Source organism: Acinetobacter sp. Tr-809 (assembly GCF_011753255.1).
In the GTDB taxonomy this organism is placed as follows: Bacteria; Pseudomonadota; Gammaproteobacteria; order Pseudomonadales; family Moraxellaceae; genus Acinetobacter.
Genome location: NZ_VWVZ01000008.1, coordinates 57,672 through 115,342, shown reverse-complemented (window position 1 = coordinate 115,342; position 57,671 = coordinate 57,672). Strand labels below are relative to the sequence as shown.

Below are 57,671 nucleotides of genomic sequence, written 5' to 3'. Positions count from 1 at the left end.
CTCTTATTAGATTTAAGCCAAATACTTATACTATTAATCAAATTAAATTTACACATTATAGATTAATATTTAGAGCATTTTTGACCTTTTATAATAATGAATACTTAATTAGAAAATATAAGCCCAAGTATTTGGTTACGAGTCATAATGTGTATGCTGAATTTGGAATGCTGCCTAGACAGTTAAAGAAATTAGATAATACAAGTGTGATTTTTTTAAAAGATATCTATGCTTATAAATGCTACAAATCATCTGTAAATATAAAAGAACACTTCCTTAAGCCTTCAATAGAGCTTTTTAATCAAAAATTAGCATCACCTGAATATTTGGAAGAAGCTAGAGCTTATGTTGAAAATAGATTTAATGGAAATATTGACCAAATAGATGTCAAAAATGCATTTTTAAATAAAAAAACTTACAGCTTAGATGAGTTAAAAGAGATATTTCCAAAAGTAGATAAGAATAAAAAAAATATTGTGGTAATGTCTCATGCTTTTTCCGATGCCCCCCATGTCGGAGAGGGTTTGTTATTTAACGATTATTATGATTTTTTGGTTAAAACTCTTATTCATTTAAATGAGAATAAGGAAGTTAATACTTTTGTCAAGGCTCACCCTAGTTCATATATGTGGAATGAAAAGGGAGCAGTAGAAGAGCTTTTAGAAAAGTATCAGTTAGATAATATTTATATTTTGCCAAATAACTTAAATACAAATTCAATTGTCAATTTTGCAGATTATATTGTTACTGCAAAAGGCACAGCTGGTTTAGAGTTTAGTTGTCTGGGTATACCAGCAGTAACTGCTGGTAAAGGCTATTATTATGGATTTGGTATAACTAAAGAACCAGATACCGTAGAAGAGTACTATAGTATATTAGATAGTATTACCAAAATTGATAAGCTAGATAGCGAAACGATAAATAGAGCATTAGTTTTACTTTATATGGTTGCACAAAGTAGACGTCATTCTAAAATTTTACCTAAAAGCCATATTATGCCAGGTGAAATTTATTCAGAGGTTTATTTAGATAAATATAAAGAAATTATTGAAAATTTTAAAAAAGGTGAAGCAATGAAGGATAGCTTCTACGATGAAATTAAAAAAGATGTAGTAAGTAGCAATGTTTAAAAAGGGACTAATATATATAGTATTGAATTATACGATTCAGTTTTTAAATATTATATTTAACTTGTTGCTGATGAAGTATTTGAGTTCTTATCAGCTTGGAAGTTTAGCACTTGCTAAAACTTGGCAGCAATTTGTAGATTACTCGCATCTTGGTGCAAGATTTTCACTTGATCGCTATATCCCTGTTGCTGAGGAAGAAGAAAAAAAGTATTTAGTGGCAACAGTTTTATTTACTACATTTGTTGGATCTTTATTTATTCTTTTAATAGCAGTTATTTTAAATGATGCTGATGTTGTAGTCTCAATATTAACAGCTAGTGGTATTTTTATTGCGGTAGGGAATATTGTAAAAGCCTATTATCGTGCTACAAATAGCTTAACGAAAATGTTAAAGCTGGTTTTTTATAATCAGTTAGTACCTCTCCTCATATCTATTGGATTATATTTTTATACATTAGATTTTAATGTTTATCTCATATCCTTGATTTTTTCTTATCTGTTTTTTAGCCTTATTTTGTTTTATCGGGAAAGAGAGCTTTTTGATTTTATTAGATACGAAAGGATTAAGAAGGTTGTTAAAGAAATAGCTTTACCATCTTTCTTGCTGTTTATTAATTCACTAATGATTTTTCTATATTTAGTTATGGATCGATTCTTTATTGATTATTCAAATGGTAGAGTGGAACTAGGGCACTACAGTATTATTTTATTTGCTTTTACTGCATTAATGATTATTCCAGCAACAGTTGCTGAATTGTTATTTGTCAAGATTATCAAACAAAGCTGTGAAGTTGGCAAGCGTTTTTTTTGGAAAGAAACATTTACTACGCTTGGTATTACAGTAGTAGGTGTCTTTGCCGCGAATTTTTGTATGGATTATTTTGTTACGAGATTTACTAATTATGGTTTTTTAACTGAGCAAATGCATATAGCAACCTTAGCAGTTATACCTTTTGCACTTACAGCGATCTATTATCACGTAATGAATGGGTTGGATTTAAGAAGAGAAATTGTTTTGGTAAATCTAAGTGTTTGTATTATTTTGGCTTTATATTACATATATCCGTTATTTTCTAAACAAAGCTATGGTTTAGATTACTATTTATATGCAAAAGTAGCAACTGGGTGGTTAGTTTTTTTGGGATATCTTTTCTTTATTTTATTTAGTAAAAATACAGTTTTGAAAGAAACTGCTTAATAGGAGTAGTAGTAATTGAAATTGTATATTTTTAGAAAATATTTTCGGCAAGAAGGTAATAGCTAATGAAGATAAGATTTAATGTAGTTGCAATATCTTTATATATGCTTCCTGCTTTAATTTATCTATACCTTACAAATTTATCTAAGATAACTTTTTATGGGCCATCATTGTTTGCTATACAGGTTTCTTTATTTTTTACTGTGATGGGTTTTTTCTTTGGTACAATTTTATCAAGAAGATTGAGTTTTAAATTTTTTGATTTCCCTCCTAAATTATATTTTTTTATTATAAAATTATTGTTATCTTTTGCCATTGTTAGTATTTCTATTCAGCTACTAAAGCACGGTATACCGCTTCTAAATAATAATTTAAGGACTGATATTCAGCAAGGATATTTGTGGAATGTTTTTACTTTGTGTTCAATGTTATCTTTATTTTTTAGCAGCTATGTCTATTTTGTTTTGAATGTAAAATTTGACTTTTATATCAAAGGACTAATTTTTTTATTGTTGGTGTTAACAGTTTTAACTGGTTGGAAAAGTACACTTCTAAATTTTATTTTTATTTTTTCTAGTTTTTTTGTGTTATATAGGAAAATTAAATTATCAATTTTATTGAAAGCTTTTTTTGCTTTTTTAATAATATTTTTTGGTATTAATGCTATTAGGTCAGGTGTTTATAGTATTAATTTTGAAGAATTCTTTAATTATTTTTTCTATGGTTTTGAAAATTTTGTTCGTATTGCACCAATTTATACCTCGGAATGTTTGCATTCTGTTCCTTTGCTAAATTCGGAATGTCAGTTTACTTATGATAATGATTCATTAGTAAATCCTACGTTTAATGTTTATACAGCACTTATGCCAATTTATGCAGATGGTGGTTCTGTCTTAGTTGGTTTAATATTTTTTGTTTTCTCCTTTCTGTTAGCTCTAATTAAAGATTATAGAAATAGTTTTTTTATAACATTTCTATTCTATTTGACGCATTACTTTTTCATGATGGCACATAATGGATATGTTTTTAACTCTGGCAGTTTTGTTTTTTTGCTTGTCTTGTTATTTATTTTTGATTTTATTCGAATTAGATAGTCCTATTGTTAAGTGGTATTTATTAGAGATTAAGGTGTTTGATTATGAAAGTATTAATTAATGCTGCTAATTTGCATAGTGGTGGTGGAGTGCAAGTGGCTAGCTCATTTATTAATGAGCTACCATCTGTCTCAAATAGTATTATTAAACACTTTGATATTATTGTTTCCTCTGAGGTAGATAAGAATATTAACCCATCTACTAAAATTTTTTTTAAAAATTATAAAGTTCACAATATCTTTGGGTTGAAAAGTTATAAAAATAATATAAATTTATTTGATATTTATGATCTTGTTTTTACAATATTTGGTCCTTGCTATCATCCAATCAAAGGAATAAATTTAGTTGGATTTGCTCAGCCATGGATTATTTATCCTAATAATGAATGCTATAGCATGCTATCAAGTATAGAAAAATTAAAGTTTAAACTAAAATTTTATTTACAAAAGAAATTTTTTAAGAAATCAGATTTTTGTGTTGTTGAGCTGGAACATGTCAAGCATCGTTTAGTTGAGTTAGATATTTTTAAATCTGAACATATTCATGTTATCTATAATACAGTCTCAAATGTATATTTTTCTCCTGAAAAGTGGGAACAGATCGAGTTTGAGACTTCGGAAAAATTTAAAATTGGTTTAATTAGTCGAGATTATTTTCATAAAAATACGGCCATTTTACCTAAAGTAAAAGAAATTTTGAAAAATAAATATAAGAAAGACGTTGATTTTTATGTCACTTTTAATGAGCAAGAATGGCAGAATAAATCTTCTGAGTTTCAAAACAACATCATAAATATCGGTCCACTTAAAGTAAACGAATGTCCAAACTTCTATGAAAAGATGGATGCTATAATTTTCCCTAGTTTATTAGAATGCTTCTCAGCAACACCCTTAGAAACAATGATAATGGAAAAGCCTCTTTTTGCATCGGATAGGGGCTTTATAAAGGATGTTTGTTTAGATTTTGCATTTTATTTTGAACCAACTGATCCATATTCTGCTGCCGCTGTTATTCATAATTTTATCGAGAGTCAACGCGATGATGAATTAGAGGCTAAGCTATTGGCTGCAAAAAAGCATGCAGAAAATTTTTCCAATGCAAGACAGCGTGCGATCACATATACAGAGATTATTGAAAATTGTTTGAATAAGGAAGAGATGTCACATGTTTAAAAGCAAAACATTATTGATCACGGGTGGTACAGGATCTTTTGGTAATGCTGTTCTAAAACGGTTTTTAGAAACAGATATTAAAGAAATCCGTATTTTTAGCCGTGATGAAAAGAAGCAAGATGATATGCGGAAAAAGTATCAATCATCAAAGTTGAAATTCTACATTGGTGACGTGCGAGATTATAATAGTATTTTGAACGCAACACGTGGCGTTGACTACATTTACCATGCAGCTGCCTTAAAGCAAGTTCCATCTTGCGAGTTCCACCCAATGGAAGCTGTAAAAACAAATGTTATCGGAACAGAAAATGTACTCGAAGCAGCGATTCAAAATCGTGTAAAACGTATTGTTTGTTTGAGTACTGATAAAGCAGTTTATCCAATTAATGCAATGGGTATTTCTAAGGCAATGATGGAAAAAGTTATTGTTGCCAAATCAAGAAACTTAGAAAATCTAGATACTGTTATTAGTTGTACACGATATGGCAATGTCATGGCATCAAGAGGTTCAGTTATTCCTTTATTTGTTGACCAAATGCGCCAAGGAAAGTCATTGACGATTACTGATCCGAATATGACCCGCTTTATGATGACTCTTGAAGATGCTGTAGATCTTGTTCTTTATGCTTTTGAGCATGGTGAAAATGGCGATATTTTTGTACAAAAGGCACCTGCGGCAACGATTGAAGTTCTAGCTCAAGCGCTCAAAGAATTATTAAACCAGAAAGATTACCCTATTACGATTATGGGGACTCGTCACGGTGAAAAAGCTTATGAAGCTCTATTGAGTCGAGAAGAGATGGTTGTTGCGATAGATCAAGGTAACTATTTCCGTGTACCCGCTGATCAACGTGATCTGAATTATGAAAAATATGTCGAAAATGGTGACTTAAAAATTACAGAATTTGAAGATTATAATTCGCATAATACTGAGCGTTTAGATGTAGACGGTATGAAAAAACTGCTACTCAAGCTTGAATTTATTCGTGCGCTTACACAGGGACAATATGTAGATCCAGAGGCTTAGTATGAAAGTTTTAGTCACAGGGTCTAATGGTTTTATTGCAAAAAATTTGATCCAATTTTTATCAGAAAAACCCGAAGTTGAGATTTTAAAAGCTCATCGTGAAACAACAGATCAAGAATTTGAGCAATCAGTTTTGGCTGTAGATTGGATTGTACATTTAGCTGGTGTGAATCGACCATTAGAAGACAGTGAGTTTACTGAAGGGAATACCACCTTAACTGAAAAAATTGGTCAAATTTTGCTGCAAGCGAATAAAAAGACTCCTATTATTCTGTCATCGTCTATACAAGCAGAGCGTGACAACGCTTATGGCAAGAGCAAGTTAGGAGGCGAACAGGCACTGATTTCGTTAAATCAGGTTCACGGGAATCCCGTTTATATTTGCCGTTTAGCCAATGTTTTTGGTAAATGGTCTCGCCCGAACTATAACTCTGCGGTTGCGACTTTTTGCCATAATGTAGCTCAAGATCTGCCATTACAAATTCATGATGAAAATGCTCTAATTCGTCTTGTTTATGTCGATGATGTAATAGAAACATTCTGGGATATCATCAATGGTGAGCAAGTTGAACAAATTTTTCATGTTGAGCCTGAATATCAAATTACCGTCGGTGATTTGGCTAAAACCTTAAATAGCTTTAAAGCCTCAAGAGATAGCCTGATTACAGATCGTGTTGGTACGGGCTTAACGCGTGCACTTTATTCAACTTATCTGAGCTTCTTAAAACCTGAGCAATTTGACTATAGTGTCCCAAAATACGGTGATGCGCGTGGCGTGTTTGTAGAAATGCTTAAAACACCTGATGCGGGGCAATTCTCTTATTTTACTGCCCATCCTGGCATTACACGAGGTGGACATTACCATCATACAAAAACTGAAAAGTTTTTGGTGATTAAAGGGAAAGCTTTATTTAAGTTTAAACATGTGGTTACTGGTGAGTTTTATGAACTAGAAACACATGGTGAAGAACCTCGAATTGTAGAAACTGTACCAGGGTGGACACATGATATTACGAACATTGGTGATGAAGAAATGGTCGTAATGCTATGGGCAAATGAAATTTTTGATCGTAATAAGCCTGATACTTATGCGATGCCAATAACAAATTAAGAGTGTAAATTTGTGAAAAAGTTAAAATTAATGACAGTGGTGGGTACTCGCCCAGAAATTATTCGATTATCTCGTGTAATGACTGCTTGTGATCAATATTTTGATCATACTCTTGTTCATACAGGACAAAACTATGATTATGAATTGAATGAAATTTTCTTTACTGATTTGGGTATTCGTAAACCTGACCATTTCTTAAATGCAGCGGGTGCGACAGGTGCAGAAACGATTGGTAATGTCATTATTACGGTTGATAAAATTCTAGAAGAGGTACAACCAGAAGCTTTATTAGTATTAGGCGATACCAATAGCTGTATGGCGGTATTACCAGCAAAACGTCGTAAAATCCCAACTTTCCATATGGAAGCGGGTAACCGTTGTTTTGATATGCGTGTTCCTGAGGAAATTAACCGTCGTATTGTCGATCACACAGCTGATATTAATTTAACTTATAGCACGATAGCCCGTGATTACTTATTGGCTGAAGGTTTACCTGCTGACTTAGTCATTAAAACAGGTAGTCCGATGTTTGAAGTTCTTCACCATTACAAGGCTAAAATTGAAGCTTCGGATGTGCTTGAACGTTTGAGTTTAAAAGAGCATGAATATTTTATTGTCAGTGCTCATCGTGAAGAGAACATTAATTCTGATCAGAACTTTTTAGATTTAGTTGAAATGCTAAACTCAGTTGCAGAAAAATATCAATATCCTGTGATTGTCTCGACACATCCTCGTACGCGTAAGCGTATTGAAGAGTTAAATGTTGAATTTCATCCTTTAATTCAACTACTAAAACCATTAGGTTTTAGCGACTACAATAAGTTACAGCTTTCAGCAAAAGCTGCATTGTCTGATAGCGGAACAATTAACGAAGAATCATCAATTTTAAACTTCCCAGCACTTAACTTACGTCAAGCACATGAGCGTCCAGAAGGAATGGAAGAAGCTGCTGTAATGATGGTAGGTTTAAAAGCGGAACGTATTTTACAAGGTTTGGCAATTTTAGAAGGTCAGACTAGAGGTGAAGATCGTCTTTTACGTCTAGTTGAAGACTATAGTATGCCAAACGTAAGTGAAAAAGTTGTGCGTATTATTATGAGCTACACGGATTATGTAAATCGAGTGATTTGGAAGCAATTTTAAGGTTATAAACTGTGAAAAAAGTATTGGTTGTTTCAGAGTTTATTGATCCTGATCAAAATTCTACAGGATACTTTTGGTATAAGATTATACAGAAACTTGCTCAATCCGATGGGGTTGAGCAGTTATCTGTTATAGCGCCTTATTCAGGAGATCGTGAGGAAATACAGAAAAAGTTCTGTAGTAATATTGGCTTGCTTTTATTTTTACATGCTTCTTATGATAAAAATAATTTATTTAAGCGATTGCTTGGTCAATTACAACAAACTTTTGGTTTTTTTAAGATTTTGTTAAAAAACTTAGCTAAGGATAAGGTTGTTGTTTCTGGAACAAACCCACTTTTTCTCCTAGTTTTATTAGCTTTTTTAAGGGTATTCATTCCATTTAAATGGTATTTACTAGTTCATGATGTTTTTCCTGAGAATTTAGTTCCCGCAGGAATTTTAAAGAAAAATTCTGTTTTATTTAAAATAATGAATTTTATTTTTAATCGTATCTATTCTAGAGCTGATCATCTCATCGTGATTGGCCGTGATATGAAAAACCTGATGCGACAAAAAACGGGTAGCGATAATATTACAGTGATTCCGAACTGGGTTGATTTCACTGAAATAGAGGTTAAAGAGAAACAACAGTCTTCAATTATTAGCTCACTGGGGTGGAACGAAAATATCGTTTTCCAATTTTTTGGAAATATGGGGCGTGTCCAAGGCATCTCTAATTTATTAGCTGCAATAAACTTAATCAATAATCCATCTGCTAAATTTTTATTTATTGGCGGTGGAAATGATGCTCAATTGGTAAAAGAGTTTGCTGAAAACGAGAATAATAAAAATAAAGTTGCTTATATTGGAGAGTTAGCTGCCCAACAGCGAAGTTTAGGTTTGAGCTCATGTGATATTGCTATTGTGACTTTAGCAGAAGGCATGCTTGGCTTAGGTGTCCCTAGTAAAGCCTATTTTACGATGGCTGCTGATAGACCAATTTTAGCTATTATGGAAGAAGATGCAGAAGTGGCTAATATGGTTAAAGAACATAATATTGGCTGGGTCTGTGAGCCAAATGATCCAGTGAGATTAGCATCATTAATTGATGAAATTTGCAGAACTCAGTTGAACAGGTTGTCTAATTCACCACGTCAAATTTTACAAGATCACTATCATCAAGATAAGTTGCTGCAAAGTTTTGCTGACATTGTGGAATCGTAATATGAAAAATATTTTAGTCACAGGTTCATCGGGTTTTGTTGGTAAGTCTTTGATCCACTCACTCATTCTGAGTAATAAATATCAAAAGATATATGCTTTAAATAGACGGCATTCGCATACTTTACCTGTAATGGTGGAGCAGTTAGTTGCTACATCTGAAAACGTTTTTTCAACTCCTATTCCTGCAAACATTGATGTAATTGTGCATTTGGCAGGAAGGGCACATATATTAAATGATAATGTGCAAAACCCATTAGAGCATTTCAGAAGTGTTAATGTTCAAGGTACATTAGAGCTTGCTCAGCAGGCATTAGAGAACAAAGTTACGCGTTTTATTTTTATCAGTTCAATTGGTGTGAATGGTGCTTTTACAACGAAGAAACCATTTGATGAAACAGACCAACCATATCCTCATGCTGACTATGCAATTTCTAAGCTAGAAGCGGAACAGGCATTAAAAGAATTATTTAAAGATACAAATACTGAGTTAGTTATTATCAGACCCCCATTAGTATATGCTGCTGATGCTCCAGGTAATTTTGCTAGATTACTCAGGCTTGCCGCAACGAATGTACCTCTACCTTTCGCTTATCTAAATAATAAACGTTCTTTTGTTGCTTTGGAGAACTTGGTTTCTTTTATTGAGACGTGTATTGAACATCCTCAGGCCAAGAATGAATTGTTCTTGATTGCGGATAATGAGGTACTTTCTACCCAGCAACTCGTGAGTTTAATTAGAAAGGGCATGCGGAGAAAAACCAATTTAGTTTATATCCCCCCATTTTTGATGAAGCTAGGTGCAATTTGTATTGGTAAAGCTAAGCTATATGAACAATTGTTTTTATCTCTAGAAGTTGATGCATCAAAAGCGCGTAATTTATTGAATTGGATGCCTCCAATCACGGCAGATGATGCTTTAGAAAAAACAGGAATAATATATCTTGAGAGAAGTGAGTAACTTATGTCAATAATTGGGATAATATTAACCAGTTTTGTAATCTCTTTCTTGCTTACAGGCTATATGCGACACTACGCATTAAAGAAAAATATTATTGATAATCCAAATGAGAGAAGCTCACATACCATACCAACACCCCGTGGCGGTGGTGTGTCTATCGTTATTACTTTCTTGTTTGTATTAGTTGGGTTGATGCTTAGTCGAGAGTTAGATTGGTCTACAGGTCTGATTTTGACTGCTGCTGGATTTGGGATTGCTGTTTTAGGCTTTTTGGATGATCACGGTCATATAAATTCCATGCTTCGACTCGCGATCCATTTTGTCATTGCGATAGGGGTTGTCTTTTTCTTGGGCGGCTTTTCTGAAGTTACATTATTTAGTGGTAATGTACAATTAGGGTGGTTGGCAAATATTATTGCAGTGTTATTTCTTGTTTGGTTATTGAATTTATATAATTTTATGGATGGGATTAACGGGATTGCCAGTATTGAAGCAATTACGACTACTCTCAGTTTAGCTGCAGTCTATTTATTGTTAAATATACATTTATCTAGTGAACTATTACTGATTCTCGCATCTAGCGTATTGGGTTTTGTTCTGTGGAATTTTCCTAAAGCTCGTATTTTTATGGGAGATGCAGGTAGTGGTTTCCTTGGATTAATTCTGGGTATTTTGGCCTTGATTGCATTGAAAACAGATATTGCTTTCTTTTGTGCTTGGATCATATGCCTAGGTGTATTTATTGTTGATGCCACTTTCACATTAATTCGTCGAGTGAGTAATGGACACAAAATGTATGATGCTCATCGATCACATGCTTACCAATATGCTTCACGTAAATATAATAGTCATACGAAAGTGACCATAGCCGTGCTCTTTATCAATATTTTTTGGCTTTTTCCAATGGCGTATCTTGCTGCGCAAAAGGTTTTAATGCCAGAAGTGATCTTGTTGATGGCTTATATTCCACTCATTTTACTTGCTGTATTCTTGGGTGCAGGGAAAACTGAAAATGCGTGAAGAAAAAGTATTATTGGTTTTGGGTGCTGGTGGGCATGGGAAATCTGTTGCAGAGGCTGCATCGCTATCAGGGCAATGGAGCAAAATTATGTTTGCTGATGATAGTTGGCCTCAAAAAACAGAGGTAGCTGGATTTCCTATCGTAGCCAATATTGAGATGGTATCGGCACTCATTTCTACCGTCACGGCAGCTATCCCTGCGGTTGGTAATAATCAGGTTAGAAAGGATTGGGCTCAAAGGTTAAAAAACTTAGAGATTCCTTTAGCTACCGTAATTCACCCATCTGCAATAATTAGTCCTACTGCTAAATTAGGGGAAGGCATTTGTATTATGGCGGGATGTGTCATTGGTGTTGATGTTAGAATAGAAGATGGTGTGATTGTTAATCTCGCTTCAGCGATTGATCATGATAGTGAGATTGGAATGTTTTCACATCTGAGCGTTGGTGTGAAAATTACTGGCAATAAAATAGTAAAACCTTTTACTTTTTTAGAAGCTGGTTCAATCCTTGCTCATTAAAAATGAACATTAAATCAAAAAAAATAGTGGGATACGTGACTTGTATCGTACTATGCTTAAACCTTGTGTACTTTATGTGTAAAAGTCATTTCTAGTTTTATTAGAAGTGCGTATAAAGATCGAACCGAATATGGGATGAGTAGAAGATCACTGTGAAAAAGATTATTCATCAATTTGCCTCAGCGCCAAGATTATTTAAACAATTTTTCCTTATTTTTTTGGATGCTTTTGCTTTTCCTGTGATTTTATGGCTGTGTTATGTCATCCGTTTATTTGATCTAGGTGCAGAAGTTATTCCTGGTATTGGTCATGGGGTTGTGCTGGTCAGTCTGATTACTGTTTTAAGCTTGGCACTCACAGGTGTTTATCATTTTATTGTTCGAACTTTTAACGAAGTCTTTATTGTTAAACTTGCAATCGCTGTTTCATTGACGATGATTGCAATGTACATTTTGAATGTACTCACGCCAGCTTATATCCCAATGTCGATTCCATTTATGTATGGATTTATGGTGTTTGCTTGGGTATGGATTAGTCGTGCAGCCATCCGTTTCATTATCAAAGTTTCATTTTATTCAGAGATTGGTCGTAAACGGATTGCTATTTATGGAGCGGGTGATGCTGGACAGCAAATCGCAGCTGCATTACATCGTTCCGATGACCATTTACCTGTCTTCTTTATTGATGATTTTGCATCTTTACAGGGACAGACTGTCGGTGGTTTAAAAGTTTATTCTGTTGAAAAGGCACTGCAACGTTTTAAAAAAGATCGTATAGAAGAAATTTTACTCGCACTTCCTTCAGTTGGACGCGTTCGTAAAACAGAAATTATTCAACAGTTTGAAATTGCACGCTTAAAAATTACAGAATTACCTGGCTTAACCCGTCTGGTTGATGGTGAAGTACAAGTTTCAGATATACAAGAAGTTGATATTATTGATTTATTAGGCCGTGATCCTATTCCTCCTATTTCTCATCTGATCGCTAAAAACATCCAGAATAAAGTAGTGATGGTGACAGGTGCAGGGGGGTCAATTGGTTCAGAACTGTGTCGACAAATTATCAAAAATCAACCAAAAATGTTGGTGCTGTATGACCTCACAGAATTTGCTTTATATGATATTGATAAAGAATTGAGACAAACAGCAACATGTACGATTGTTCCGATCTTGGGAACTGTACAGGATCAGCAAAAACTTGAACGTATTATTGAACAATATCACATTCAAACAGTTTATCACGCTGCAGCGTATAAGCATGTTCCTTTGGTTGAATGTAACCCAATTGCAGGATTAAAAAACAATGCCATTGGTACTGCAAATAGTTTAAATGCTGCAGTTAAAAAAGGTGTTGAAACTTTTGTACTGATTTCAACAGATAAAGCTGTTAGGCCGACCAATGTGATGGGCGCTTCAAAACGTATGGCTGAACTCTATTGCCAAGCGGTTGCTGAAACTAAACCTCATACACAAATTAGTATTGTGCGTTTTGGTAATGTGCTAGGTTCTTCTGGCTCCGTTGTTCCATTATTTAAGCAACAAATCGCAAAAGGTGGACCAATTACAGTGACACATCCTGAGGTAACTCGTTATTTTATGACCATTCCTGAGGCCTCTCAGTTGGTGATTCAAGCGGGTGCATTAGGTTCTGGTGGCGATGTATTCTTGCTTGATATGGGGGAACCTGTAAGAATTCAGGACTTAGCCCGTCAAATGATCAAGCTGAGCGGTTTGAAAGTGAGAGAAACTGGTTCACTGGATGGTGATATTGAAATTGCCTATAGTGGTTTGCGCCCAGGTGAAAAACTTTATGAAGAATTGCTCATTGATCAAGATAATACTGAATATACTGAACATACCCGTATCTTACGTTCGTTTGAAAAACATTTCCCTTTAGGGGAAATTCAGGAAATATTTTCTAGAATTAGTCAAATGACAGCAATTGATCATGATATCGACTGGGCCTTAATCCAGCTCGAACATTATGTGGATGGTTATAAGCGTAGTAGCGACGTTAGAGTAAATTAATAGAGAGTGCAAAAAATGATCAAAAAAGCAATTTTACCAGTCGCAGGTTTGGGTACACGATTCTTACCAGCAAGTAAATCTATTCCGAAAGAGATGGTGACTGTTGTAGATCGCCCAGCGATTGAATATGTTGTGCGAGAAGCTGTTGAAGCGGGCATAGAGCAAATTATTCTGGTGACACATTCATCTAAGGCGTCGATTGAAAACTACTTTGATCGTAACTTCGAGTTGGAAACCACTTTAGAGCAAAAAAAGAAATTTGACCTACTGAAAGAAATTACTGATATTTTACCCAAGCATGTCAGTGTTGTGAGTGTCCGTCAGCCGCAACCACTTGGATTAGGTCATGCGGTACTATGTGCGAAAGATATTGTGGGGGATGAGGCTTTTGCTGTGTTATTACCCGATGTCTTGGTCAAGAACCAAACCAGTGACAATGATTTGTCACTCATGATTCAGCGTTTTGAACAGTCACAAGCTGCGCAAATTATGGTTGAAGCGGTGCCTGACAATCTCGTTGATCAATATGGTATTGTTGATGTTGCAGTTGCGCCGAATGAGGGCGAAAGTATCAAGATGCAGGGTATCGTTGAAAAACCTGCTGTGGGTACAGCACCCTCAAATCTTTCTGTTGTTGGGCGTTATATTCTACCGGCTCAAATTATGGCGCTTTTAGAAAATACGCCACGCGGTGCAGGAAATGAAATTCAGCTTACTGATGCCATCGCAGCATTACAACAATCGGAAGCTGTTGAAGCCTATCGAATGAAAGGACAAACTTTTGACTGTGGCAGTAAATTGGGCTATTTAAAAGCTGTATTGCACTATGGTATTGAGCATCCAAAATTGGGCGCAGATTTTAAGGGCTTAATCCAAGAATTGGCCCTCTAGTTCAGGGCATGTAGTTATGAAAGTTGCAATCTTTGGTAATACTTTATATGCAGGCGTGATGTCTGCATTATTGTCTGAAGCTGGACATTTTGTTTATTGGTGTTCACATCTTGATGATAACGCTGATGTTCAGCAATATGTATTTCATGATGAAAATGTCAGTCGTTTATTGGAGAAACAGTGTAATAGTGGTTTTCTAAATTATCGAGATTTAGAGGGAATCCCTTTAGATATTGATGCTTACTTATTTAGCTTTAACCAAACACAAGAACAGCAAGTTTTTCAATTATTACAGTTGTTGAAACTACGTCCAATCATTCATCCTAAGCTAATGATCAATGCATCAACTTTTGGTTTGCAAGGCACTGAGCACTTTAAGCAAATCCTGTCTGAGGATGACTGGGTCTATTTACCAGATACGATCCAGGAGGGGAATGCTTTACATAGTCTGACTCAAGCTAAGCAACTGATTGTGGGATGCACTCAAGTTACAGTTCAAAGCAAAGTGAAAGAATTGCTGCGACCATTTTTTCCTTTGGAACACCAATATTTGTTTATGCCGATTTTAGATGCTGAGTTTACCAAACTCAGCATCTCTGGCATGTTAGCGACACGGATTAGTTACATTAATGATTTAGCTGTTGTGGCAGAAAAACTTGGGATTGATATTGCTTCAGTTCGACAGGGTATGGCTGCAGATAGCCGTATTGGCTCGGCTTATTTGGCACCAGGTGCAGGTTTTGGCGGTGAAAATTTTTCTCATGATATCTTGACCTTATCGAACACGGTTGCAAATACTGGAGTGAAAAGCCAGTTACTTGCTCAAGTTTGGGACATCAATGAGCAACAAAAAGAAATTCTATTCCGCAAGTTCTGGAATTACTATCATGGGGATTTACAGGGTAAATCAATAGCGATCTGGGGGGCCTCTTTTAAAGAAAATACCTCGAGCATTCAGCAATCACCTATTCACCAAATGCTTGCAGCACTTTGGGCACAAGGTGTAACGGTTCATCTACATGATCCGCAAGCTCTGGATGAAATTAAACAGATGTATGGGCAACGTGATGATCTGATCCTTTATCAAGATCAGTATGATGCAGTGAAAAATGTGCATGGTCTATGTGTATTAACTGCATGGAAACAATACTGGAGCCCAGAGTTCAAACAGCTTGAACAGCTTATGGCGCATCCTTTAATTTTGGATGGTCGCAATATTTATGATCCAGACTATGTAAAATTACAAGGCTTTGCATATATGGGAGTGGGGCGTTAATGATGATAAAACAGATTCAGCCCTTTACTGTTAAGGAGCCAGCGTCAGTGCTTGAGCAGTTATCATCTTTGCAAAAGCAAATTAAAGATATCCACCTCAAAGAATTATTTGCGGCTGATCCTGCACGCTTTAAACATTTTTCAGTTGAATGTGACCAAATTGTTTTAGATTTTAGTAAGCATCGCCTTGATCAGAATATTTTAAATAGTTTGGTCGACTTGGCTCAGGCACAAGATTTAAAACAATGGATCAAAACATTATTTTCTTCTGAGCAGATTAATTATACCGAACATCGGGCCGCGATGCATTGGGCATTACGTCTGCCTCAATCTCATTCAAATTTTACTGAGATTAATCAAGCTGTGCATCAACAGCTTGAACGCATGTATACCTTGGTTGATAAAATTCATGCTGGTCAATACCGTGGTGCAACGGGTGAAGTCATTCAAGATGTGGTCAACATCGGGGTTGGTGGATCTGATTTGGGACCAGTTATGGTTACCCATGCTTTGTCTGATTTTAAGGTTGCCACGGCAAAACCTTTAGATGTGCATTTCGTTTCGACTATGGATGGCAGTCAACTGTCTGAATTGCTGCATCAGCTTCGACCTGAAACGACTTTATTTATTATTTCCTCCAAGTCATTTGGCACAATTGATACGCTTTCAAATGCGCAAACTGTGCGCCAATGGTTGGAAAAGGCCTTGGGTACAAATGCTGAAATTCTAAAAAATCATTTTATTGGGGTCTCGACTAAACCCGAAAAAATGACAGAGTGGGGGATCGCACCGGATAAGCAGCTGTTGCTGTGGGACTGGGTGGGTGGACGTTATTCACTTTGGTCATGTATCGGCTTACCGATCGCACTAACCATTGGCGTAGAGGGTTTCAAGCAGTTATTAGCAGGTGCTTATGCCATTGACCAACATTTCCAAACAGCACCTTTTCAGCAGAATATTCCTGTAATAATGGGTTTATTAGGCGCGTGGAACAATAATTTTCTGGATATCCAGACCCATGCGGTATTGCCTTATGACGGACGACTCAAATATTTCGCGGCTTATTTGCAGCAGCTTGAAATGGAGTCCAATGGTAAATCAATTCAGCGTAATGGTGAGAAAGTAAAGTCAGCAACATGTCCAATTGTCTGGGGCGAAGTGGGGCCCAATGCGCAGCATGCATTTTATCAACTGCTGCACCAAGGGACACATTCGGTGAGCTGTGATTTTATTGCACCAGTAAAGCGCTACAATGCCAATCAATTTACTTATGCTGAAAGTGCAGAGGCTTTGGTTGAACAGCACCATCTGGCCTTATCGAATTGTTTGGCCCAGTCGCGCTTATTGGCTTTTGGTAATCAAGCTTTGGCAGCAGATGAATTAGAGGACTTGCCTGCCTATAAACAATATGAAGGTAATCAGCCAAGTTCCACCATTTTACTGAAAGAACTGAATCCTTATAGTTTAGGGATGCTGATTGCGATGTATGAACATAAAGTATTTGTGCAATCCGTGTTGTGGAATATCAACCCCTTTGATCAATGGGGGGTAGAAAAAGGTAAGGAAATTGCCAATCAGCTATTACCGATTTTAAACCGTGAGCAAGATGATCTATCTAGTTTTGATACATCAACGCAAGGTTTATTGAAAATATTGTTAGGAAAAATAGATGGCTAAGATTTTAGTCACAGGTGGCGCGGGTTATATTGGTTCGCATACCTGTTTGGAGTTGCTCAGCGCAGGCCATGAGGTGATTGTATTTGATAACCTCTCAAACAGCTCGGAAGAATCTTTGCGTCGGGTGCAGAAACTCGCAAATAAAAGCTTGGTTTTTGTAAAAGGTGATATTCGTCATCAGGATGCGTTAGATCAAGTTTTTCAGGACTATTCTATTGATGCGGTAATACATTTTGCAGGTTTAAAAGCAGTTGGGGAAAGTCAGCAAATTCCTTTGGCATATTTTGATCATAACATTGCTGGCAGTGTTCAATTGTTCAAGTCAATGGAGAAAGCTGGTGTATTTACCTTGGCTTTTAGCTCCTCTGCTACTGTGTATGGGGAGTTGAATCCATCTCCTTATCAAGAAGAGATGCCATTAAGTTTACCCAATAATAATTATGGCTATACCAAATTAATTATTGAGCAGATGCTGCAAAAAATAGCATTAGCAGATTCAAAATGGTCGATTGCTTTATTACGTTATTTTAATCCAGTCGGTGCACATAAAAGCGGACAGATTGGGGAAGACCCTCAAGGGATTCCTAATAATTTAATGCCTTATGTCACTCAGGTGGCTGTAGGGCGACGTGAAAAACTTTCGATTTTTGGCAATGACTACCCAACCAAAGATGGTACCTGCGAACGGGACTTTATTCATGTTGTTGATTTGGCTAAAGCCCATGTTCTGGCGGTTACCAATCGTTTAAACAATCAAGGGTGTCGAGCTTGGAATATTGGTACAGGAACTCCAATTTCAGTTCTGCAAATCAAAGAAACTTTTGAAAAAGTGAATGAGGTTCAGATTTTGACTGAATTTGCTGAGCGGAGAGCTGGAGATTTGGCAGCATTTTATGCGGATGCTTCGCGAGCTAAGGATGAACTCGGTTGGCAACCACAATATACCTTAGAAGATATGTTGGCTGACAGTTGGAACTGGCAGAAGCAGAATCCAAACGGCTTTAACTAAATACCAAGTAAATAAAAAGGAGCGATATGCTCCTTTTTATTTGGAATAAATTAACTCTGAATTAAAGCCGTTAATTCATCTACATAATGCTGCATCGGTTGCGGATTTTGGTCTGCACGGCTTTCAATATTTAAACGTAATAATGGCTCAGTATTGGAAGCACGGACGTTTAAGCGCCATGCACCAAAATCAAGACTCACGCCATCGGTACGGTCTACCTGAGGATTCTGATCGGCATAATGATCAAAGATTTTTTGTACTGTGGCTTGTGTATCCGCCACTTTAAAGTTGATCTCGCCACTGCATGGGAATTTGGCAATCATGTTTTCAACCAGTGTTGAAAGCGATTGTCCTGTTTCTGAAAGTAGTGCAATGGTGAGTAACCACGGAATCATACCGCTGTCACAATAAGCAAAATCACGGAAATAGTGATGTGCACTCATTTCCCCGCCATACACAGCATTGTGTTCACGCATCACATCTTTAATGAAGGCATGTCCAGATTTTGACTGTACTGCAATGCCTTGATATTGATCGACGATGTCGAAAGTATTCCAGACTAAACGTGGATCATGCACGATTTTCTCGCCTGATTGTTTGATCAGGAAGGCCTGTGCCAATAAACCAACGATGTAATAGCCTTCGATAAATTGCCCTTTTTCATCGAACAGGAAACAACGGTCAAAGTCGCCATCCCAAGCAATCCCCATATCTGCTTGATATTGCAGTACTGCATCACGGGTACTGTCACGGTTTTCAATTAAAATTGGGTTAGGAATACCATTTGGGAAGTTGCCATCAGCTTCATGATGAATTTTAATAAATTCCACTGGAATGTTGAGTTGCTGGAATTTTTGTTCGATGGCATCAATCACATGGCCTGCTGCGCCGTTCCCTGCATTGACCACCAGTTTAAGTGGTTTAATTTTTTGCGGATCAATATAGGTGAGCAGATGCTCGATGAACTCAGGTAAAATATTATAGTTTTGCGTGGTGCCTTTATTCACAACCTCAGTGAATTGCCCTGATTCTGCTAGTGCTTGAATTTCTTTTAAACCTGTTTCCGCACTGATAGGGCGTGCATTCTCACGCACCAATTTCATGCCGTTGTAATCCATTGGGTTGTGGCTGGCAGTCACTTCAATACCGCCTTGCACATCTAAATGGAAGGCTGCGAAATACACTTCTTCTGTGCCTGTCATACCTAAATCAAGCACATTGATGCCTGCATTATTCAAACCACGAATAGTTGCCTGTTTTAAGCCCTCGCTACTTAAACGGATATCACAACCGATCACCACGGTTTTGGGTTGATAGATCTGTCCATAGGCACGACCAATGTTATAAGCAATCTCTTCATTCAGTTCTGTGCCGAGTTTGCCACGAATATCATAGGCTTTAAAACAAGTCAGTTGAGTCATATTATTCAATTCATAGGGATGTGATTTGAGTTGTGAACACATTATACAGATATCACCAAGAAGTCATATTTATAGTTCTTTATCGAGTGTTCCAGTTGAGTTCAACTTCGCAGGGTTGCCGTAAAGACAAACCTTTTATAAGACTTTAGTCGAATGTGGAATAACTAGAGCAGAGCAAAAGGATTGATTTATTTTAATTATTATTGGTCATACCAATTATCATCATGTGAATAGGGTTGATCCTTTGAATTCATGTAATTAAGATGCATAAACATTGCAAATGAGTGTGTTTTGCTTATTTATTTAATATTGGTAATACCAATATTAAGAAGATTCGTTAAATATCGAAGTAAAAACAAAATGACGCCCAGCATTTCAAGGAGATGAGAATGCTAAATGTGTGGCAACAACTATATGACCCTTTAAATAATATCTGGCTATCTAGTGCAGTCGCGTTGATCCCAATTATTTTCTTCTTTTTGGCGTTGGCGGTCTTTCGTATGAAGGGCAGTGTCGCGGGAACCTGTACCGTGATTATTGCCATGTTGATTGCTTTATTCTTCTATCAAATGCCTATTGAAATGGCATTTGCTTCTGTTGTTTATGGTTTTATTTACGGTTTATGGCCAATCTCATGGATTATTATCGGGGCGGTTTTTCTGTATAAAATTTCGGTAAAAACAGGGCAGTTTGATGTGATTCGCTCCAGTATTCTATCGATTACCGAAGATCAGCGTTTGCAGATGTTATTGGTCGGCTTTGCTTTCGGTACCTTTTTGGAAGGTGCGGCTGGCTTTGGTGCACCTGTTGCGATTACTGCAGCGTTGTTGGTTGGATTGGGCTTTAAACCGCTCTATGCTGCGGGCCTCTGTCTAATTGTAAATACGGCACCTGTGGCTTTTGGTGCGATGGGGATTCCGATTATCGTGGCGGGACAGGTGTCGGGTGTCGATACCATGGAAATCAGTCAGATGGTAGGTCGCCAATTGCCATTTTTAACCATCATAGTGCTGTTCTGGATTATGGCGATCATGGATGGCTGGCGTGGCGTGAAAGAAACTTGGCCAGCGGTACTGGTCGGTGGTAGTGCTTTTGCGATTGCACAATATCTGACCTCGAACTTTTTGGGACCAGAATTGCCTGATATTACGGCTGCGATTGCTTCTCTAGTGAGTCTAACTTTGCTGTTCCGCGTTTGGAAACCTAAGCATATTTTCCGTTTCGAAATGACCGATGAACAAGCAGCAAGCCATGCGGCCTCATCACAACAGCGTTATAGCATTGCACAGATTGCCAAAGCATGGTCGCCGTTTATGATTCTGACTGCTATGGTGACCATTTGGAGTGTTCAACCGTTTAAGGCACTCTTTGCCAAAGACGGTGCGTTGGCAGACTGGATTTTTAAAATAGAAGTGCCTTATCTGCATAAGTTGGTGGAAAAAATGCCACCGATTGTGTCTGAAAGTACCGCTTATGAAGCAATCTATAAATTTGACTGGTTCTCTGCGACAGGAACCGCCATTTTTATTGCCGCGATTATTACCATCATTTTTCTGAAAATGAAAACCCGTGATGCGGTTAGTACCTTTGCTGAAACATTAAATGAGTTAAAAACCCCGATTTATTCGATAGGAATGGTATTGGCCTTTGCCTTTATTGCCAATTATTCAGGTTTATCTGCAACCTTGGCTCTGGCACTCTCGCATACGGGTCATGCCTTTACTTTCTTCTCGCCATTCTTGGGCTGGCTGGGTGTATTCCTAACAGGTTCAGATACATCATCCAATGCACTGTTCTCGGCATTGCAAGCGACTACGGCACAGCAAATTGGGATTCCAGAAGTGTTGTTGGTGGCAGCCAATACCAGTGGTGGTGTGACAGGCAAGATGATTTCCCCGCAATCGATCGCGATTGCCTGTGCAGCAGTGGGCTTGGTTGGAAAAGAATCTGACTTGTTCCGTTTCACGGTAAAACATAGCATCATATTTACAGTCTTTGTTGGCATCATCGTCACGGTTCAGGCTTATCTGGTACCGTGGATGATTCCATAACTCTAATCAAGGAAATGTGATGAGAATCTCCGATCAAGTGGTCATGAAGTTACAGGCACTCATTGAGCAGCGTCAGATGAAAAAAGGTGATCGTTTGCCAGCCGAGCGTCAACTTGCGACTAGTTTGGGGGTGTCTCGTCCTTCTTTACGTGAAGCGATCCAGCAGTTAAATAGTCAAGGCGTGCTCAGTAGCCGTCGCGGTGATGGCACCTATATTCATCAGTTACCTGAGCAATGGTCACAACAGTTGATTGTGAATCCGATCAGTAACCTGATTGAAGAAGATCCGTTGTACCGTTTTGATGTACAGGAAGCGCGTTTGTTACTGGAAGGCGGAACTGCGTGGTATGCCGCATTGCGTTCGACCCCCGAAGATCGTGCCAAAATCCATCATTATTTTGATGAGATTAGCCGTCATCAAAATGCCGGAGATTCGGCTCAGGCAGCAGTTTCGGATGCGGAATTTCATTTAGCGATTGCTGAAGCCTCACACAATATTGTGTTGATCCAAATGATGCGCAGTCTGTTTGACTTGCTGCAATACAACGTCTTGCTCGGGCGTAACAAAGTTTATAACGATCCTGTCAATGGTGACTTGCTGAGTGAGCAGCATTTTCAGGTGATGGATGCGATTGATCGTAAAGATCCCGAGGCTGCACGCCAAGCGGTGTGCGGTCATATTGAATTTGTGATTAATCATGTACGTGCTCTGGGCGAAGATGAAGCTCGCCAGAAACGTGCAACACGTTTAACTAGAGTTGATTCAAAATGATTATTTCTTCTGGCAATGATTATCGTGCTGCGGCACAACGTCGTTTACCGCCCTTTTTATTTCACTATATTGACGGTGGAGCGTATTCGGAACATACCTTAAAACGTAATGTGCAGGATCTTTCTGAAATTGCCTTACGTCAGCGAGTGCTGAATGACATGTCTGCACTCAGTCTGGAAACCAAACTGTTTAACGAAACTTTGTCGATGCCAGTCGCTTTGGCACCAGTCGGTTTAACCGGTATGTATGCACGTAGAGGTGAAGTGCAGGCAGCAGTGGCAGCGGATAAAAAAGGCATTCCATTTACCCTATCGACGGTTTCTGTCTGTCCGATTGAGGAAGTAGCACCTGCAATTCAACGTCCAATGTGGTTTCAGCTGTACGTGTTGCGTGATCGTGGCTTTATGCGCAATGCCTTGGAACGTGCTAAAGCGGCAGGTTGTTCAACATTGGTATTTACTGTGGATATGCCTGTGCCAGGTGCACGTTATCGTGATGCACATTCAGGCATGAGTGGACCAAATGCAGCGATGCGTCGTTATCTGCAATCGATGTTGCATCCACATTGGGCATGGAATGTCGGGATGTGTGGGCGTCCGCATGACTTGGGCAATATCTCGAAATATTTAGGCAAACCAACAGGGCTTGAAGATTATATCGGCTGGTTAGGCTCTAATTTCGATCCATCAATTTCATGGAAAGATCTGGAGTGGATTCGTGAGTTTTGGGATGGCCCGATGGTGATTAAGGGCATTCTAGATCCTGAAGATGCCAAAGATGCAGTGCGTTTTGGTGCCGATGGCATCGTGGTATCCAATCATGGTGGGCGTCAGCTCGATGGGGTGATGTCTTCTGCGCGTGCCTTGCCTGCGATTGCCGATGTGGTGAAGGGTGATCTGGCAATTTTGGCAGACTCAGGCATCCGTAATGGCCTGGATGTGGTTCGTATGTTAGCCCTAGGTGCGGATACAGTGTTATTGGGACGTGCTTTTGTGTATGCCTTGGCAGCAGCAGGTGGGCAAGGGGTATCGAATTTGCTGGATCTGATTGAGAAGGAAATGCGGGTGGCAATGACGTTGACGGGTGCTAAGTCGATTCAAGAGATTAATGCGGATTGTTTGGTTGAGGCAATCAAACGGGGAGTGTAGTGGGCACGAGATAAAGAGGTTATCACTTTGTCGAATTGCCAGTCATTTCGTAGTAGGCACAGCCACCAAGTCTGGTGACATGCTTATGTCTGAGGTATAGGCATTTGTCACTTTTGAAGGATCAAAAGTAACCAAAAATCCGCTATTCCGATGACGGTACTTCCTTGCTACCGCATCGGAACAGGCGGCATCCTTGCCACCGACGTGTAGCTACTTAGGTTAAGAAATTAGTTGCTGGTGCTAAACGTCACTTACAGCCTGCGTGGTATTGGTAAGATATTGTTTTTGCAATGCAACTTGAAAAATGGATACAGTGAACAGGTTCTGTAAGTGACAATGCCTTTGGTTACTTTGGGCAAAACCAAAGTAACGGAATGAGTTACTTCCATCATAACCTATATACCGTAAGACCCTGCCGTGCTGATCTAGTTTTAGCGTGCATAAGATATAGCTCGATTTTATATAGATGATCCAAAGGAGCCATCATGCAAATATTTTCTCCCAAAGTGGTGATTGATCGTTTACAGCAGATTGTTGGACGTCAGCATGTGCTGAGTGATGATCAAAGTACTCGCCAGTATCGGCAAGGTCGTCGTTTTGGTGAGGGCAAAGTCTTTGCAGTGGTCATCCCAGGCACCTTGCTGGAACAATGGCAGGTGCTACAAGCCGCCATCGAAGCAGATTGTATTGTCATCATGCAAGCTGCCAATACAGGACTGACAGGCGGTTCAACACCCTATGGTGATGATTATGACCGTCCTGTATTAGTGATGAGTACGCGCCGTTTAAAAGGCATTCAGGTCATCCATGACGGCAGGCAGGTGATTTGTTTGCCGGGGGCGACTTTGGATAATCTGGAACAGCTACTGAAAGGCTATGATCGAGAGCCGCATTCGGTGATTGGCTCGTCTTGTATTGGCGCTTCGGTATTGGGTGGGGTCTGTAATAATTCAGGCGGTGCCTTGGTACGTCGTGGACCTGCTTATACCGAATTGGCACTATATGCGCAGGTCAATGCCCAAGGTCAGCTGGAATTGGTCAATCATCTGGGTGTGAATTTAGGCTCAAGTCCTGAAGAAATCCTGACCCGTTTAGAGCAGCAGCGCTATCAAGCCACAGATATTTTAGATGATGCTGAAAAGCAGGCATCTGATCAACGTTATGCGCAAGATGTCACTCAAGTCGACGCTGACAGTCCGGCTCGTTTTAATGCTGATCCATCGCGTCTGTTTGAAGCTTCGGGTTCGGCAGGTAAAGTCTGTGTGTTTGCAGTGCGTCTTGATACTTATGAAAAGGTAGAGAGCAGCGTATTTTATATTGGTACAAATGATGCCGATGATCTGACTGCGATTCGTCGCTATTTACTGACTTCATTGCCAAGCTTGCCGATTGCAGGGGAATATATTCACCGCAATGCTTATCATATTGGCGAAAAATACGGTAAAGATACCTTCCTGTTTATTGAAAAATTTGGTACAGCCAATGTGCCGAAAGCCTTTGCTCTTAAAGACAAGATCGATGGTTTTTTAGAAAAATTTAAAATCAAAGGACTGACCGATCATATTCTACAAGCGGTCACTTCATTGTTACCGAGCCATTTACCGAAGCGAATGACCGAATATCGTGATCATTATGAACACCATCTGATGTTGCGAGTTGAAAATAATTGCAAAGCCCAGACCGAGCAATTTTTACAGGACTATTTTGCGGTACATGCATCAGGTAATTTCTTCCTTTGTGATGCTGCGGAAGGACGTAAAGCCTTTTTGCATCGTTTTGCGGTGGCAGGTGCAGCGATTCGTTATCGTGATACCCATCGGGATGAAGTCGAGGATATTGTAGCCTTGGACATCGCCTTACGTCGTAATGATCGTGAATGGGTGGAGCAACTGCCTGTGGAAATGGAACAGCAGATCATTCATAAACTTTATTATGGGCACTTTTTCTGTCATGTCTTTCATCAGGATTACATTCTTAAAAAGGGCAACGATCCTTTAGCGATGGAACATCAGATGTGGCATTTGCTGGATGCCCGCCGTGCTGAATATCCTGCCGAGCATAATGTCGGTCATCTGTATATTGCCAAGCCTGCATTGGCAAATTTCTATCAAAAGCTTGATCCGAATAATTGTTTTAATGTCGGGATTGGACAGACCTCTAAATTGAAGTATTGGGGCAAGTCCAAGACCTAAATTTAAATAAAGTAGGCAATAAAAAAGGCGCTTCAAGCGCCTTTTTTATCTGTTACAACTTAAGCTGTTGCAGCAGATTTTGCTAAAACTTCAGCGACTGCTTTGGCAACTTTGTATACGTTGTTCATGTTCAGGCCTGCAACACAGATACGACCACTGCGTACCAAGTAGATTGCATATTCTTCACGTAGCGTATCCACTTGCTCAGCGGTTAAACCAGTATAGCTGAACATGCCTTTTTGATTCACAAGGTAGCTAAAGTCACGCTCAGGAAGGGCTTTAGTTAGCTCATCTTTCAAGATGCTACGCATTTTGATAATACGTTCACGCATCTCTTTGACTTCGCCTTGCCATTGTTGATTGAGATCAGCATCATTTAACACTTGATCAACCAACCAAGCACCTGTTGTAGGTGGGCTAGAGTAAATACGACGTACCGTTGCTTTTAACTGACCGAATGTGCATTTTGCTGCTTCTGCATCATCACATACGAAAGTCAAACCGCCAACACGCTCACCGTAAAGTGAGAAGATTTTAGAGAACGAGTTGCTGACAATAAAGTTCAGACCCGCTTGGTCTAAGGCACGAATAGCGTAGGCATCCTGTTCCATACCATCGCCAAAACCTTGGTACGCGATGTCGAGGAATGGAATCAGGTTACGTTCTTTTAATACCACAATCACTTGATCCCATTGGGCTGGGTTCAAGTCTGCACCTGTTGGGTTGTGGCAGCATGGGTGCAATAACACAATGCTTTGTTCTGGCAATGTTTTCAGGGTAGACAACATCCCATCAAAATCAACGCCACGTGTTTCAGCATCGAAGTACGGGTAGAAGTTGCTCTTGATGCCTGCACCATTGAAGATCGCAACATGGTTATCCCAAGTTGGCTGGCTGACCCAAACTTCTGAATTCGGGAAGTAGGTTTTTAAGAAGTCTGCGCCGACTTTCAATGCACCAGAACCACCAAGCGTTTGAATCGTAGCAACACGACCTTGCTGAATTGCTGGGCTATTTGCACCAAACAATAAGGCTTGAATTGCATCACGGTAAGGTTTGAAACCTTCCATTGGTAAATAAAGCTTGGTTTGTGTGTTTTTAGGTGCAATACGTTTTTGCGCTTCGATAATGGTATCAAGCTGAGGAACGATACTGTCTTCGTTATAGTACAAACCAATACTGAGGTTTACCTTTTCAGCACGTGGATCAGCATTGAACTGTTCCATCAATGAAAGGATTGGATCGCCTGCATAAGGTGGGATATGTTGAAACATTAACAATGTCCTTTTCTTCAACAAAGTGCATAGATGTCTGGAGAGGTTGGCGCTTCAGAAGCGGAACCTTTGATGCCCAATAATGTATCAATAAAGACTGCATGAAGCACGCTGTTATTTACATTTTGGTGCAGTATTTACTTACAAAATTTGTCGGTACAAGCTGATTATAAAGATTGTCTACAATCAAGCTGTCATACCATGGTCGTAGCATTAACAGTCTAAGGCTGCTCAGCCGATAAAAGCTCAGGGTTGAGTGATGATTGCAAACATTATTAACCTATTGTTTTATCTATTTTTATATAAGATTTTTGGCAGTGTTTTGAGAATCAACAGAGTGATCACAATGCAGTAGAATTGAAAGCACCAGTCTAATTTATTGTCGACAATCCTATTGCATTTTTTCTTTTATCTGGTTATAAAATCATAAAAATTGTAGAGATTGTCGACAATATGCAAGATACCCTTGTTCCTCAAGCCCTCAGCACAAGTCAGGGAATGACCCTGACGGAACACGTATTTAAGCAAATTCAGTCGGCGATTGTATTGGGACATATTCCTGCGGGCAGCAAGATTTCAGAACCTGAGCTGGCACGTATTTATGGCATTAGTCGTGGTCCGTTACGGGAAGCGATTCATCGTCTGGAAGGGCAGAAACTGGTGGAGCGAACTGCGCATGTCGGTGCACGCGTGGTGTCATTGTCACTACAACAGTTTCAAGAACTCTATCAAATTCGTGCTTCTTTAGAAGGCTTGGCTTGTAGACTTGCAGCACAGCATATTGATAAAAAACAGATTCTGGCCTTGCGTGATGTATTGCGCATGCATGCCGAAGATGAAAACTTTAAAGCAGGTAAAGGCTACTATCTGCAAGAAGGTCAGGACGACTTCCATTACTGCATTATCAAAAGCAGTGGCAATAAAACCTTAGAAAAAATGTTATGCGATGAGCTGTATCACCTCATCCGTATGTATCGAATCCAGTTTTCAAATACCCCAGACCGACCAAGCAAAGCTTGGGACGAACATATCCGCATATTAGATGCGATTGCTGAAGGTGACGGTGAACTTGCCGAAATGCTGATGCACCGTCACATCAATGCATCTTACAAAATTGTTGAGCAAACATTGCTGCAAAATCAAGGAGAACAACAACATGGCTAAACAGTCTGCTGGTCAGCTATTCCGCGACGCGGTCGCAAATGAAAAACCATTACAAGTAGTGGGTGCGATCAATGCCAACCATGCGTTATTGGCAAAACGCGCAGGCTACAAGGCGATCTATTTGTCAGGTGGTGGTGTTGCGGCTGGTTCTTTGGGCTTACCTGATTTGGGTATCAGTAACCTTGATGATGTATTGACAGATGTACGCCGTATTACTGATGTCTGTGACCTGCCATTATTGGTCGATGTCGACACGGGTTTCGGTGCTTCTGCCTTTAATATCGCGCGTACCACCAAGTCGATGATCAAGTTCGGTGCTGCTGCGATGCATATCGAAGACCAAGTCGGCGCTAAGCGTTGCGGTCATCGTCCGAATAAAGCCATCGTGACTCAACAAGAAATGGTCGATCGTATTAAAGCTGCGGTCGATGCACGTACCGATGACAGCTTTGTGATTATGGCACGTACTGATGCACTGGCGGTTGAAGGCTTACAAGCGGCAATTGACCGTGCGGGTGCTTACATCGAAGCGGGTGCGGACATGCTATTCCCAGAAGCGATCACTGAATTGGCTATGTATAAGCAATTTGCAGATCTGACCAAAGTACCTGTTTTAGCCAATATCACCGAATTTGGTTCTACGCCATTATTTACCACTGAAGAATTGGCTTCTGCCGATGTCAGCATTGCGCTGTATCCACTTTCTGCATTCCGTGCCATGAATAAAGCCGCAGAAAATGTCTATGAGACCCTGCGTAAAGAAGGCACACAAAAGAATGTGGTCGATACCATGCAAACCCGTCAGGAGTTGTATGAACGCATTAACTACCATGCGTTTGAACAATATCTTGATGGAACTTTTGCGAGGAATAAATAAGTCAAACAATCTCCCCTAACCCCTCTTTGAAAAAGAGGGGAATCACCTAAATCTTGGATGATCTAGGGTTGGTGGGAAGTCCCTCTTTGGAAAGAGGGATTGAGGGAGATTAAGAACTTTATAAGTTTTAACCTAAGGATATATAAAAAGGACAATCTTATGAGCAGTAATGAAACTCCAACAGGCTTCAAACCAAAAAAATCAGTTGCACTCAGCGGACAAGTGGCAGGCAACACTGCGCTGTGTACCGTAGGCCGCAGCGGCAACGACTTACACTACCGTGGCTATGACATTCTCGATCTTGCGGTCGGTAGCCAATTTGAAGAAGTGGCACACCTTCTTGTACACGGCAAACTTCCAAACAAAGCCGAACTCAAAGCCTATAAAGCAAAATTAAAAGCACTACGTGGCTTACCTGCAGCATTGAAAACCGCCCTTGAGCAACTACCACCATCTGCACACCCAATGGATGTGATGCGTACTGGCGTATCTGTACTGGGTTGTTTAACCCCAGAACATGAAGACCATAACGAAGCAGGCGCAAAAGACATCGCTGATAAATTGATGGCAAGCCTAGGCTCAATGTTGTTGTACTGGTATCACTTCAGCAACAACGGTCGTCGTATCGAAGTTGAAACCAATGATGACTCGATTGCTGCGCATTTCTTGCATCTCCTACATGGCGAAGCGCCATCGGAAGAGTGGATTCAAGCTATGCACACCTCTTTGATTCTGTATGCAGAGCATGAGTTCAATGCATCAACCTTTACTTCACGTGTGGTGGCAGGGACAGGTTCAGACATGTACTCGGCAATCACAGGCGGTATTGGTGCGTTACGTGGCCCTAAACACGGTGGCGCGAACGAAGTAGCGTTTGTGATTCAGCAACGTTATGACAATGCCGATGAAGCAGAAGCCGACATCCGTAGCCGTGTTGAGAAAAAAGAAGTGGTGATCGGTTTTGGTCACCCAGTCTATACCGTTTCTGATCCACGTAATGAAGTGATCAAGCAAGTGGCGCGTGAACTTGCTGAAGCGCAAGAAAATACCAAGATGTATGTGATCGCTGAACGTTTAGAAGCCGTGATGAAAGAAGTGAAGAACATGTTCCCGAACCTCGACTGGTTCAGTGCGGTGAGCTATCACTTGATGGGTGTCCCAACGGCAATGTTCACGCCATTATTCGTGATTGCACGTACTGCGGGTTGGTCTGCACACGTGATCGAACAACGTCAGGATGGCAAAATCATTCGTCCAAGCGCGAACTATACTGGCCCTGAAAATCTTGAATTCAAACCATTGGCGGAGCGTGGTTAATGAACACAAAATATCGTAAACCGCTGGCAGGTACCCAGCTCGAATACTATGACGTGCGTCAAGCCGTTGAAGATATTCAGCCAGGCGCATACGAAAAGCTGCCATACACCTCGAAAGTACTGGCTGAACAGCTTGTGCGTAAAGCGGATGCCGAGAATTTAACGGCCTATTTAACTCAGTTGATCGAACGCCGTCAGGATCTCGATTTTCCATGGTATCCCGCACGTGTAGTCTGTCACGACATTTTGGGTCAAACCGCATTGGTGGATCTTGCTGGTCTGCGTGATGCGATTGCCGATAAAGGCGGTGATCCTTCCAAGGTCAATCCTGTGGTACCAACGCAGTTGATCGTAGATCACTCTTTGGCAGTAGAATTCGGTGGTTTTGACCCTGATGCATTTGAGAAAAACCGCGCAATCGAAGATCGCCGTAACGAAGACCGTTTCCACTTTATTGAGTGGACCAAAACAGCCTTTAAAAACGTCGATGTGATCCCTGCGGGCAACGGCATCATGCATCAGATCAACTTGGAGAAAATGTCTCCAGTGATTCAAAATCGTGATGGCTTGGCTTTCCCTGATACTTGTGTCGGTACCGATTCACATACCCCACATACCGATGCGCTTGGCGTGATTTCAGTCGGTGTCGGTGGTTTGGAAGCTGAAAACGTCATGCTCGGCCGCGCCTCTTGGATGCGTCTGCCAGACATCATCGGGGTTGAGTTTGTTGGTCAGCGTCAAGCGGGTATTACTGCAACGGATATCGTGTTGGCATTAACCGAGTTCTTGCGTAAAGAGCGTGTAGTCGGTGCATATTTAGAGTTCTTCGGTGAAGGTGCTGACAGCATGTCTGTGGGCGACCGTGCCACTATCTCAAATATGACGCCTGAATATGGCGCAACTGCGGCAATGTTCTATATCGACCAGAACACGATTGATTATTTACGTCTAACAGGCCGTGAAGATACGCAAGTGGCGTTGGTTGAGCAATATGCCAAAGAAATTGGTCTTTGGGCATCGGATATGACTCAAGCTGAGTACCCACGTGTACTTCGTTTTGATCTTTCAACAGTGACGCGTAACATTGCAGGCCCATCAAACCCGCATGCACGTGTCTCAACTGCTGATTTGAAAGCAAAAGGCATTGCAGGGAATTTGGATCTTGCCAAGGCACAAGAAGCTGAAGGTTTAATCCCTGATGGTGCGGTGATTATTGCTGCAATTACCTCTTGTACCAATACCTCTAACCCACGTAATACCGTTGCTGCAGGTTTATTGGCACGTAAAGCGAATGAGTTGGGCTTGGTGCGTAAACCTTGGGTGAAATCTTCATTTGCACCGGGTTCTAAGGCAGCTGCGCTGTATCTTGAAGAAGCAGGTGTGTTGGGTGATCTTGAGAAACTTGGTTTTGGTATCGTCGCCTATGCATGTACTACGTGTAATGGGATGTCAGGCGCACTTGATCCTGTGATTCAACAAGAAATCATTGAGCGTGACTTGTATGCGACTGCCGTGCTTTCGGGCAACCGTAACTTCGATGGTCGTATCCATCCATATGCAAAACAAGCGTTCTTGGCATCTCCGCCACTGGTAGTGGCGTATGCGATTGCAGGAACCATTCGTTTTGACATCGAAACAGATTCGCTCGGAAATGACAAAGACGGTAATCCAATTTACCTGAAAGATATCTGGCCTTCGGATGCTGAAATTGATGCACTTGTGAAAGAAGCAGTGAAGCCTGAACAGTTCCGTAAAATCTACATTCCGATGTTTGATTTGGGGGTCAATGAAGAAGCAGCAAGCCCGCTGTATGATTGGCGTCCAATGAGTACCTATATCCGCCGTCCTCCGTATTGGGAAGGGGCGTTGGCTGCACCACGTACTTTAGCCAACATGCGTCCGCTTGCGATCTTGGGTGACAACATCACTACCGATCACTTGTCTCCATCGAATGCGATTGTGCTAGACAGTGCTTCTGGTGAATATTTGGCGAAAATGGGTGTGCCTGAGGAAGACTTTAACTCTTATGCAACCCATCGTGGTGATCACTTAACCACGCAACGTGCAACATTTGCTAACCCGAAATTGTTTAATGAAATGGTGGTTCGCTCAGACGGCACCATTAAGCAGGGTTCAAAAGCGCGTGTCGAGCCTGAAGGCGAAGTGATGCGTATGTGGGAAGCGATTGAAACCTACATGAACCGTAAGCAACCGTTGATCATTGTGGCGGGTGCGGATTATGGTCAGGGTTCAAGTCGTGACTGGGCAGCGAAAGGTGTACGTCTTGCAGGTGTTGAAGCGATTGTTGCCGAAGGTTTTGAGCGTATTCACCGTACTAACTTAGTCGGTATGGGTGTGTTACCGCTTGAGTTTAAAGCTGGTGTAAACCGTAAGACCTTAAAGCTAGATGGTACTGAGCTGTATAGCGTGATTGGTAATATTGCGCCACGTTCGACTTTAACTTTAGTGATTGAACGTGCCACAGCGGATGGTAAGGAAGAGATTGTTGAAGTGCCTGTGACCTGTCGCTTAGATACAGAAGAAGAAGTGTCTGTATATGAAGCGGGTGGGGTATTACAGCGTTTTGCACAAGACTTTTTAGAAGGTCAGGTGGCGTAAATAGAGATTGTTACTTTATTTAGGAAAAGCTCTATCATTTTGATAGAGCTTTTTTAATGCATTTAATCATTTTTTAATACTTTAAGTTATAAGTCATTTTGGGTTTTATTTAACACTTTTTTTAGTTTCTTTGAATGGCTTCCTGTTCTAGATTATACTGCCGCGAATAAATAAACTACTAAGGTTATATAGATAATGTCATTTGAAAAAAATAAGTTAGGAAAAATAATATTCCCATTATTTTCTGCCATTTTTCTTACTGCATGTGGCGGTGGAGGTGGTGACAATTCGAATAAGAGCGCAAACAATTCAACTGAACAACCTGAGACAAAACCTGAGACAAAACCTGAGACAAAACCTGAGACAAAACCTGAGACAAAACCTGAGACAAAACCTGAGACAAAACCTGAGACAAAACCTGAATATATTCTGCTGAAAGGTAATGCTCGTGCTTATGGGAATGTTTTGGATAACGTCAAGTTGAATGTCACAGCAAAATGTGTAAATGATACTGGCTTTAAGAGTACAGTAATCAGTGATCTTCATGGGGCATGGTCAGGTGAAGTAGAGCAAAAACAACTTCCATGTAAATTAAAAGTTGTTTCAGCAAAAGATACTTATTATTCTTATGTTTTTGATAAAGATACCTTTGTAAATATTAATCCTATAACTACCTTGGTGGTTGCTTTGGCATCTCAACAAAAATCTGAAGATTGGTTTAATTCCAAACTTATATTTACTAAAATGGATCTAAATAAAGCAAGTGAAGCGATAAAACAAGAATTAATTAAAAAAGACTATGCTATTGATCAAGATCTAAATTTAATCACAGATGATGTGATGAGCAATAGTTCTTATTATTCGGGATTAAGTAAATTGGAAGAAGCAATTCATGGCGAAACTAGATTTGCAAAATACTCTGACTTAGTCGATTTAGTAGCGAAAGGGCAACTCAGTGCAATTCCAGCAATACCTGAGGATTATGCACGTTTAAAAATTAATTATCAGGCTTGTGCCGGAGAGCAGTATCAAGGGAGTACCAAAATATTGACACATTGTTCTTCAGGCTTATTACCTGATTTTAAGTCTAAAAAATTAAGACAAAAAGATAAGCAGGTTTGTGAAATTCAAAAGACAGGAGATCTGCTTTCAATTAAAAGTGGTCAAGCCAATTATCAAGTTAAAATAAATCAGCAAGAAAATGACAAAATTACAGATGGTTATCCAGTGATGAATACCTTATTACTTGCCGAAGGAAATCAGCGAGTAGAAATTCTTTTCCAATATGATTTACTTGTTATGGCGGCTGCATATCACGTAGATAGTAAAGGAAGTCAGAGTGATCTTATTTCTTGTGATGGCATATATACAAGATAATGAGATCTTGTCGAAGGGGGGAGATAAAGCTTCTCATAGAGTATAAATGATAGTTTTCACCTTTCCGCCATCACCACTTGTCGGAAAGGTCAATAAATAATCAAAACTATCACGCTATAGTATATATACCATTTCTAAAATCTATGGAGAACAAAGATGGTAACTGCTGGCGAAAAACCTGGAACAGGCTTCTATTTTTGTGTTCAATGCGGACACCGCACCTATTTAGAAATTGGTACTGATCGTTTACCTCCGTGTACCAAATGCCTTGGCAATCAATTCAACAGTAAGAATGCCTAAGCCGCAAAATACCAAACAGTTACCCACTGTTTGAATAAAAGCCCTATCCCTTGATAGGGCTTTTTGTTACCTTAAAAATAAGATTTAAATAACAAGACCTGTCATAGGCATAGAAAGGTAATCCGTGATGGAAACGATTTTAGGACTCTGTATTGGCGTTGGACTCAGCGCAGCCTGTGGTTTTCGTGTCTTTGTACCGCTATTGGCGATGAGCATTGCTACCCTTATGGGATGGTATCAACCTGCCCAAGGCTTTGAATGGTTGGCACTTCCATCGGTGTGTATGGCACTGGGTTTTGCCACGATTTGTGAAATAGCAGCTTACTATGTGCCATGGGTAGATAACCTATTAGATACCATCGCTACACCTGCGGCTGTGGTGGCAGGTACGCTGACCACAATGGCGGTCAGCAGCGGCGAAATGTCCCAGTTTGCGACTTGGGCCGCTGCATTGATTGTTGGTGGTGGAACCGCAGGTGTGGTGCAAATGAGTACCGTAGCGGCACGTGGGGTTTCGACAGCAACCACAGGTGGACTGGGTAATTTTGTGATCTCGACAGGTGAGTTGATTGGCTCGGTCGTATTATCGATTTTGGCCTTTATCATGCCTGTGGTGATTACGGTCTTGGTGATTATTCTTATTATTGTTGCAGCACGTTGGATTCATGCAAAACGCCAAGAGCAAGTAAGCCATTCTATATAAATGCAATAACTCCGATAACAGCCTGAATGATGAAATAAAAAGATGATAAAGACTCGACTCATTGCACTAATCTTGGCTTGCTCAAGCCTATCTATACTTCCGCAAACAGCCTTTGCCCAAGAACAACCATCGGCAGAAGAACTGAAACTCCGCAAAGATAAAGTCACTTATAGAGCCTATATCCCTGCAAAATATCAACTGTTTGAAGCGATTGAAGGCGATCTCAATAAAGATGGTCTGAAGGATGTGGTACTGATCGTCAAAGCCACGGATCCCAAAGCCTTTGTGGATGATGAATATCGTGGGCATTTAGACCGCAACCGCCGAGGTGCAATTGTATTACTCAATGAAAAAGGCAAATACAAAGCTATTGTCAGCAACCTCAACTGTTTTAGCTCAGAAAATGAAGATGGTGGTGTCTATTTCCCGCCTGATCTATGGATGGAAATTAAAAATAACGTATTAAGTGTTTATTATTCGCATGGACGTTATGGCTATTGGCGTTATCTATTCCGCTTGGAAGGCAATGATCTACGCCTGATTGGCTATGATGATTCAAGCAATCATGGTCCCTTGATTCAAAGCCAAACCAGCATTAACTTTTTAACAGGTAAAAAAGTTGTTCGTGACAATTTACGCCAAGACCCAGAACAAGATCCAAGGTTTAAAGAAACATGGAGCAAAATCAATCAGGCGCCGATCTATCTGTCCAAAGTGAAAGACTTTAATGATTTAAGTTTTTAAGCCATGGCGACTATCGAAAAAACAGCCAGAACCGCGTAAATTAGCGGCACTGATAATATTGCGTTCAAGCTTATGATGATCACTTGGATTCTGTTCACCCTCATGGCTGCATTTATGCAGGCTTGGCGCAATGCATTTCAAAAACAACTCAGTACGAGCGTGGATGTCTATGGCACCACACTGGCGCGCTTTATCTTTTCACCGATCTTTGCCTTTAGCTATTTAGCCTTTCTCTATTGGCATCAACCTGTCACAGCCCCTGTGCATTTTTCCGATAAATTCTGGCTGTATATCGTGATTGCGGGTATTAGCCAAATCTATGCGACTGCCTTGATGGTGAAACTATTTCAACAAAAGAATTATGCCATTGGTGTCGGACTCGCCAAAAGTGAAGCGATCTTGGCGGCCTTGGTCGGTGTACTGTTCTTACAGGAACATCTCAGTACATGGGGTTGGATCGGGGTAGTGATTGGAGGGCTTGCAGTATTCTTACTGAGTAAAGGCAAGCAACAGTCCGATCTGTCCTTTAAAACCTTGATGATTGGGTTGGGTAGTGGGCTTTGTTTTGCCATTACTTCTTTATTGGTACGTGAAGCCAGTTTAGAGCTGAGCATGTTGCCATTCTTACACCGTGCTGCATGGGTGCTGTGTAGTTTGATCAGCTTTCAATGCATCGTATTACTGGTCTATCTCGGATTTTTTAGCCGACCGACTCTTTATAAAATGTGGCAACGGGTTGGCTTAACCTTAAGAGTGAGTATCTGTAGCTTTTTGGCTTCAGTCGGTTGGTTTAGTGCCATGAGTATGCAGACCGTGGCGATAGTGAAAACACTGGGGCAGGTGGAAATTCTATTTAGTCTATTAATCTCGGCTTTCTTTTTTAAAGAAAAACTCGCTAAAACCGATCATTTAGGTCTGTGGCTGGTGATTGTGGCAGCGATTATGGTGATTTGGGCTTAGATGAGAAGGTATTTTGGAAAAAATACACATGTAAATTTGAATTTGTCGGAATAAAAATCTTGGTTTTTTATTGGATGTGGTAAATATTTTAACTTTTAAAATAAATTATGCAAAATTATTTCATTGATCTTTGAAAATAGCTATTTTTAGGAAAACAATCCCACCGTGATCTGCCTAAACTATGTCTCAAGGGTGTGAAAGGGATCGAAAAGAGTAGCATGCACCGACGCTTATAAAGCAAGTGTGTACGAACCCAAAAGGTCTCGATTCGGCTTAGGACGCTATAGATCAAAAGTTTATAGGCAAAGGTTATGGCTTACAAAGTCATAGGTGTTGAAGTAAACAACCTCTGTTTTCCCTTGATACCCTAAAAAATTTAATTGAATAGAACATCAATAATTCGGTCAAAATAATAAAAACTAGATCAAGAAAATTAAAAATGAGTGTGAAACCAATCCTGTAATCTTCATATTATGAATATAAATCGATATTTTTATATTAAAAAACAAAGTGATATAATTAGTTTTATATTAATAAATCAAAAAAATCACAGTAATAGGTCAGTACCATCATGAATGAGTTCGAGCTTAAAGTCCGCTATCCACATCAAATGAATCATAATGACATCGATCATGTCGGTCGCTTTGATTTGGCAACGATTTTAACCAAGTTTGATGAGATGGCTTGGCGTCAGCAGTTGGTTCGTCAATTACAACTCAATGGTGCGGATACCAGTTTTATTGTCAGCGATCATCAGACAGAACAGACCATTTCCATTACCCTTGATGCCTATGCCAAGTCACAGCAACTAGAATTTAAGCTGGACAGTGATATTCCAGTCATCATTCCTAAAAAAGATCTATTTGGCTTGGTTACGCGCAAAAGCAAATACAGCATCTCATTTAAACAGCTCAGCCTTGCTCGGGCAAAAGACTACCTGATTGCCTTCCTCAATCGAGATATTGAAAGCTTAGAACAGCGCTACAAAGAAAATCTAGGCAAATCACTCAAAACACCATCTTAATTTGCCTTAAGACATCATCTGAATCAGTGTTTGCGAAACTATTTGGAATATCTATAATCACTGCTGCTTCTGTCTTTGCTTGATTTGTTTATTATTCCATGCCTTTAAATGACAACTTTATTTATGCTCCGCCACAAGATCCTTTAGACATCGTTTATGAGGATGAGGACTTGCTGGTGATCAATAAACCTGCGGGGCTATTGTCTGTGATGGGGCGGTTACCTGAACATCAGGATAGTGCCTATTTGCGAGTTTTGGACAAATATCCTGCTGCCAAAGTCACTCATCGTCTGGATATGGCAACTTCGGGCTTACTTATGTTTGCCAAACATCGTGATGCAGAAGTCGCAGTCAGTAAAATGTTTCAGGCACGAACCGTCAAAAAATACTATGTGGCATTGGTACAGGGGAAAATTCAGTCAGAAGGCAGTGTGGAAGTGCCGTTAATTACCGATTGGGAAAATCGTCCACGTCAGATGGTACATTTTGAATTGGGTAAGCAAGCCAAAACCTTATTTCAATGCATGGCATATGATGCAGCAACCGATCAAAGCCGTGTACGTCTAGAGCCTGTCACAGGTCGTTCGCATCAATTGCGGGTACATATGATGCATATTGGTCATCCAATTATGGGGGATAAACTCTATCATCCTGAACCAACCAAATTTCATTTAAAACGGATGGCATTGCATGCCGCCTATTTAGCATTTCAACATCCACTCAAGCTGCATGAAGTTGAAATCCATTCTGAGGTAAAGTTCTAAGCACAACTATAAATAGGCAAGATCATGTATTCAATTCAATCTGTTTTCTGGAAGCTATTGGCACAGGCACAACAAGATCAATTAAAAACATTGTTGTTAGAGGCTGATCCGAGTTGGGCGGAGATCGAAACATATCTATTTGATTCAAAAATTTTTGTGATCTTGAATGATCAAGCACAGATCATCGCCCAACTTTGTTTACTCGAAACGGATGATCAAGCTGAAATTAAGAATTTGACCGTGGCGGATGGCTATCAAGGACAAGGCCTAGCCAAAGCATTGATTCAACATGTAATCGAGTCTGCCAAACAGCTGAATACACACATCTTATGGGTTAAAACAGGCAATTCCAGTCTGAATCAATTGGCACTGTATCAAAAGTGTGGGTTTCGTCTGTCGCATATTGAACGAGATGTTTTTAAGGACTACCCAGAACCGATCTATGAAAATGGCATAGCTTGCCTTGATCAGGTGGTACTTGGCATCGTATTAGGCTGAGATACCGTAGTCTCAGGCCGTTTACTTTGATCGTTTTTTGACTACAATATTGCTATTAATCCGTCTAAAAAATGACATAAAAATCGGTTAATCTATAGCCAAATATCAAGTCCAAAACACAACAAAGGATATTTATATGACTCGCGACTATAACCAATTCCCAGACAATGATAATGGCAACGTGCTATGGCAGATGGTTGAAGATGGTAATGAACTCAACGAGCCACATGAAGTCGAATTTTCGATTGTTTTTGAAAAACAAGAACAAGTAGAAAAATGTGCCTTGCATCTTTTACATCAAGAACAAAAAATTTCACTTTTTCAGGAAGAAGTACATTCAGATGGTTCAGATCTTTGGGTGCTGAACATTCATGTCAATATGATTTTGGAATATGAAGATATTGAAGACTTGGAAGAGTGGATGACCAAGATCGCCAAAGAGTTCAATGGTGAATATGATGGTTGGGGTTGTATGAGCTATATTTATGATGAAGATGAGTAAACCATCTCAAGTTCGATCAAATAAAAGCCCTTCCATTAGGGCTTTTTTGTTGCGGGCAAGTTTATATACCCATATCTAAATATAAAGACTCTTTAACTTCTTCCATCACAATATAGCTATGTGAAGAAGCAGAGGCAGGCAGTTTTTTTAATAAATCACCTAATAGGCGTCGATAAGCACTCATTTCTTTTAAACGTGCCTTTACCAAATAATCAAACTCACCTGAAATGAGATGGCATTCCAATACCTCTGGAATATCAACCAAATCACGTGCCACCTGATCAAATACATCACCAGATTTGGCAGATAGTTTGATTTCCAGAAACACTAGTAGGCTGCGATCGACATAGGCTGGGTTGAGTCGAGCATAGTAGCCCACAATGATCCCTTCGCGCTCCAAACGCTTCACTCGTTCCGAGCAAGGTGTTGTGGACAGGTTGACTCGTGAAGCAAGTTCACTGATCGCAATTCGGCCTTCGCGCTGCAAAATATCTAAAATCAGGCGATCAATACGGTCTAATTTACGCATAGAAGATTCCCTTTTATTTTAATTTTTTCGCGACAAAAATATTAAATTACCTAGATTATAGTCATAAAATCAGTGAAAAAAACTATTGATCCAAAAATATACTAGTTAAATAACCTAGTGTGTGCGTGAGGGATCTATTATGCGCGTAATCGTTTTAGGAAGTGGCGTCATTGGTGTGGCAAGTGCCTATTATCTTGCACAACAAGGTGCGCAAGTGACTGTACTTGACCGTCAATCAGGCCCTGCAAAAGAAACCAGTTTTGGTAATGCAGGCCAAATCTCCCCAGGATATTCAACACCGTGGGCAGCGCCTGGCATTCCTTTCAAAGCCGTAAAATGGATGTTCCAGCATCACGCGCCATTAGCCATCAATATTGATGGCAGTATGTGGCAGTTGCAGTGGATGGCACAGATGCTGAAGAACTGTAATCCACAAAGCTATGCGGTGAATAAAGAACGCATGATGCGTGTGGCAGAATACAGCCGTGACTGCTTACGCGATCTCAGAGCACAAACAGGGATCAATTACGAAAACCGCGCGAAAGGAACCTTACAGGTGTTCCGTAACGAGGCACAACTTGAAGCTGTGCAGCGTGATATTCAGGTACTCAAAGAATGTGGTGTGGACTTTGATTTATTGAACGCTCAAGAGTTGGGTACTGTAGAACCTGCCTTAGCGCATACTGATAAATTGGTGGGTGGTTTACATCTGCCGAATGATGAAACGGGTGATTGTTATCTGTTTACCAATGCCTTGGCAAAATTGGCACAAGACTTGGGCGTGGAATTTAAATTCGATCAAAACGTTGAAAAATTGATTGTTGAAGGCGATGAAATCAAAGGTGTCATGGTCGATGGTGCGATTTTAACAGCCGACCGTTTTGTGCTGGCTTTTGGCAGCTATTCACGTGATTTCCTCAGACCACTGGAATTAAATTTGCCTGTATATCCAGTGAAAGGCTATTCACTCACGATCCCGATTGTGGAACCAAAATTCGCTCCGCAATCAACGGTATTGGATGAAACTTATAAAGTTGCTTTGACACGTTTTGATCAGCGTATCCGTGTTGGTGGTATGGCTGAGCTCAGTGGTTTCAATCTTGGTCTAAAAGAAGATCGTCGTGCAACCTTAGAAATGGTGACACAAGATCTATTCCCAGGTGGTGATCTTGCTCAAGCATCGTTCTGGACAGGTTTACGTCCGATGACACCTGACAGCACACCTATTATCGGTGCAACGCAATATAAGAATCTGTTCCTAAATACAGGTCATGGCACTTTAGGTTGGACCATGGCTTGTGGTTCTGGAAAATTGATCAGTGATCTGGTCATGAATCATCGTCCAGACATCAGCACTGATGGCTTGTCGATTCAACGTTATTCACACGCCGCATAATTGAACATACAAGGAAGTATCGTATGCCTCGTCCAATTACTGCGGTCATCCATACCCAAGCCTTAAGCCAAAACCTAGCGGTGGTCAGGCAGTCGGTACCCGACAGCAAAGTGTTTGCTGTGGTCAAAGCCAATGCTTATGGGCATGGGATTGAACGTGTTTATGAATCTTTTAAAAGCGCAGATGGCTTTGCCTTACTCGATATCGATGAGGCAAAATGCTTACGTGCTTTAGGTTGGACAGGCCCGATTTTATTGCTGGAAGGTATTTTCTCCCCACAAGACTTATTTGATTGTGCGCAGTACCAATTAAGCTTTACGGTACATAGTGAACAACAAGTGGAATGGCTACAGCAACATATCTATCCAGCTCAATTTGATATTTTCTTAAAAATGAACAGTGGTATGAACCGACTTGGTTTTAAACCAGAACAGTATCGTAAAAACTGGCAACATTTAAATCGTTTTCCTAACGTGGCCAGTATCACCCATATGATGCATTTCTCCGATGCTGATGGTGACCGTTTTGGGCAAACTGGAATTGAGTATCAACTCAAGCAATTCGAAGCTACGATCCAAGGTCTACCTGGGGAAAGGTCTGTCAGTAATAGTGCTGCAATCTTAAGATATCAAACCCAATTGCAATCAGATTATGTCCGTGGTGGCATCATGCTGTACGGCAGTTCTCCCGATTATCCTAAACACACGATTCAGGATTGGGGTCTTGCACCGAGCATGAGCCTGCGCAGTGAAATTATTGCCGTGCAAGAACTCAATGCCAATGAAAGTGTTGGCTACGGCTCTAGCTATGTGGCCGAGCAACCAATCCGTATTGGTATCGTGGCGTGTGGCTATGCCGATGGTTATCAACGGATTTCAGCCACTGGTACGCCAGTTTTGGTCAATGGAATTAGGACCCAAACCATTGGGCGGGTCAGCATGGACATGCTGGCTGTGGATCTCAGTTCGATCAGCGATGCCGATGTTGGCAGTGAAGTGGTGTTATGGGGTCAGTCTAGTTCAGGAACAGTTTTACCCATTGACGACGTTGCAGCAACTTCAGGCACCATCGGTTATGAACTGATGTGTGGCGTGACTGCGCGCGTTTCATTTATAACTCAGGAATAAGGATTTATCATGTCACATTCAGATATTCAAAAGCTCAATACCAATGAAGTGATGAGTGCAGTCACAGTATTCAATAAGGTGGTGTATTTGTCTGGTCAGGTGCCTAAAAATGCCGACTTAGATATTGAAGGACAAACCCGTGAAGTACTTGCAACCATTGAACAACTTTTGGCTTCAGCAGGGACGGATAAATCTCGTCTACTCTCAGCGCAACTATTTTTAAAAGATCTTTCAGATTTTCCTGTGGTGAATACGATCTGGATTGATTGGTTGAAAGGTCATGTTGCACCTTCACGTGCCACCATTCAGGCCGATTTGGTCAATCCAAAATGGTTGATCGAAATTGCAATTGTTGCAGCACAAAAATAAAGCGATCCGCTTTATCTTTGTTTAAAAATATAAAAAAAGAAGAAAAGTAACGTATTTGCAGTAGATAAAACGTAGTCAGATACGTATTTTCTTGCAATCGAAGATGAGTCAGCAGTCTTAAAAAGACAGCTAAGGTATGGCGCATAAATCAAGGCTGACTCATTTAGGAAAGAGTAAAAGGAACTTAAGATGACGGTTACACAGCATCAGTCAGAAGGCGAGCAATCGCCCCAAGACTTACAAAGAAAACTTTCAAATCGCCATTTGCAATTGATTGCAATCGGCGGTGCCATTGGTACAGGGCTCTTTATGGGCTCAGGCAAAACCATCTCCTTGGCAGGCCCATCGATTCTGTTTATTTACATGATTATTGGTGGGATGTTCTTCTTCTTAATGCGAGCACTCGGTGAATTGCTGCTTGCCAACCTGCACTACAAATCTTTTGTTGATATGGCACATGACCTGATTGGCCCATGGGCTGGCTACTACATGGGCTGGACTTATTGGTTAGGTTGGGTACTGGTCGGTATTGCCGACTTGGCGGCCGTGATCAATTATCTCACCTTCTGGCTGCCTGAAGGCACCATGTTTACTCCAATTGGACAGGCTGCCATTAGTGCAGGCTGTGTGCTATTTGTGTTGTTCTTAAACCTACTCACTGTGCGCCTATTTGGTGAAATTGAGTTCTGGTTTGCCCTGATCAAGATTTTGGCGATTATTGGCTTGATTGGTGTCGGTGGCTATATGATCTTTAGCCATTTCCATGCACCTCATGGCACTGTTGCTTCACTTAGCAATGTCTGGTCGCATGGTGGTATGTTTCCAAAAGGTCTGGATGGTTTCTTGGCTGGTTTTCAGATCGCGGTATTTGCCTTTGTCGGGGTAGAATTGATTGGAACCACCGCTGCTGAAACCAAAGACCCGCATAAGAATTTGCCAAAGGCCATTAATGCGATTCCGATTCGCATTATCTTGTTCTATGTGTTGGCATTATTGGTGGTGATGTCAGTCACACCGTGGAATATTATCCGTGCAGACAAGAGCCCATTTGTCGAATTGTTCTTAAATGCTGGGATTGTGACATCGGCCATCATCATGAATTTAGTGGTACTGTCTTCAGTGATGTCTTCGATGAATAGTGGCGTATTCTCCACCAGCCGGATGCTGTTTGGTTTATCTAAAGATGGCCAGGCACCCAATGCCTTTGGTCGTTTATCCAAAAGTGCCGTGCCTGCCAATGGTTTGATTTTCTCTTGCGTATTCATCATGGGTGGTGCGGTACTACAATACTTTGTACCGAATACCCTTGAAGCTTTCACGCTGGCGAGTTCACTGTGTGTGATTCTATTCATCAGTGTCTGGAGTCTGATTATGGTCTGCTATCTGCGCTACCGTAAGCTACGTCCAGAACTGCATGCACAATCGAAGTTTAAAATGCCGGGTGGCGTATTCATGTCTTATATGGTGATTGCCTTCTTGTTATTTGCTTTGGTGATTTTGGCACTTGAACCAGATACCTTAAAAGCACTTTATGTTAGTCCATTGTGGGTAGTCATTTTGGCCGTGACTTATCAGCTGATGTATAAACCACGCATGAAAAAACTGGGTCGCGAATTGGCATAATAATTCATATCTGTTGAGTAAAAAACCGATCTCCATTGATCGGTTTTTTATGGTCTGGCAATGGTGTTTAATCCACCAATAAGTGCTGGTATTGATCAGCCTGTTTGCGTAGATAATCCCAGACCAGTTTAATACGGGGTTCGTGTTGCAAATCGACAAAAGTCAGCATCCAAAAGGTATGGGTGTAACGCACTTGTTGTTCTAATACTGTTTCAAGTTCAGGTTTATCATCGGCTAAAAACTTGGGCAAGATGGCGAGTCCTGCACCAGAACTGACAGCAATTTGCTGTGCCAAAATACTACTGCTACGGAAATTAGCGTTGAGTTTTAAAGGTAAGCGTTCCAAGCAGTACAACTCAGGGCTATAGACCAGATCATCTATATAATTCACAAAGCGATGCGAAGTTAAATCCTGTAAATCACGGATGGGTGGGTTGAGTGACAGATACTTTTTACTGCCATAAATTTTTAAACAATAATCCGAGAGTCGCGTAATGATATAGGGACCAGAGGTGGGTCGTTCAATCGAGACCACAATATCTGCTTCACGATGCGACAGTTTGATCATTTTCGGCACTGGAATCAGGTCAATGGTGAGCGAGGGATACTGTATGGAAAACTCTGCTAACAAGCGCGCCAAAAATGCGGTACCAAAACCTTCAGGTGTGCCAATTCGCACACGACCCTGCAACGGTTGATGCGGTTTTTCAATTTGCAGGAAAGCGTATTCCATTTGCTCAACCCGCGGCACCAGTGCTAAACCCTCCATAGTCAGCTCATAGCCAGAGGCTTCGCGTTTAAACAAGGTAATGCCTAAAGCTTGTTCTAAAGCCTGAATCCGTCGCGCAACAGTACTATGCTCAACCCCAATAATACGGGCGGCATTGGTTAGAGTTTTGGTACGTGCCAACACTAAAAAAAACTGTAGATGATCCCAATCCACTTTCATTGTTATGGTCTTCCTTGTGCATATTTGCACAATGATCGTGCATTAATTTGCGTTGGTGGTCAAAGCTTTCTTTGCTAGTCTCGAATAAAACCTGAATAAAGAAAATACGACGATCGATATTTTCTAAACACTGAACACAATAAAAATACGGCCTATGGAGAGGTTATGAACACAATCCAAAATATTCAATTGGAAACAGCCAAGTTACTCATTAACGGCAGTTTTATCGAATCTGAAACCCAACAATGGCAAGACATTATTAATCCTGCAACGCAGGAGGTGATTGGTCGTGTGCCATTTGCTACGGTACAGGAAGTCGATGCGGCAATTCAGTCTGCACAAGCAGCGTTTGCGTCTTGGCGTCAAACCCCGATTCAGGCACGTATGCGTATCATGCTGAAACTGCAAGATTTGATTCGTGCAAATATGAAGGAGATTGCACAGGTATTGACTGCGGAACAAGGCAAAACTTTGGCAGATGCCGAAGGTGATATTCAACGTGGTTTAGAAGTGGTTGAGCATGCCTGTTCAGTCGGTACTTTACAGATGGGTGAATACGTTGAAGGCGTGGCGCGTGGTGTAGATACCTATACCTTACAGCAGCCTTTGGGCGTGTGTGCGGGCATTACCCCATTTAATTTCCCAGCCATGATTCCATTGTGGATGTTTCCAATGGCAATTGTATGCGGCAATACCTTCGTTTTAAAACCATCAGAACAAGACCCATTGTCGACCATGATGCTGGTCGAACTCGCGATTCAGGCAGGCATTCCAGCAGGGGTGTTGAATGTGGTGCATGGTGGTAAGGAGGTGGTCGATCGCCTGTGTACGCATCCAGATATTAAAGCCATTTCATTTGTCGGTTCGACTGCGGTGGGCACGCATGTGTATAACCTTGCAGGACAACATGGCAAACGTGTGCAGTCGATGATGGGTGCGAAAAACCATGTCGCGGTAATGCCTGATGCCAATAAAGAACAAACGCTGAATGCTTTAGTTGGTGCAGCATTTGGTGCAGCAGGGCAACGTTGTATGGCTTTGTCTGTTGCGGTGATGGTTGGAGATAGCAAACACTGGATTGCAGAGTTAGTCGAAAAAGCCAAAACGTTAACTGTTAATGCAGGGCATGAACCGAATACCGATATAGGTCCTGTGATTTCAAAACGTGCCAAAGCGCGGGTACTGGATTTGATCAATAGTGGTGTTGAACAAGGTGCAGAACTGTTACTCGATGGGCGTGATGTTCAGGTACAAGGTTATGAGGCAGGCAACTTTGTCGGAGCGACGATTTTCAGTGGTGTAAATACTGACATGCGCATTTATAAAGAAGAAATCTTTGGGCCTGTGCTGTCTATTATTTGTGTTGATACGCTTGAAGAGGCGATTGCGCTGATCAATGCCAATCCATTTGGTAATGGTGTGGGATTATTTACTCAAAGTGGGGCGATTGCGCGTACTTTCCAGAACCTGATTGATATCGGTCAAGTCGGCATTAATATTCCTATTCCTGTCCCGGTACCGTTCTTTAGCTTTACAGGCTCTCGTGGTTCAAAACTTGGTGATTTAGGTCCTTATGGCAAACAGGCTGTACAGTTCTATACCCAAACCAAAACCATCACCAGCCGCTGGTTTGAAGACAGCCACGAAGTGGGCGGTGTCAATACCACCATCAGTTTACGTTAATAAGGGGATCACGGATGAATATCGCCTTTATCGGTCTAGGCAATATGGGCGGCAGAATGGCCCAAAATCTGCTTAAAGCAGGACTTACAGTCTATGGTTATGACCTCAGCGAAGTGGCGATTCAGCACTTTGCCGAGGCAGGTGGTGTGGTGTGTGATAGCCCTCAAGCGGCTGCCAAACAAGCTGATGTACTGATCAGCATGTTACCTGCGGCAAAACATGTCAAAGAAGTCTATCTCGGTGAAAATGGTGTGTTAGAGGTATTGAAAGCAGGTAGCTTATGTATCGATAGCAGTACCATTGACCCGAAAACCATCAAGGACATTGCTGCGATTGCGCAGAGTAAAAATATTCATATTTGTGATGCGCCTGTTTCGGGTGGCACCATCGGTGCACAAGCAGGTACCTTGACCTTTATGGTGGGTGCCAATGATCAGACTTTTGATGAAGTCAAACCCGTACTCAGCCACATGGGCAAAAACGTGGTGCATTGTGGTGAGGTGGGTGCGGGTCAAATTGCCAAAATCTGCAATAACTTGATTCTCGGGATTTCTATGGCTGCCGTGGCAGAAGGTATGGCGCTCGGTGCCAAACTGGGCATTGATCCAAAAGCCTTGGCTGGTGTGATTAACACCTCAAGTGGTCGTTGCTGGAGTTCGGAAGTCTGTAATCCATGGCCACAGATTAATGAAAATGCACCAGCTTCGCGTGGCTATCAAGATGGTTTTGCCACGCAGTTGATGCTGAAAGACCTTGGGCTTGCAGTAGAAGCGGCAGGACAGGTCAAACAACCGATTGTGTTGGGTGGGATGGTGCAGCAGCTGTATCAGCAAATGTGTATGCGTGGCAATGCGCATCTCGATTTTTCCAGCATTATTCAGCAATACCTGCCGCCAGAGGCATAACAGCTCAAGCCAAAGGATGGCTACCAAAAAATTAAACCCTGTCATGAATAACAATCAAAGCAGACTGAGGGAACACAGATGTTGAATTATAAAGAGACGGTACAGGCTTTTGATCTGCAAAGCACAGCAACACAAATGCTGTCAGGTTCAGTCGATGCACTAAATGCCTGTTATGAATGTTGTGATCGCCATGCGCATGACGACAAGATCGCGTTGTATTGGCAAGGTAAAGATGGTCGAAAAGAACAATACACCTTTCGCCAGTTACAGCAATGGTCGAGTCAATTTGCCAATTTCTTAAAATCTCAAGGTGTAAAAGCTGGTGATCGTATTTCAGGATTACTGCCGAGAACACCGGAGCTATTGGTGACGATTTTTGCCGCTTGGCGAATTGGTGCGGTATATCAGCCTTTGTTTACTGCATTTGGGCCGAAGGCAATCGAGCATCGTCTACAACTGGCACAAAGTAAGCTGGTGGTGACGGATACAGGTAACCGCAGCAAACTCGATGAAGTTGAGCGTTGTCCAGCGATTGTCACGGTTGCAGATCAGCAAGCGACACCGTTAAATCCAGAAGACTTTAATTTCTGGGATGAAGTTAAACAGCAGTCTGATCAATGTGAATTGGTGATGCGAACCATCCAAGATCCATTTTTACTGATGTTTACGTCGGGGACCACCGGACCTGCAAAACCTTTAGAAGTTCCGTTAAAAGCCTTACTGGCATTTGCTCGCTATATGCAAGATGCGGTTGGTCTTAGGGAAGACGATTCATTCTGGAATATTGCTGATCCAGGATGGGCATATGGTCTGTACTTCGGTATCACTGGCCCCTTATTTCTAGGGCACACCATTTTGTTCTATGACGGTGGTTTTAGTACTGACAGCCTATGTCAGATTGTGAAGGATTATCAGATTACCAATCTGGCGGGTGCACCTACAGCTTACCGCATGATGATGGCGGCTGACCCTGCTCAAATGGCCGGGTTAAAAGGTCAGTTCCGTGTAGTCAGTAGTGCAGGAGAGCCATTGAATCCAGAAGTGATTCGCTGGTTTAAACAGGTGTTGGATGCACCAATTTATGATCATTATGGGCAAACTGAAGTGGGCATGGTGGTGTGTAATCACCATGGTTTAAGCCATGAGGTTCGTGCTGGTTCAGCAGGGTTTGCCAGTGCAGGCTATCGTGTTGCCGTGGTGAATGAACAGGGCGAAGAATTGCCTGCAGATACGCCTGGGATTTTAGCAGTTGATATCAGCCAATCCCCGATGATGTGGTTTGGTGGCTATCATGAAACGCGTAAATCGCCTTTTATTGGGCAGTACTATTTGACAGGCGATACTGCCGAGTTGCATGCCGATGGCAGCATGAGTTTTGTTGGGCGCAGTGATGATGTGATTACCACTTCGGGCTATCGGATTGGACCGTTTGATGTGGAAAGTGCCTTGCTGGAACATGATGCGGTGGTTGAAGCGGCAGTGATCGGAGTGCCTGACCCAGAGCGTACTGAGGTGGTGAAAGCCTTTGTGATTTTATCGGCAGGCATTCAGCCTTTGGAGCAACTGGCTGAGGAATTGAGTCAGTTTGTGAAAAAACGCCTGTCTGCCCATGCCTATCCGCGTTTGGTCGAGTTTGTCACTGAATTGCCAAAAACCCCAAGTGGCAAAATTCAGCGTTTTTTATTACGTAATCAGGAAATTGCGAAACAGCAAGCGAAAGCAGGGTAAGGAAGATAAGATGCAATTAACTGAAGAACAAAGCTTAATTCGAGATATGGCGAAAAGCTTCGCCCAAGAACAAATCAAGCCCAATGCCAGTGACTGGGACCGACATGGCATTTTTCCGAAAGCTGCATTGGCACAAATGGGGCAACTCGGCTTTATGGGGATGCTGATTCCAGAGCAATGGGGCGGTTCCGATACAGGTAATCTCGCTTATGTCTTGGCGCTTGAGGAAGTGGCCGCAGCAGATGGTGCCACTTCAACCATCATGAGTGTGCATAACTCGGTGGGCTGTGTGCCGATTTTAAAATTTGGTAGCGATGAGCAAAAAGAGCGCTTTTTAAAACCATTGGCACAAGGTGAAATGATCGGTGCTTTTGCCCTAACTGAACCCCATACAGGTTCAGATGCAGCAGCGATTAAAACCCGTGCTGTGAAAGATGGCGATGACTATATTCTCAATGGTGCCAAGCAGTTTATTACTTCGGGCGACAACGCAGGCGTGATTATCGTCTTTGCCGTGACTAACCCCAATGCAGGCAAAAAGGGCATTAGTGCCTTCCTTGTGCCACGTGATACAGCAGGTTATGAGGTGATTCGAGTGGAAGAAAAACTCGGTTTACATGCGTCAGATACCTGTCAGATTGCCCTCACAGATGTGCGTATTCATAAAAGCCTGATGTTGGGTGCGGAAGGTGAAGGTTTAAAAATCGCGCTTGCCAATCTGGAAGGTGGTCGTATTGGTATTGCTGCACAGGCGGTGGGTCTGGCGCGTGCTGCACTGGAAGAAGCCACGCGCTATGCCAAAGAGCGTCTGACCTTTGGTAAACCAATTTTTGAACATCAGGCACTCGCATTCCGACTTGCTAGTATGGCGACCGAGATTGAAGCGGCTCGACAACTGGTGCACTACGCTGCACGTCTTAAAGAAGCAGGGCAACCCTGTCTAAATGAGGCTTCTATGGCTAAGCTATTTGCCTCGGAAATGACTGAGCGCGTCTGTTCAGCCGCATTACAGGTGTTTGGTGGTTATGGTTATCTTAAAGATTTTCCGATTGAACGCATCTATCGTGATGCGCGCATTTGTCAGATTTATGAAGGCACCAGTGATATTCAACGTTTAGTGATCGCCCGTAGCTTATAACAAGAGAACAAGGAATCGATGATGCAGTGGCAAACCATTTTATTAGAAAAACGCAATGGCGTAGGGTTGATTACTCTGAATCGCCCGCAAGCCTTGAATGCGCTGAATAGTGAATTGATTAGTGAGGTGAATCAGGCTTTAGATGAATTAGAAAAAGATCGCGAGATTGGTTGTATGGTGTTGGCAGGTTCAGAAAAGGCCTTTGCCGCAGGTGCCGATATTAAGGAAATGGCCGATCTGAACTTTCCTGACATTTATTTTGATGATTTTTTCCATCTTGCCGATCGTATTGCGCAACGCCGTAAACCGCTCATTGCAGCAGTTAGTGGCTATGCTTTGGGTGGTGGTTGTGAATTGGCACTGATGTGTGACTTTATCTATTGTGCCGAAAATGCCAAGTTTGGTTTACCTGAAGTGACTTTGGGTGTGATTCCAGGGATTGGTGGCACACAACGTTTAACTCATGCGATTGGCAAAGCCAAAGCCATGGAAATGTGCTTTACCGCACGACAAATGGGTGCAGTTGAAGCTGAGCAAAGTGGGCTGGTGGCACGTGTGTTTAGTAAAGAACAATTACTTGAACAAACCCTACAAGCCGCAGAAAAAATCGCTGCACGTTCTTTAACAGCCAACATGATGTTAAAAGAAACCATTAATCGCGCCTTTGAAGTGAATCTCACCGAAGGATTGCGTTTTGAACGACGTATGTTCCACTCCATTTTTGCCACATCGGATCAAAAAGAAGGTATGCAGGCTTTTGTGGAAAAACGTCAGGCCAAATTTAAAAATCGATAAGAGATCAACAACAATGAATATCGAAAATCAGTTAATGATTGAGCAAAAAGGTGGTCTTGGTCTAATTAGCTTAGATCGGGTCAAACATTTAAATGCCTTGTCACTGGAGATGATTGAGGGCATCTGTAGCCAACTGGAACTGTGGCGTTATGATGCAGCAATTCAGGCGGTCCTGATTAAATCGAATAGCCCCAAAGCCTTCTGTGCAGGTGGGGATATTCGCTATCTATATGATAGCTATAAAAATGATACGGCTGATTATAAAGGTTATTTTAGTGCCGAATATAAAATGCTGAATCTGCTACGTGAGTATGCAAAGCCTGTGGTGGTGGTGCTCGATGGTTATGTGCTCGGTGGTGGTTTTGGGCTAGCACAAGCGTGTCATATTGTGGTGAGCAGTGAAAAATCTCGATTTGCGATGCCTGAAACAGCGATTGGCTTTTTCCCAGATGTTGGTGCGACCCACTTCCTGTCTCGACTAGATGATATTGGGGTTTATCTGGCCATTACGGGCGAGCAGATCAGCAGTAGTGACGCCCTTTATTTAGATTTAATCGACTATCACGTACCCAGTGACAAGTTGGATGCTTTGCAAAATGCACTGATCAATGAATCGAACCTGAGTAAACAGAATATTGAGCATATTGTTGCTTGTTTTATTACTCGCCCTGCTGAAAGTGAACTGAAACAGTTGGCAGATGGTATTCGCAAACATTTTGGTTTTCAGCATTTGGACGAAATTGAGCAAAGTCTTGCGAATGAGCAGGATGAACAATTGCAGCCTTGGGCAGAAAAAATGCTCAGCATCTTGCAGCAGCGATCATTTATTGCCAAACAAACCAGTTTGAAACTACAACATTTGGGCCGTGGTCTTTCTTTGCCACAATGTATGCAACTGGAGCGAGACCTACAAGATATCTGGTTTGAACATGGTGATTTTATTGAGGGTGTGCGTGCCTTAATTGTAGATAAAGACAAACAGCCGCAATGGCAACAACGTAATCCAGAGCTAGAACAGATTTTAGAAAAACTCAGCTAAATCCAAATATTCATATTGACCAATCTCAGGAGTATTACAAAGTCTGACATGCTGATGGTCAGGATTGATGATCAGCAAAAAATATAAAACAAGAAAATCCAAGCAAGGAACATGATGATGCAAACAATACATGGAAACGGTTCATCTTCTAAAAAGTCATCCCATCGATTGGCGGGTATCTCCAGTATGGTAGGGACTACCATTGAATGGTATGACTTTTTTATCTACGGTGCGGCAGCAGCTTTAATTTTTAATAAATTATTTTTCCCTAATCTTGATCCGCTGACGGGTGTACTTGCGGCATTTGCGACCTATGCAGTTGGATTCATCGGGCGACCGTTGGGAGGTTTGGTGTTTGGGCATTTTGGTGACAAGATTGGTCGGAAATCGATGTTATTGCTCACGCTGATGTTGATGGGTATTCCAACGGTACTGATTGGTTTGTTGCCAACCTATGAGACGATTGGTTACTGGGCTGCAATTGGCTTGGTGATCCTGAGATTTATCCAAGGTATGGCCATGGGTGGTGAGTGGGGCGGTGCAGTGCTGATGGCGGTTGAACATGCACCAGAAGGTAAAAAAGGATTTTGGGGCAGCCTTCCTCAAGCCAGTACTGGCGGTGGCTTAATGCTCGCATCGATCGCACTTGGATTAGTTTCTTTATTGCCCGAGCAAGCCCTATTTAGTTGGGGTTGGCGGATTCCGTTTCTAGCGAGCATTATTTTACTGGCGGTCGGTTGGTATATTCGAGTCAAAGTGCCAGAGTCACCAGATTTTGAAAAAGTAAAACAGCAACAAGAAGAGATTAAAGTTCCTGCTTTACAGGTCTTTAAAAAGCATCCAAAGCAACTCATCACCATTATCGTAGCGCGTGCAGCCGAGAATGCATGGTTTTATATTGCTTCTACTTTTACTTTGGCCTACACCACCACACAGCTTGGCATTGCAAGACAAGAGATTTTATTTGCAACAATTTGCGGTGCAGCTGTGATTTTAGTGATGACACCATTATGTGGGCATTTGTCAGATAAAGTGGGGCAGCGCAACATGTTTATGTTTGGCCTATGTGTACTGGCACTGTATAGCTATCCATTTTTTAGCATGCTTAATACCAAAGATCCTGTATTGGTTTGGACTGCAATTGTACTGGCGATCGGGGTGGTGTTTCCGATTATGTACGCGCCACAGGCACAGCTTTTTGCCCGCCAGTTCCCCGCAGAAATTCGCTATAGCGGGATCTCGATTTCGGTGCAGTTAGCTGGGGTATTGGGTGGCGGTCTTGCGCCACTGATTGCGACAAAGCTACTCAGTGTCGGTGGCGGCAGTCCTCATCTGATTATGATGTATATTGGCAGTATGGCGGTGATTGCGATTATCTCGACCACCTTTATGCCACGTGATCGAAAATATGGTGTGGTAGAAACTGAGATGAAGAAACAAAGTCTCAATTTGGATGCCAAGATTACAGAACAGTCTTAATTTTATGTTCCACGTGGAGCATTATAATTTGCAAAGAAAAAAGCCCTAATCTTTCGATTAGGGCTTTTTTGAATCTGGAGCGGGAAAGGAGACTCGAACTCCCGACCCCAACCTTGGCAAGGTTATGCTCTACCAACTGAGCTATTCCCGCTAATTGAGCAGTTTTTACTAAAACTTACACTTAAAAATTTGAGCGGGAAAGGAGACTCGAACTCCCGACCCCAACCTTGGCAAGGTTATGCTCTACCAACTGAGCTATTCCCGCATGCCGTGTATAATACATTATGCAAAAATAGGGTCAATAATTTTATGCAAAGAAATTGATTATTTGCATAAAATTAAAGCATTTTCATGCAAAAAAAGCCTGAGAAAGCAAATTTTTGTACAAAAGTTTCCCTCAGATTCCGCTCATGTATACTAATGAGCTATCTCAATCTGACCTTACAGAGTGACTGATGAACTTAGAACAACAGTTGATTGAACATTTAAACACGCTTGCACCTACCCATCTTGAAGTGATTAATGAGTCGGCAGGGCATGGTGGATATTTCCCAGGTAAAGAATCACACTTTAAAGTCATCGTGGTAAGTGATGAGTTTCAAGGCCTACGCTTAGTACAACGTCATCAAAAAATTTATGCTGTTGCAGCGGAGTTGATGAGTCCTGGGAGAATCCATGCACTTGCGATTCATGCCTATGTCCCTAGCGAATGGCAAGGCCAAGCACCTGCCAGCCCTGAATGTGCACATGCACCAAAAAGCTAAGGATTAATGATGGATCTCTTCCTCACTAAAATTGTGCATATGTCCGCAGTGAGCTTATTGATCATTGCTTTTGTATTACGTGGCGCAACACTATTTGTTGGTGTACAAGACCAACAGCCCAATCCAAAAGCACGCAAAGGCTTGGTGGGATTACAACATCTATCTTTGACCTTAATTATTGTGACGGGGGCAGTTTTACTGTTCATGAACAATTTTGAGGTGCAGCCGTGGTTCTATGCCAAAGTGATTTTGTTCTTTGTGTTGTGGTCTTCTTTGATCAAAACCTATAAAAAGGACAGCAGCATTTTATTGCAACAAAGGCGTGCAGGATTACTCATTGGGACGGTGGCTATGGTGGGTATTCTCGGTTTGGTGATGATTAAGCCTGTTTTTGCCTGATTGTTTGACACATTGTTTGAGTAATTGTTTTGTCACTAGGTTAAACTGCATGCAGTTTACAAAAATATTATAGAGGGAAATCATGTTAACGCGTGTGGTGTTTAACCAAAAAGGTGGTGTGGGGAAATCAAGTATTACAGTCAATCTCGCTGCGATTAGTGCGAAACAAGGATTTAGAACCTTGGTGATTGATCTTGATCCACAAGCGAATTCAAGCCAATACCTTTTAGGTGAAGATGCAACCTATTCTGCCGACAAGGCAGCATTAGAGCCAAACATTGAAAACTTCTTTGATGATATTCTAGGCAGTACGCAGCAAAAAGGCTTAATCGGAAATGCGATTGGCTCAATCCTGAAAGCGCCACGTGGCAAAGGTTTAGACAGTTATGTACACCGTTCTTCTTTTGACAATCTGGATGTGATTCCTGCAAGCCCAAGCCTAGGTGCATTAGAACATGCGCTGGAAAGTAAACACAAAATTTATAAATTACGTGATTCGATTCAGTCTCTCAGTGCGCGCTATGACCGCATCTTTATTGATACACCGCCTGCGTTTAACTTCTTTACGTTATCTGCATTAATTTCAGCAGATCGCGTGCTGATTCCGTTTGATTGTGACGTGTTTTCAAAACGTGCGTTACAAACTTTGATTGAAAATGTGCTCGAAACCCAAGATGATCATAATGATCGCTTGGAGATTGAGGGAATTGTGGTCAATCAGTTCCAATCTCAGGCAAAATTACCTCGTGAAGTGGTTCAACAACTCAAAGATGAAGGTTTACCTGTGCTCGACAGCATGTTGCCACCATCGATCTTGATGAAAGAATCACATCAAAAGAATTTACCCTTGATTCATTTGGCATCTGACCATAAATTGACCGTCGCCTATGTGACCCTGTTCAATGAGATTGAATCAAAGAAATAAGAGAATCTTATGAAACGCTTATATTGGATGCCTGTTCTGGCAGCGGCTATGTTATTGGGTGCATGTGCATCAACGGTTAAGCCCGCCTATGTGTCACCTACACAATATCAAGCACTGAATTGCCAACAGTTGCAAGCCGAGTACAACCGTATTCAGCTTTACATTGAAAATGGTGTACAAACGCCAAAACGTACTGGTGTCGGGGTTGGTCTTGGACTTGGTGGTGGCTGGGGTAGAGGTGGCTGGGGCTTTGGTCCATCGATTTCGGTGAATATGGGACAGTCAATGAATACCAAAAATACTGAACTTGCCAATGTGTTGGGACAACAAGATGCAATTGTACAAGCAGCGAGATTCAAAGGCTGCCCAATCATTGTGAAGCAACGTCCAAAATCATAAATTTTGAGTGCTGATCGTTATGGTTCACGATGACGGTCAGCAACTAAATTATAGCAAAATGTTTCAAAATATAGTTATAAAAATCAAATAATTAAAATTTCAACTTGAGCTAATTGATTGATTTATTTTATTTGAGCAGCCCCTTAAAATTTGTATTCTTGCCCTAAATTCGTTTAAGGTGGCGGCCATGTATAGTCGTTCGGTATGTATATGATTGAGAGTTGGTTTTTTGTTTTGGCGATGTTGGCGGTATTGTTAATA

The 57,671-nt window shown here is 41.2% G+C and carries 53 protein-coding genes and 2 tRNA genes (2 of these 55 cut by a window edge); 49 read left to right on the top strand and 6 right to left on the bottom strand.

Annotated elements, in window-relative coordinates; all coding sequences use genetic code 11:
* The 16 genes from F3J02_RS16600 to galE form a co-directional block, all read left to right on the top strand.
* On the top strand, positions 1 to 1,130 hold the 3' portion of the coding sequence (locus F3J02_RS16600) for a hypothetical protein (RefSeq protein ID WP_167251041.1). Its footprint begins 451 nt before the window's first position; only the last 1,130 of its 1,581 coding nucleotides appear in the window; the start codon falls outside the window, past its left edge; its stop codon occupies positions 1,128 to 1,130.
* Positions 1,123 to 2,328, top strand: coding sequence for an oligosaccharide flippase family protein (locus F3J02_RS16595; RefSeq protein WP_167251039.1), 1,206 nt, complete (start codon positions 1,123 to 1,125; stop codon positions 2,326 to 2,328). The genes F3J02_RS16600 and F3J02_RS16595 overlap by 8 nt, the downstream gene beginning before the upstream one ends.
* Before the next feature lie 65 nt (positions 2,329 to 2,393).
* Positions 2,394 to 3,422: a hypothetical protein gene (locus F3J02_RS16590; RefSeq protein ID WP_167251037.1), complete on the top strand. Its 1,029-nt coding sequence runs from the start codon at positions 2,394 to 2,396 to the stop codon at positions 3,420 to 3,422.
* Between the two features lie 44 nt (positions 3,423 to 3,466).
* Positions 3,467 to 4,594 carry a glycosyltransferase gene (locus tag F3J02_RS16585; RefSeq protein WP_167251036.1) on the top strand — a complete coding sequence of 376 codons (1,128 nt, stop codon included), beginning with the start codon at positions 3,467 to 3,469 and terminating at the stop codon, positions 4,592 to 4,594.
* On the top strand, positions 4,587 to 5,621 hold the full coding sequence (locus tag F3J02_RS16580) for a polysaccharide biosynthesis protein (RefSeq protein ID WP_167251035.1): 1,035 nt from the start codon (positions 4,587 to 4,589) through the stop codon (positions 5,619 to 5,621). Before F3J02_RS16585 ends, F3J02_RS16580 begins: the two co-directional genes overlap by 8 nt.
* Position 5,622: 1 nt before the next feature.
* Positions 5,623 to 6,732, top strand: coding sequence for a UDP-2-acetamido-2,6-beta-L-arabino-hexul-4-ose reductase (gene wbjC / locus F3J02_RS16575; RefSeq protein WP_167251034.1), 1,110 nt, complete (start codon positions 5,623 to 5,625; stop codon positions 6,730 to 6,732).
* 12 nt (positions 6,733 to 6,744) lie between these two features.
* Complete coding sequence (gene wecB / locus F3J02_RS16570; protein ID WP_167251032.1) at positions 6,745 to 7,875, top strand: non-hydrolyzing UDP-N-acetylglucosamine 2-epimerase; 1,131 nt, start codon at positions 6,745 to 6,747, stop codon at positions 7,873 to 7,875.
* 11 nt (positions 7,876 to 7,886) lie between these two features.
* Positions 7,887 to 9,080 carry a glycosyltransferase family 4 protein gene (locus F3J02_RS16565; protein ID WP_167251031.1) on the top strand — a complete coding sequence of 398 codons (1,194 nt, stop codon included), beginning with the start codon at positions 7,887 to 7,889 and terminating at the stop codon, positions 9,078 to 9,080.
* 1 nt (position 9,081) lies between these two features.
* Positions 9,082 to 10,038 carry an NAD-dependent epimerase/dehydratase family protein gene (locus tag F3J02_RS16560; protein ID WP_167251030.1) on the top strand — a complete coding sequence of 319 codons (957 nt, stop codon included), beginning with the start codon at positions 9,082 to 9,084 and terminating at the stop codon, positions 10,036 to 10,038.
* Between the two features lie 3 nt (positions 10,039 to 10,041).
* Positions 10,042 to 11,058 (top strand): MraY family glycosyltransferase, encoded by a 1,017-nt coding sequence (locus F3J02_RS16555; RefSeq protein ID WP_167251029.1) that lies wholly within the window; start codon positions 10,042 to 10,044, stop codon positions 11,056 to 11,058.
* The gene (locus F3J02_RS16550) at positions 11,051 to 11,578 is read left to right on the top strand and encodes an acetyltransferase (protein WP_167251028.1); all 528 of its coding nucleotides are present in this window, start codon (positions 11,051 to 11,053) and stop codon (positions 11,576 to 11,578) included. Before F3J02_RS16555 ends, F3J02_RS16550 begins: the two co-directional genes overlap by 8 nt.
* 152 nt (positions 11,579 to 11,730) lie before the next feature.
* Positions 11,731 to 13,605 (top strand): polysaccharide biosynthesis protein, encoded by a 1,875-nt coding sequence (locus tag F3J02_RS16545; RefSeq protein WP_167251027.1) that lies wholly within the window; start codon positions 11,731 to 11,733, stop codon positions 13,603 to 13,605.
* Positions 13,606 to 13,620: 15 nt separating this feature from the next.
* Entirely contained in the window at positions 13,621 to 14,496 is an 876-nt protein-coding gene (galU, locus tag F3J02_RS16540; RefSeq protein WP_167251026.1) for a UTP--glucose-1-phosphate uridylyltransferase GalU, read from the top strand.
* 16 nt (positions 14,497 to 14,512) lie between these two features.
* The gene (locus F3J02_RS16535) at positions 14,513 to 15,772 is read left to right on the top strand and encodes a nucleotide sugar dehydrogenase (RefSeq protein ID WP_167251024.1); all 1,260 of its coding nucleotides are present in this window, start codon (positions 14,513 to 14,515) and stop codon (positions 15,770 to 15,772) included.
* A 2-nt stretch (positions 15,773 to 15,774) separates the two neighbouring features.
* Positions 15,775 to 17,448 carry a glucose-6-phosphate isomerase gene (gene pgi / locus F3J02_RS16530; RefSeq protein ID WP_167251124.1) on the top strand — a complete coding sequence of 558 codons (1,674 nt, stop codon included), beginning with the start codon at positions 15,775 to 15,777 and terminating at the stop codon, positions 17,446 to 17,448.
* The gene (gene galE / locus F3J02_RS16525) at positions 17,441 to 18,457 is read left to right on the top strand and encodes a UDP-glucose 4-epimerase GalE (RefSeq protein WP_167251022.1); all 1,017 of its coding nucleotides are present in this window, start codon (positions 17,441 to 17,443) and stop codon (positions 18,455 to 18,457) included. The genes pgi and galE overlap by 8 nt, the downstream gene beginning before the upstream one ends.
* Before the next feature lie 50 nt (positions 18,458 to 18,507).
* On the opposite strand, the gene F3J02_RS16520 is transcribed toward galE, so the two are convergent.
* A complete protein-coding gene (locus tag F3J02_RS16520; RefSeq protein WP_167251020.1) occupies positions 18,508 to 19,878 on the bottom strand; it encodes a phosphomannomutase CpsG in 1,371 nt (456 codons plus the stop codon).
* A 383-nt stretch (positions 19,879 to 20,261) separates the two neighbouring features.
* Between F3J02_RS16520 and lldP the strand changes: the two genes are divergently transcribed.
* From lldP to dld, 4 genes are all read left to right on the top strand, one after another.
* Complete coding sequence (lldP, locus tag F3J02_RS16515) at positions 20,262 to 21,929, top strand: L-lactate permease (RefSeq protein ID WP_171526160.1); 1,668 nt, start codon at positions 20,262 to 20,264, stop codon at positions 21,927 to 21,929.
* A gap of 19 nt (positions 21,930 to 21,948) precedes the next feature.
* On the top strand, positions 21,949 to 22,701 hold the full coding sequence (gene lldR, locus F3J02_RS16510) for a transcriptional regulator LldR (protein WP_167251016.1): 753 nt from the start codon (positions 21,949 to 21,951) through the stop codon (positions 22,699 to 22,701).
* On the top strand, positions 22,698 to 23,849 hold the full coding sequence (gene lldD, locus F3J02_RS16505) for an FMN-dependent L-lactate dehydrogenase LldD (RefSeq protein ID WP_167251014.1): 1,152 nt from the start codon (positions 22,698 to 22,700) through the stop codon (positions 23,847 to 23,849). Before lldR ends, lldD begins: the two co-directional genes overlap by 4 nt.
* Positions 23,850 to 24,334: 485 nt before the next feature.
* Positions 24,335 to 26,041, top strand: a complete 1,707-nt coding sequence (gene dld, locus F3J02_RS16500; RefSeq protein ID WP_167251012.1) for a D-lactate dehydrogenase — start codon at positions 24,335 to 24,337, stop codon at positions 26,039 to 26,041.
* A 59-nt stretch (positions 26,042 to 26,100) separates the two neighbouring features.
* Here the strand turns inward: dld and F3J02_RS16495 are convergent, their stop codons facing one another.
* On the bottom strand, positions 26,101 to 27,315 hold the full coding sequence (locus tag F3J02_RS16495) for an aromatic amino acid transaminase (protein ID WP_151869740.1): 1,215 nt from the start codon (positions 27,313 to 27,315) through the stop codon (positions 26,101 to 26,103).
* 453 nt (positions 27,316 to 27,768) lie between these two features.
* Between F3J02_RS16495 and F3J02_RS16490 the strand changes: the two genes are divergently transcribed.
* From F3J02_RS16490 to F3J02_RS16430, 13 genes are all read left to right on the top strand, one after another.
* Positions 27,769 to 28,479, top strand: coding sequence for a GntR family transcriptional regulator (locus F3J02_RS16490; RefSeq protein WP_033133717.1), 711 nt, complete (start codon positions 27,769 to 27,771; stop codon positions 28,477 to 28,479).
* A complete protein-coding gene (gene prpB / locus F3J02_RS16485) occupies positions 28,472 to 29,356 on the top strand; it encodes a methylisocitrate lyase (RefSeq protein WP_167251010.1) in 885 nt (294 codons plus the stop codon). Before F3J02_RS16490 ends, prpB begins: the two co-directional genes overlap by 8 nt.
* 159 nt (positions 29,357 to 29,515) lie before the next feature.
* Positions 29,516 to 30,673 carry a 2-methylcitrate synthase gene (gene prpC / locus F3J02_RS16480; protein WP_004656677.1) on the top strand — a complete coding sequence of 386 codons (1,158 nt, stop codon included), beginning with the start codon at positions 29,516 to 29,518 and terminating at the stop codon, positions 30,671 to 30,673.
* Positions 30,673 to 33,291, top strand: coding sequence for a Fe/S-dependent 2-methylisocitrate dehydratase AcnD (gene acnD / locus F3J02_RS16475; RefSeq protein ID WP_167251008.1), 2,619 nt, complete (start codon positions 30,673 to 30,675; stop codon positions 33,289 to 33,291). The genes prpC and acnD overlap by 1 nt, the downstream gene beginning before the upstream one ends.
* A 195-nt stretch (positions 33,292 to 33,486) precedes the next feature.
* On the top strand, positions 33,487 to 34,668 hold the full coding sequence (locus tag F3J02_RS16470; protein WP_167251006.1) for a hypothetical protein: 1,182 nt from the start codon (positions 33,487 to 33,489) through the stop codon (positions 34,666 to 34,668).
* A 156-nt stretch (positions 34,669 to 34,824) separates the two neighbouring features.
* Positions 34,825 to 34,968 carry a zinc ribbon-containing protein gene (locus tag F3J02_RS16465; RefSeq protein ID WP_004637424.1) on the top strand — a complete coding sequence of 48 codons (144 nt, stop codon included), beginning with the start codon at positions 34,825 to 34,827 and terminating at the stop codon, positions 34,966 to 34,968.
* A 127-nt stretch (positions 34,969 to 35,095) separates the two neighbouring features.
* Entirely contained in the window at positions 35,096 to 35,671 is a 576-nt protein-coding gene (locus F3J02_RS16460) for a DUF4126 domain-containing protein (protein ID WP_167251004.1), read from the top strand.
* Between the two features lie 42 nt (positions 35,672 to 35,713).
* Complete coding sequence (locus F3J02_RS16455) at positions 35,714 to 36,415, top strand: hypothetical protein (RefSeq protein ID WP_167251002.1); 702 nt, start codon at positions 35,714 to 35,716, stop codon at positions 36,413 to 36,415.
* 72 nt (positions 36,416 to 36,487) lie between these two features.
* The gene (locus F3J02_RS16450) at positions 36,488 to 37,375 is read left to right on the top strand and encodes a DMT family transporter (RefSeq protein WP_167251000.1); all 888 of its coding nucleotides are present in this window, start codon (positions 36,488 to 36,490) and stop codon (positions 37,373 to 37,375) included.
* A gap of 571 nt (positions 37,376 to 37,946) precedes the next feature.
* A complete protein-coding gene (locus F3J02_RS16445) occupies positions 37,947 to 38,399 on the top strand; it encodes a hypothetical protein (protein WP_167250998.1) in 453 nt (150 codons plus the stop codon).
* A gap of 98 nt (positions 38,400 to 38,497) precedes the next feature.
* Positions 38,498 to 39,163, top strand: a complete 666-nt coding sequence (locus tag F3J02_RS16440) for an RluA family pseudouridine synthase (RefSeq protein ID WP_167250996.1) — start codon at positions 38,498 to 38,500, stop codon at positions 39,161 to 39,163.
* Between the two features lie 24 nt (positions 39,164 to 39,187).
* Positions 39,188 to 39,661, top strand: coding sequence for a GNAT family N-acetyltransferase (locus F3J02_RS16435; RefSeq protein WP_167250994.1), 474 nt, complete (start codon positions 39,188 to 39,190; stop codon positions 39,659 to 39,661).
* 136 nt (positions 39,662 to 39,797) lie between these two features.
* Positions 39,798 to 40,163 (top strand): ribonuclease E inhibitor RraB, encoded by a 366-nt coding sequence (locus tag F3J02_RS16430; protein ID WP_167250992.1) that lies wholly within the window; start codon positions 39,798 to 39,800, stop codon positions 40,161 to 40,163.
* A 61-nt stretch (positions 40,164 to 40,224) separates the two neighbouring features.
* Here the strand turns inward: F3J02_RS16430 and F3J02_RS16425 are convergent, their stop codons facing one another.
* The gene (locus F3J02_RS16425) at positions 40,225 to 40,692 is read right to left on the bottom strand and encodes an Lrp/AsnC ligand binding domain-containing protein (RefSeq protein ID WP_005186529.1); all 468 of its coding nucleotides are present in this window, start codon (positions 40,690 to 40,692) and stop codon (positions 40,225 to 40,227) included.
* 139 nt (positions 40,693 to 40,831) lie between these two features.
* Here F3J02_RS16425 and F3J02_RS16420 point away from each other — a divergent pair, with 139 nt between their 5' ends.
* The 4 genes from F3J02_RS16420 to F3J02_RS16405 all read left to right on the top strand — a co-directional run bounded on the left by F3J02_RS16420 (position 40,832) and on the right by F3J02_RS16405 (position 45,207).
* On the top strand, positions 40,832 to 42,088 hold the full coding sequence (locus tag F3J02_RS16420) for a D-amino acid dehydrogenase (protein WP_167250990.1): 1,257 nt from the start codon (positions 40,832 to 40,834) through the stop codon (positions 42,086 to 42,088).
* Positions 42,089 to 42,111: 23 nt separating this feature from the next.
* Positions 42,112 to 43,215, top strand: a complete 1,104-nt coding sequence (gene alr, locus F3J02_RS16415; RefSeq protein ID WP_167250988.1) for an alanine racemase — start codon at positions 42,112 to 42,114, stop codon at positions 43,213 to 43,215.
* Between the two features lie 9 nt (positions 43,216 to 43,224).
* A complete protein-coding gene (locus F3J02_RS16410) occupies positions 43,225 to 43,584 on the top strand; it encodes a RidA family protein (protein ID WP_005186540.1) in 360 nt (119 codons plus the stop codon).
* A gap of 189 nt (positions 43,585 to 43,773) precedes the next feature.
* A complete protein-coding gene (locus tag F3J02_RS16405) occupies positions 43,774 to 45,207 on the top strand; it encodes an amino acid permease (RefSeq protein ID WP_167250987.1) in 1,434 nt (477 codons plus the stop codon).
* Positions 45,208 to 45,274: 67 nt separating this feature from the next.
* Here F3J02_RS16405 and F3J02_RS16400 read toward each other — a convergent pair whose 3' ends face one another.
* Positions 45,275 to 46,156: a LysR family transcriptional regulator gene (locus F3J02_RS16400; RefSeq protein ID WP_167250986.1), complete on the bottom strand. Its 882-nt coding sequence runs from the start codon at positions 46,154 to 46,156 to the stop codon at positions 45,275 to 45,277.
* A gap of 165 nt (positions 46,157 to 46,321) precedes the next feature.
* Between F3J02_RS16400 and F3J02_RS16395 the strand changes: the two genes are divergently transcribed.
* The 7 genes from F3J02_RS16395 to F3J02_RS16365 all read left to right on the top strand — a co-directional run bounded on the left by F3J02_RS16395 (position 46,322) and on the right by F3J02_RS16365 (position 54,923).
* The gene (locus F3J02_RS16395) at positions 46,322 to 47,839 is read left to right on the top strand and encodes a CoA-acylating methylmalonate-semialdehyde dehydrogenase (protein WP_167250985.1); all 1,518 of its coding nucleotides are present in this window, start codon (positions 46,322 to 46,324) and stop codon (positions 47,837 to 47,839) included.
* Between the two features lie 14 nt (positions 47,840 to 47,853).
* Entirely contained in the window at positions 47,854 to 48,744 is an 891-nt protein-coding gene (gene mmsB / locus F3J02_RS16390; protein WP_171526159.1) for a 3-hydroxyisobutyrate dehydrogenase, read from the top strand.
* 78 nt (positions 48,745 to 48,822) lie between these two features.
* Entirely contained in the window at positions 48,823 to 50,472 is a 1,650-nt protein-coding gene (locus F3J02_RS16385) for an AMP-binding protein (RefSeq protein ID WP_167250984.1), read from the top strand.
* A gap of 10 nt (positions 50,473 to 50,482) precedes the next feature.
* On the top strand, positions 50,483 to 51,610 hold the full coding sequence (locus F3J02_RS16380) for an acyl-CoA dehydrogenase family protein (RefSeq protein WP_167250983.1): 1,128 nt from the start codon (positions 50,483 to 50,485) through the stop codon (positions 51,608 to 51,610).
* Between the two features lie 21 nt (positions 51,611 to 51,631).
* Positions 51,632 to 52,405, top strand: coding sequence for an enoyl-CoA hydratase (locus F3J02_RS16375; RefSeq protein WP_167250982.1), 774 nt, complete (start codon positions 51,632 to 51,634; stop codon positions 52,403 to 52,405).
* Between the two features lie 13 nt (positions 52,406 to 52,418).
* The gene (locus F3J02_RS16370) at positions 52,419 to 53,444 is read left to right on the top strand and encodes an enoyl-CoA hydratase/isomerase family protein (protein ID WP_167250981.1); all 1,026 of its coding nucleotides are present in this window, start codon (positions 52,419 to 52,421) and stop codon (positions 53,442 to 53,444) included.
* Positions 53,445 to 53,561: 117 nt separating this feature from the next.
* Positions 53,562 to 54,923: an MFS transporter gene (locus F3J02_RS16365; protein ID WP_167250979.1), complete on the top strand. Its 1,362-nt coding sequence runs from the start codon at positions 53,562 to 53,564 to the stop codon at positions 54,921 to 54,923.
* Between the two features lie 75 nt (positions 54,924 to 54,998).
* Here F3J02_RS16365 and F3J02_RS16360 read toward each other — a convergent pair.
* Both F3J02_RS16360 and F3J02_RS16355 read right to left on the bottom strand, forming a co-directional pair.
* Positions 54,999 to 55,074 (bottom strand) — tRNA-Gly (locus F3J02_RS16360).
* Between the two features lie 41 nt (positions 55,075 to 55,115).
* A tRNA-Gly gene (locus tag F3J02_RS16355) sits at positions 55,116 to 55,188 on the bottom strand.
* A 190-nt stretch (positions 55,189 to 55,378) separates the two neighbouring features.
* Here F3J02_RS16355 and F3J02_RS16350 point away from each other — a divergent pair.
* From F3J02_RS16350 to F3J02_RS16330, 5 genes are all read left to right on the top strand, one after another.
* Positions 55,379 to 55,687 (top strand): BolA family protein, encoded by a 309-nt coding sequence (locus tag F3J02_RS16350; protein ID WP_004801908.1) that lies wholly within the window; start codon positions 55,379 to 55,381, stop codon positions 55,685 to 55,687.
* A 9-nt stretch (positions 55,688 to 55,696) separates the two neighbouring features.
* Positions 55,697 to 56,086 carry a SirB2 family protein gene (locus F3J02_RS16345; RefSeq protein WP_167250977.1) on the top strand — a complete coding sequence of 130 codons (390 nt, stop codon included), beginning with the start codon at positions 55,697 to 55,699 and terminating at the stop codon, positions 56,084 to 56,086.
* An 82-nt stretch (positions 56,087 to 56,168) separates the two neighbouring features.
* The gene (locus F3J02_RS16340) at positions 56,169 to 57,011 is read left to right on the top strand and encodes a ParA family protein (RefSeq protein WP_004801912.1); all 843 of its coding nucleotides are present in this window, start codon (positions 56,169 to 56,171) and stop codon (positions 57,009 to 57,011) included.
* A gap of 9 nt (positions 57,012 to 57,020) precedes the next feature.
* On the top strand, positions 57,021 to 57,410 hold the full coding sequence (locus F3J02_RS16335; RefSeq protein WP_167250975.1) for a hypothetical protein: 390 nt from the start codon (positions 57,021 to 57,023) through the stop codon (positions 57,408 to 57,410).
* A 210-nt stretch (positions 57,411 to 57,620) separates the two neighbouring features.
* Positions 57,621 to 57,671: the 5' end (the start) of a LysE family translocator gene (locus F3J02_RS16330; protein ID WP_167251120.1), read on the top strand. It continues 540 nt past the right edge of the window; only the first 51 of its 591 coding nucleotides appear in the window; the start codon lies at positions 57,621 to 57,623; its stop codon lies beyond the right edge, outside the window.

Bases quoted from the DNA above. Each gene is read 5' to 3' on its own strand.
- F3J02_RS16420 (WP_167250990.1), top strand. From the start codon at position 40,832: ATGCGCGTAATCGTTTTAGGAAGTGGCGTCATTGGTGTGGCAAGTGCC.
- F3J02_RS16435 (WP_167250994.1), top strand. From the start codon at position 39,188: ATGTATTCAATTCAATCTGTTTTCTGGAAGCTATTGGCACAGGCACAA.
- F3J02_RS16430 (WP_167250992.1), top strand. From the start codon at position 39,798: ATGACTCGCGACTATAACCAATTCCCAGACAATGATAATGGCAACGTG.
- F3J02_RS16520 (WP_167251020.1), bottom strand. From the start codon at position 19,878: ATGACTCAACTGACTTGTTTTAAAGCCTATGATATTCGTGGCAAACTC.
- F3J02_RS16365 (WP_167250979.1), top strand. From the start codon at position 53,562: ATGCAAACAATACATGGAAACGGTTCATCTTCTAAAAAGTCATCCCAT.
- galE (WP_167251022.1), top strand. From the start codon at position 17,441: ATGGCTAAGATTTTAGTCACAGGTGGCGCGGGTTATATTGGTTCGCAT.
- F3J02_RS16560 (WP_167251030.1), top strand. From the start codon at position 9,082: ATGAAAAATATTTTAGTCACAGGTTCATCGGGTTTTGTTGGTAAGTCT.
- F3J02_RS16345 (WP_167250977.1), top strand. From the start codon at position 55,697: ATGGATCTCTTCCTCACTAAAATTGTGCATATGTCCGCAGTGAGCTTA.
- F3J02_RS16585 (WP_167251036.1), top strand. From the start codon at position 3,467: ATGAAAGTATTAATTAATGCTGCTAATTTGCATAGTGGTGGTGGAGTG.
- F3J02_RS16405 (WP_167250987.1), top strand. From the start codon at position 43,774: ATGACGGTTACACAGCATCAGTCAGAAGGCGAGCAATCGCCCCAAGAC.
- lldR (WP_167251016.1), top strand. From the start codon at position 21,949: ATGAGAATCTCCGATCAAGTGGTCATGAAGTTACAGGCACTCATTGAG.
- F3J02_RS16460 (WP_167251004.1), top strand. From the start codon at position 35,096: ATGGAAACGATTTTAGGACTCTGTATTGGCGTTGGACTCAGCGCAGCC.
- galU (WP_167251026.1), top strand. From the start codon at position 13,621: ATGATCAAAAAAGCAATTTTACCAGTCGCAGGTTTGGGTACACGATTC.
- F3J02_RS16400 (WP_167250986.1), bottom strand. From the start codon at position 46,156: ATGAAAGTGGATTGGGATCATCTACAGTTTTTTTTAGTGTTGGCACGT.
- lldP (WP_171526160.1), top strand. From the start codon at position 20,262: ATGAGAATGCTAAATGTGTGGCAACAACTATATGACCCTTTAAATAAT.
- prpC (WP_004656677.1), top strand. From the start codon at position 29,516: ATGAGCAGTAATGAAACTCCAACAGGCTTCAAACCAAAAAAATCAGTT.
- F3J02_RS16465 (WP_004637424.1), top strand. From the start codon at position 34,825: ATGGTAACTGCTGGCGAAAAACCTGGAACAGGCTTCTATTTTTGTGTT.
- lldD (WP_167251014.1), top strand. From the start codon at position 22,698: ATGATTATTTCTTCTGGCAATGATTATCGTGCTGCGGCACAACGTCGT.
- F3J02_RS16395 (WP_167250985.1), top strand. From the start codon at position 46,322: ATGAACACAATCCAAAATATTCAATTGGAAACAGCCAAGTTACTCATT.
- F3J02_RS16455 (WP_167251002.1), top strand. From the start codon at position 35,714: ATGATAAAGACTCGACTCATTGCACTAATCTTGGCTTGCTCAAGCCTA.
- F3J02_RS16350 (WP_004801908.1), top strand. From the start codon at position 55,379: ATGAACTTAGAACAACAGTTGATTGAACATTTAAACACGCTTGCACCT.
- F3J02_RS16555 (WP_167251029.1), top strand. From the start codon at position 10,042: ATGTCAATAATTGGGATAATATTAACCAGTTTTGTAATCTCTTTCTTG.
- wbjC (WP_167251034.1), top strand. From the start codon at position 5,623: ATGAAAGTTTTAGTCACAGGGTCTAATGGTTTTATTGCAAAAAATTTG.
- F3J02_RS16370 (WP_167250981.1), top strand. From the start codon at position 52,419: ATGAATATCGAAAATCAGTTAATGATTGAGCAAAAAGGTGGTCTTGGT.
- F3J02_RS16385 (WP_167250984.1), top strand. From the start codon at position 48,823: ATGTTGAATTATAAAGAGACGGTACAGGCTTTTGATCTGCAAAGCACA.
- F3J02_RS16595 (WP_167251039.1), top strand. From the start codon at position 1,123: ATGTTTAAAAAGGGACTAATATATATAGTATTGAATTATACGATTCAG.
- F3J02_RS16490 (WP_033133717.1), top strand. From the start codon at position 27,769: ATGCAAGATACCCTTGTTCCTCAAGCCCTCAGCACAAGTCAGGGAATG.
- acnD (WP_167251008.1), top strand. From the start codon at position 30,673: ATGAACACAAAATATCGTAAACCGCTGGCAGGTACCCAGCTCGAATAC.
- F3J02_RS16495 (WP_151869740.1), bottom strand. From the start codon at position 27,315: ATGTTTCAACATATCCCACCTTATGCAGGCGATCCAATCCTTTCATTG.
- F3J02_RS16425 (WP_005186529.1), bottom strand. From the start codon at position 40,692: ATGCGTAAATTAGACCGTATTGATCGCCTGATTTTAGATATTTTGCAG.
- pgi (WP_167251124.1), top strand. From the start codon at position 15,775: ATGATAAAACAGATTCAGCCCTTTACTGTTAAGGAGCCAGCGTCAGTG.
- alr (WP_167250988.1), top strand. From the start codon at position 42,112: ATGCCTCGTCCAATTACTGCGGTCATCCATACCCAAGCCTTAAGCCAA.
- F3J02_RS16375 (WP_167250982.1), top strand. From the start codon at position 51,632: ATGCAGTGGCAAACCATTTTATTAGAAAAACGCAATGGCGTAGGGTTG.
- F3J02_RS16470 (WP_167251006.1), top strand. From the start codon at position 33,487: ATGTCATTTGAAAAAAATAAGTTAGGAAAAATAATATTCCCATTATTT.
- F3J02_RS16410 (WP_005186540.1), top strand. From the start codon at position 43,225: ATGTCACATTCAGATATTCAAAAGCTCAATACCAATGAAGTGATGAGT.
- F3J02_RS16445 (WP_167250998.1), top strand. From the start codon at position 37,947: ATGAATGAGTTCGAGCTTAAAGTCCGCTATCCACATCAAATGAATCAT.
- F3J02_RS16335 (WP_167250975.1), top strand. From the start codon at position 57,021: ATGAAACGCTTATATTGGATGCCTGTTCTGGCAGCGGCTATGTTATTG.
- F3J02_RS16340 (WP_004801912.1), top strand. From the start codon at position 56,169: ATGTTAACGCGTGTGGTGTTTAACCAAAAAGGTGGTGTGGGGAAATCA.
- F3J02_RS16590 (WP_167251037.1), top strand. From the start codon at position 2,394: ATGAAGATAAGATTTAATGTAGTTGCAATATCTTTATATATGCTTCCT.
- dld (WP_167251012.1), top strand. From the start codon at position 24,335: ATGCAAATATTTTCTCCCAAAGTGGTGATTGATCGTTTACAGCAGATT.
- F3J02_RS16440 (WP_167250996.1), top strand. From the start codon at position 38,498: ATGCCTTTAAATGACAACTTTATTTATGCTCCGCCACAAGATCCTTTA.
- prpB (WP_167251010.1), top strand. From the start codon at position 28,472: ATGGCTAAACAGTCTGCTGGTCAGCTATTCCGCGACGCGGTCGCAAAT.
- F3J02_RS16535 (WP_167251024.1), top strand. From the start codon at position 14,513: ATGAAAGTTGCAATCTTTGGTAATACTTTATATGCAGGCGTGATGTCT.
- mmsB (WP_171526159.1), top strand. From the start codon at position 47,854: ATGAATATCGCCTTTATCGGTCTAGGCAATATGGGCGGCAGAATGGCC.
- F3J02_RS16550 (WP_167251028.1), top strand. From the start codon at position 11,051: ATGCGTGAAGAAAAAGTATTATTGGTTTTGGGTGCTGGTGGGCATGGG.
- F3J02_RS16580 (WP_167251035.1), top strand. From the start codon at position 4,587: ATGTTTAAAAGCAAAACATTATTGATCACGGGTGGTACAGGATCTTTT.
- F3J02_RS16450 (WP_167251000.1), top strand. From the start codon at position 36,488: ATGATGATCACTTGGATTCTGTTCACCCTCATGGCTGCATTTATGCAG.
- F3J02_RS16380 (WP_167250983.1), top strand. From the start codon at position 50,483: ATGCAATTAACTGAAGAACAAAGCTTAATTCGAGATATGGCGAAAAGC.